57 protein-coding genes (1 of these 57 cut by a window edge) are annotated in these 56,239 nt (G+C 76.3%); 24 read left to right on the top strand and 33 right to left on the bottom strand.

What is annotated here, in order from left to right; translation table 11 throughout:
- Positions 1 to 1,171, bottom strand: partial view of an erythromycin esterase family protein gene (locus ACI796_RS18740; protein ID WP_456942733.1) — the 5' portion only. It extends 101 nt beyond the left edge of the window; only the first 1,171 of its 1,272 coding nucleotides appear in the window; the start codon lies at positions 1,169 to 1,171; the stop codon falls past the left edge of the window.
- Positions 1,172 to 2,308: a carboxylate-amine ligase gene (locus ACI796_RS18735; protein ID WP_456942732.1), complete on the bottom strand. Its 1,137-nt coding sequence runs from the start codon at positions 2,306 to 2,308 to the stop codon at positions 1,172 to 1,174.
- A gap of 193 nt (positions 2,309 to 2,501) precedes the next feature.
- On the opposite strand from ACI796_RS18735, the gene ACI796_RS18730 reads away from it, so the two are divergent.
- The 3 genes from ACI796_RS18730 to ACI796_RS18720 all read left to right on the top strand — a co-directional run bounded on the left by ACI796_RS18730 (position 2,502) and on the right by ACI796_RS18720 (position 6,038).
- A complete protein-coding gene (locus tag ACI796_RS18730) occupies positions 2,502 to 3,443 on the top strand; it encodes a S1C family serine protease (protein WP_456942731.1) in 942 nt (313 codons plus the stop codon).
- 97 nt (positions 3,444 to 3,540) lie between these two features.
- Positions 3,541 to 4,491 (top strand): GGDEF domain-containing protein, encoded by a 951-nt coding sequence (locus tag ACI796_RS18725; RefSeq protein WP_456942730.1) that lies wholly within the window; start codon positions 3,541 to 3,543, stop codon positions 4,489 to 4,491.
- A gap of 149 nt (positions 4,492 to 4,640) precedes the next feature.
- Positions 4,641 to 6,038, top strand: a complete 1,398-nt coding sequence (locus ACI796_RS18720) for an NAD(P)/FAD-dependent oxidoreductase (protein ID WP_456942729.1) — start codon at positions 4,641 to 4,643, stop codon at positions 6,036 to 6,038.
- Here ACI796_RS18720 and ACI796_RS18715 read toward each other — a convergent pair.
- Together ACI796_RS18715 and ACI796_RS18710 are read right to left on the bottom strand one after the other, a co-directional pair.
- A complete protein-coding gene (locus ACI796_RS18715) occupies positions 6,035 to 6,841 on the bottom strand; it encodes an SDR family oxidoreductase (RefSeq protein WP_456942728.1) in 807 nt (268 codons plus the stop codon). The two genes, ACI796_RS18720 and ACI796_RS18715, sit on opposite strands and share 4 nt — an antisense overlap.
- A 54-nt stretch (positions 6,842 to 6,895) precedes the next feature.
- Positions 6,896 to 7,831 carry a hypothetical protein gene (locus ACI796_RS18710; RefSeq protein ID WP_456942727.1) on the bottom strand — a complete coding sequence of 312 codons (936 nt, stop codon included), beginning with the start codon at positions 7,829 to 7,831 and terminating at the stop codon, positions 6,896 to 6,898.
- A gap of 132 nt (positions 7,832 to 7,963) precedes the next feature.
- On the opposite strand from ACI796_RS18710, the gene ACI796_RS18705 reads away from it, so the two are divergent.
- Positions 7,964 to 8,221, top strand: coding sequence for a ubiquitin carboxyl-terminal hydrolase 14 (locus ACI796_RS18705; protein WP_456942726.1), 258 nt, complete (start codon positions 7,964 to 7,966; stop codon positions 8,219 to 8,221).
- A complete protein-coding gene (locus ACI796_RS18700) occupies positions 8,221 to 9,792 on the top strand; it encodes a Na+/H+ antiporter (protein ID WP_456942725.1) in 1,572 nt (523 codons plus the stop codon). The genes ACI796_RS18705 and ACI796_RS18700 overlap by 1 nt, the downstream gene beginning before the upstream one ends.
- A gap of 6 nt (positions 9,793 to 9,798) precedes the next feature.
- Here the strand turns inward: ACI796_RS18700 and ACI796_RS18695 are convergent, their stop codons facing one another.
- The gene (locus tag ACI796_RS18695) at positions 9,799 to 10,188 is read right to left on the bottom strand and encodes a hypothetical protein (protein ID WP_456942724.1); all 390 of its coding nucleotides are present in this window, start codon (positions 10,186 to 10,188) and stop codon (positions 9,799 to 9,801) included.
- A 60-nt stretch (positions 10,189 to 10,248) separates the two neighbouring features.
- Here ACI796_RS18695 and ACI796_RS18690 point away from each other — a divergent pair, with 60 nt between their 5' ends.
- On the top strand, positions 10,249 to 10,404 hold the full coding sequence (locus ACI796_RS18690) for a hypothetical protein (RefSeq protein ID WP_456942723.1): 156 nt from the start codon (positions 10,249 to 10,251) through the stop codon (positions 10,402 to 10,404).
- 3 nt (positions 10,405 to 10,407) lie between these two features.
- Here ACI796_RS18690 and ACI796_RS18685 read toward each other — a convergent pair whose 3' ends face one another.
- The 3 genes from ACI796_RS18685 to ACI796_RS18675 form a co-directional block, all read right to left on the bottom strand.
- Positions 10,408 to 10,779, bottom strand: a complete 372-nt coding sequence (locus tag ACI796_RS18685; protein WP_456942722.1) for a VOC family protein — start codon at positions 10,777 to 10,779, stop codon at positions 10,408 to 10,410.
- Between the two features lie 81 nt (positions 10,780 to 10,860).
- A complete protein-coding gene (locus tag ACI796_RS18680) occupies positions 10,861 to 12,075 on the bottom strand; it encodes an MFS transporter (protein ID WP_456942721.1) in 1,215 nt (404 codons plus the stop codon).
- Between the two features lie 85 nt (positions 12,076 to 12,160).
- Complete coding sequence (locus ACI796_RS18675) at positions 12,161 to 13,123, bottom strand: LysR family transcriptional regulator (RefSeq protein WP_456942720.1); 963 nt, start codon at positions 13,121 to 13,123, stop codon at positions 12,161 to 12,163.
- A 109-nt stretch (positions 13,124 to 13,232) separates the two neighbouring features.
- Here ACI796_RS18675 and ACI796_RS18670 point away from each other — a divergent pair, with 109 nt between their 5' ends.
- From ACI796_RS18670 to ACI796_RS18645, 6 genes are all read left to right on the top strand, one after another.
- The gene (locus tag ACI796_RS18670; protein WP_456942719.1) at positions 13,233 to 14,255 is read left to right on the top strand and encodes a cyclase family protein; all 1,023 of its coding nucleotides are present in this window, start codon (positions 13,233 to 13,235) and stop codon (positions 14,253 to 14,255) included.
- Between the two features lie 9 nt (positions 14,256 to 14,264).
- Positions 14,265 to 15,395, top strand: a complete 1,131-nt coding sequence (locus ACI796_RS18665) for an FAD-dependent oxidoreductase (RefSeq protein WP_456942718.1) — start codon at positions 14,265 to 14,267, stop codon at positions 15,393 to 15,395.
- A gap of 77 nt (positions 15,396 to 15,472) precedes the next feature.
- Positions 15,473 to 16,411: a VOC family protein gene (locus ACI796_RS18660; RefSeq protein WP_456942717.1), complete on the top strand. Its 939-nt coding sequence runs from the start codon at positions 15,473 to 15,475 to the stop codon at positions 16,409 to 16,411.
- Positions 16,411 to 17,379, top strand: a complete 969-nt coding sequence (locus ACI796_RS18655; protein WP_456942716.1) for a fumarylacetoacetate hydrolase family protein — start codon at positions 16,411 to 16,413, stop codon at positions 17,377 to 17,379. The genes ACI796_RS18660 and ACI796_RS18655 overlap by 1 nt, the downstream gene beginning before the upstream one ends.
- Positions 17,376 to 18,140, top strand: coding sequence for an SDR family NAD(P)-dependent oxidoreductase (locus tag ACI796_RS18650; protein WP_456942715.1), 765 nt, complete (start codon positions 17,376 to 17,378; stop codon positions 18,138 to 18,140). Before ACI796_RS18655 ends, ACI796_RS18650 begins: the two co-directional genes overlap by 4 nt.
- An 11-nt stretch (positions 18,141 to 18,151) precedes the next feature.
- Positions 18,152 to 19,339: an alpha/beta hydrolase family protein gene (locus ACI796_RS18645; RefSeq protein ID WP_456942714.1), complete on the top strand. Its 1,188-nt coding sequence runs from the start codon at positions 18,152 to 18,154 to the stop codon at positions 19,337 to 19,339.
- 82 nt (positions 19,340 to 19,421) lie between these two features.
- On the opposite strand, the gene ACI796_RS18640 is transcribed toward ACI796_RS18645, so the two are convergent.
- Together ACI796_RS18640 and ACI796_RS18635 are read right to left on the bottom strand one after the other, a co-directional pair.
- Entirely contained in the window at positions 19,422 to 20,318 is an 897-nt protein-coding gene (locus tag ACI796_RS18640; protein ID WP_456942713.1) for a dioxygenase family protein, read from the bottom strand.
- A gap of 3 nt (positions 20,319 to 20,321) precedes the next feature.
- Positions 20,322 to 21,044, bottom strand: coding sequence for a GTP cyclohydrolase II (locus ACI796_RS18635; protein ID WP_456942712.1), 723 nt, complete (start codon positions 21,042 to 21,044; stop codon positions 20,322 to 20,324).
- An 88-nt stretch (positions 21,045 to 21,132) separates the two neighbouring features.
- Here ACI796_RS18635 and ACI796_RS18630 point away from each other — a divergent pair, with 88 nt between their 5' ends.
- Both ACI796_RS18630 and ACI796_RS18625 read left to right on the top strand, forming a co-directional pair.
- On the top strand, positions 21,133 to 21,645 hold the full coding sequence (locus tag ACI796_RS18630; RefSeq protein WP_456942711.1) for a MarR family winged helix-turn-helix transcriptional regulator: 513 nt from the start codon (positions 21,133 to 21,135) through the stop codon (positions 21,643 to 21,645).
- Between the two features lie 97 nt (positions 21,646 to 21,742).
- Positions 21,743 to 22,078, top strand: a complete 336-nt coding sequence (locus tag ACI796_RS18625; protein WP_456942710.1) for a VOC family protein — start codon at positions 21,743 to 21,745, stop codon at positions 22,076 to 22,078.
- A 6-nt stretch (positions 22,079 to 22,084) separates the two neighbouring features.
- Here the strand turns inward: ACI796_RS18625 and ACI796_RS18620 are convergent, their stop codons facing one another.
- Both ACI796_RS18620 and mgrA read right to left on the bottom strand, forming a co-directional pair.
- Positions 22,085 to 22,645: a putative glycolipid-binding domain-containing protein gene (locus tag ACI796_RS18620; protein WP_456942709.1), complete on the bottom strand. Its 561-nt coding sequence runs from the start codon at positions 22,643 to 22,645 to the stop codon at positions 22,085 to 22,087.
- 31 nt (positions 22,646 to 22,676) lie between these two features.
- Positions 22,677 to 23,708, bottom strand: coding sequence for an L-glyceraldehyde 3-phosphate reductase (mgrA, locus tag ACI796_RS18615; RefSeq protein ID WP_456942708.1), 1,032 nt, complete (start codon positions 23,706 to 23,708; stop codon positions 22,677 to 22,679).
- Between the two features lie 164 nt (positions 23,709 to 23,872).
- Between mgrA and ACI796_RS18610 the strand changes: the two genes are divergently transcribed.
- The 3 genes from ACI796_RS18610 to ACI796_RS18600 are packed head-to-tail and all read left to right on the top strand — an operon-like array spanning position 23,873 to position 27,654.
- Complete coding sequence (locus ACI796_RS18610; RefSeq protein ID WP_456942707.1) at positions 23,873 to 24,688, top strand: alpha/beta fold hydrolase; 816 nt, start codon at positions 23,873 to 23,875, stop codon at positions 24,686 to 24,688.
- A gap of 45 nt (positions 24,689 to 24,733) precedes the next feature.
- Positions 24,734 to 25,522, top strand: coding sequence for an SDR family oxidoreductase (locus tag ACI796_RS18605; protein ID WP_456942706.1), 789 nt, complete (start codon positions 24,734 to 24,736; stop codon positions 25,520 to 25,522).
- Positions 25,519 to 27,654, top strand: coding sequence for a phosphotransferase (locus ACI796_RS18600; RefSeq protein ID WP_456942705.1), 2,136 nt, complete (start codon positions 25,519 to 25,521; stop codon positions 27,652 to 27,654). The genes ACI796_RS18605 and ACI796_RS18600 overlap by 4 nt, the downstream gene beginning before the upstream one ends.
- Here ACI796_RS18600 and ACI796_RS18595 read toward each other — a convergent pair.
- From ACI796_RS18595 to ACI796_RS18565, 7 genes are all read right to left on the bottom strand, one after another.
- On the bottom strand, positions 27,639 to 28,616 hold the full coding sequence (locus tag ACI796_RS18595) for an NAD-dependent epimerase/dehydratase family protein (protein ID WP_456942704.1): 978 nt from the start codon (positions 28,614 to 28,616) through the stop codon (positions 27,639 to 27,641). The genes ACI796_RS18600 and ACI796_RS18595 overlap by 16 nt on opposite strands.
- 219 nt (positions 28,617 to 28,835) lie before the next feature.
- A complete protein-coding gene (locus tag ACI796_RS18590; protein ID WP_456942703.1) occupies positions 28,836 to 30,806 on the bottom strand; it encodes a DUF222 domain-containing protein in 1,971 nt (656 codons plus the stop codon).
- A 62-nt stretch (positions 30,807 to 30,868) separates the two neighbouring features.
- Positions 30,869 to 31,111 carry a hypothetical protein gene (locus ACI796_RS18585; RefSeq protein WP_456942702.1) on the bottom strand — a complete coding sequence of 81 codons (243 nt, stop codon included), beginning with the start codon at positions 31,109 to 31,111 and terminating at the stop codon, positions 30,869 to 30,871.
- The gene (locus tag ACI796_RS18580) at positions 31,108 to 31,818 is read right to left on the bottom strand and encodes an ATP-dependent Clp protease proteolytic subunit (RefSeq protein ID WP_456942701.1); all 711 of its coding nucleotides are present in this window, start codon (positions 31,816 to 31,818) and stop codon (positions 31,108 to 31,110) included. The genes ACI796_RS18585 and ACI796_RS18580 overlap by 4 nt, the downstream gene beginning before the upstream one ends.
- Positions 31,819 to 31,851: 33 nt before the next feature.
- A complete protein-coding gene (locus ACI796_RS18575; RefSeq protein WP_456942741.1) occupies positions 31,852 to 32,706 on the bottom strand; it encodes an alpha/beta hydrolase fold domain-containing protein in 855 nt (284 codons plus the stop codon).
- Positions 32,707 to 32,714: 8 nt separating this feature from the next.
- A complete protein-coding gene (locus tag ACI796_RS18570) occupies positions 32,715 to 33,560 on the bottom strand; it encodes an SDR family oxidoreductase (protein WP_456942700.1) in 846 nt (281 codons plus the stop codon).
- A 55-nt stretch (positions 33,561 to 33,615) separates the two neighbouring features.
- Positions 33,616 to 34,311 carry a SemiSWEET transporter gene (locus tag ACI796_RS18565; RefSeq protein WP_456942699.1) on the bottom strand — a complete coding sequence of 232 codons (696 nt, stop codon included), beginning with the start codon at positions 34,309 to 34,311 and terminating at the stop codon, positions 33,616 to 33,618.
- Between the two features lie 238 nt (positions 34,312 to 34,549).
- Here ACI796_RS18565 and ACI796_RS18560 point away from each other — a divergent pair, with 238 nt between their 5' ends.
- Both ACI796_RS18560 and ACI796_RS18555 read left to right on the top strand, forming a co-directional pair.
- Positions 34,550 to 35,026 carry a hypothetical protein gene (locus ACI796_RS18560; RefSeq protein WP_456942698.1) on the top strand — a complete coding sequence of 159 codons (477 nt, stop codon included), beginning with the start codon at positions 34,550 to 34,552 and terminating at the stop codon, positions 35,024 to 35,026.
- A 258-nt stretch (positions 35,027 to 35,284) separates the two neighbouring features.
- Positions 35,285 to 35,497, top strand: coding sequence for a hypothetical protein (locus ACI796_RS18555; protein ID WP_456942697.1), 213 nt, complete (start codon positions 35,285 to 35,287; stop codon positions 35,495 to 35,497).
- Here the strand turns inward: ACI796_RS18555 and ACI796_RS18550 are convergent.
- A complete protein-coding gene (locus ACI796_RS18550; RefSeq protein WP_456942696.1) occupies positions 35,457 to 37,112 on the bottom strand; it encodes an MFS transporter in 1,656 nt (551 codons plus the stop codon). The genes ACI796_RS18555 and ACI796_RS18550 overlap by 41 nt on opposite strands.
- Positions 37,113 to 37,217: 105 nt before the next feature.
- Between ACI796_RS18550 and ACI796_RS18545 the strand changes: the two genes are divergently transcribed.
- Positions 37,218 to 38,204 carry an ornithine cyclodeaminase family protein gene (locus ACI796_RS18545; protein ID WP_456942695.1) on the top strand — a complete coding sequence of 329 codons (987 nt, stop codon included), beginning with the start codon at positions 37,218 to 37,220 and terminating at the stop codon, positions 38,202 to 38,204.
- Positions 38,205 to 38,211: 7 nt separating this feature from the next.
- Here ACI796_RS18545 and ACI796_RS18540 read toward each other — a convergent pair whose 3' ends face one another.
- Genes ACI796_RS18540 through ACI796_RS18530 form a run of 3 tightly spaced genes read right to left on the bottom strand, consistent with a single transcriptional unit; the run spans position 38,212 to position 41,512 of the window.
- Positions 38,212 to 38,673 (bottom strand): hypothetical protein, encoded by a 462-nt coding sequence (locus tag ACI796_RS18540; RefSeq protein WP_456942694.1) that lies wholly within the window; start codon positions 38,671 to 38,673, stop codon positions 38,212 to 38,214.
- A complete protein-coding gene (locus ACI796_RS18535) occupies positions 38,670 to 39,806 on the bottom strand; it encodes a flavin-containing monooxygenase (protein ID WP_456942693.1) in 1,137 nt (378 codons plus the stop codon). The genes ACI796_RS18540 and ACI796_RS18535 overlap by 4 nt, the downstream gene beginning before the upstream one ends.
- A complete protein-coding gene (locus ACI796_RS18530; RefSeq protein WP_456942692.1) occupies positions 39,803 to 41,512 on the bottom strand; it encodes a multicopper oxidase domain-containing protein in 1,710 nt (569 codons plus the stop codon). Before ACI796_RS18530 ends, ACI796_RS18535 begins: the two co-directional genes overlap by 4 nt.
- Positions 41,513 to 41,776: 264 nt before the next feature.
- Here ACI796_RS18530 and ACI796_RS18525 point away from each other — a divergent pair, with 264 nt between their 5' ends.
- Complete coding sequence (locus tag ACI796_RS18525) at positions 41,777 to 42,082, top strand: hypothetical protein (protein ID WP_456942691.1); 306 nt, start codon at positions 41,777 to 41,779, stop codon at positions 42,080 to 42,082.
- A 96-nt stretch (positions 42,083 to 42,178) separates the two neighbouring features.
- Here ACI796_RS18525 and ACI796_RS18520 read toward each other — a convergent pair whose 3' ends face one another.
- From ACI796_RS18520 to ACI796_RS18505, 4 genes are all read right to left on the bottom strand, one after another.
- Complete coding sequence (locus tag ACI796_RS18520; protein WP_456942690.1) at positions 42,179 to 45,058, bottom strand: vitamin B12-dependent ribonucleotide reductase; 2,880 nt, start codon at positions 45,056 to 45,058, stop codon at positions 42,179 to 42,181.
- Between the two features lie 136 nt (positions 45,059 to 45,194).
- On the bottom strand, positions 45,195 to 45,740 hold the full coding sequence (nrdR, locus tag ACI796_RS18515; protein ID WP_387992657.1) for a transcriptional regulator NrdR: 546 nt from the start codon (positions 45,738 to 45,740) through the stop codon (positions 45,195 to 45,197).
- A gap of 491 nt (positions 45,741 to 46,231) precedes the next feature.
- Complete coding sequence (locus tag ACI796_RS18510) at positions 46,232 to 46,807, bottom strand: hypothetical protein (protein ID WP_456942689.1); 576 nt, start codon at positions 46,805 to 46,807, stop codon at positions 46,232 to 46,234.
- Positions 46,808 to 46,924: 117 nt separating this feature from the next.
- Positions 46,925 to 47,554 (bottom strand): LysM peptidoglycan-binding domain-containing protein, encoded by a 630-nt coding sequence (locus ACI796_RS18505; RefSeq protein ID WP_456942688.1) that lies wholly within the window; start codon positions 47,552 to 47,554, stop codon positions 46,925 to 46,927.
- Between the two features lie 236 nt (positions 47,555 to 47,790).
- On the opposite strand from ACI796_RS18505, the gene lexA reads away from it, so the two are divergent.
- A complete protein-coding gene (lexA, locus tag ACI796_RS18500) occupies positions 47,791 to 48,567 on the top strand; it encodes a transcriptional repressor LexA (RefSeq protein WP_456942687.1) in 777 nt (258 codons plus the stop codon).
- A gap of 27 nt (positions 48,568 to 48,594) precedes the next feature.
- Here lexA and ACI796_RS18495 read toward each other — a convergent pair whose 3' ends face one another.
- From ACI796_RS18495 to hflX, 3 genes are all read right to left on the bottom strand, one after another.
- The gene (locus tag ACI796_RS18495; protein ID WP_456942686.1) at positions 48,595 to 49,665 is read right to left on the bottom strand and encodes a hypothetical protein; all 1,071 of its coding nucleotides are present in this window, start codon (positions 49,663 to 49,665) and stop codon (positions 48,595 to 48,597) included.
- Complete coding sequence (locus ACI796_RS18490; RefSeq protein WP_456942685.1) at positions 49,637 to 50,386, bottom strand: phosphatase PAP2 family protein; 750 nt, start codon at positions 50,384 to 50,386, stop codon at positions 49,637 to 49,639. The genes ACI796_RS18495 and ACI796_RS18490 overlap by 29 nt, the downstream gene beginning before the upstream one ends.
- Positions 50,387 to 50,501: 115 nt before the next feature.
- Positions 50,502 to 51,965: a GTPase HflX gene (gene hflX / locus ACI796_RS18485; protein WP_456942684.1), complete on the bottom strand. Its 1,464-nt coding sequence runs from the start codon at positions 51,963 to 51,965 to the stop codon at positions 50,502 to 50,504.
- Positions 51,966 to 52,115: 150 nt separating this feature from the next.
- Here hflX and ACI796_RS18480 point away from each other — a divergent pair, with 150 nt between their 5' ends.
- The gene (locus ACI796_RS18480; RefSeq protein ID WP_456942683.1) at positions 52,116 to 52,319 is read left to right on the top strand and encodes a hypothetical protein; all 204 of its coding nucleotides are present in this window, start codon (positions 52,116 to 52,118) and stop codon (positions 52,317 to 52,319) included.
- Here the strand turns inward: ACI796_RS18480 and dapF are convergent.
- From dapF to ACI796_RS18465, 3 genes are read right to left on the bottom strand one after another with little or no spacing between them, the layout of a single operon-like run.
- Entirely contained in the window at positions 52,316 to 53,203 is an 888-nt protein-coding gene (gene dapF, locus ACI796_RS18475; protein WP_456942682.1) for a diaminopimelate epimerase, read from the bottom strand. The two genes, ACI796_RS18480 and dapF, sit on opposite strands and share 4 nt — an antisense overlap.
- A complete protein-coding gene (gene miaA / locus ACI796_RS18470; protein WP_456942681.1) occupies positions 53,200 to 54,120 on the bottom strand; it encodes a tRNA (adenosine(37)-N6)-dimethylallyltransferase MiaA in 921 nt (306 codons plus the stop codon). The genes dapF and miaA overlap by 4 nt, the downstream gene beginning before the upstream one ends.
- Complete coding sequence (locus tag ACI796_RS18465; protein ID WP_456942680.1) at positions 54,117 to 54,809, bottom strand: hypothetical protein; 693 nt, start codon at positions 54,807 to 54,809, stop codon at positions 54,117 to 54,119. Before ACI796_RS18465 ends, miaA begins: the two co-directional genes overlap by 4 nt.
- A 40-nt stretch (positions 54,810 to 54,849) precedes the next feature.
- Here ACI796_RS18465 and ACI796_RS18460 point away from each other — a divergent pair.
- Positions 54,850 to 56,239 (top strand): DUF349 domain-containing protein (locus tag ACI796_RS18460; protein WP_456942679.1); only part of this gene is annotated, 1,390 nt, incomplete at its 3' end.

Raw genomic sequence — 56,239 nt, 5'->3', positions numbered from 1 at the left:
GGTCGCCGGTCACCGTGGGCACGTAGTTGCCCCAGCGCTCGCGCTCGGGCCGGTAGACGACGCCGATCGCCCGGTGCCCCAGCCGCCGGTCCAGCCAGCCCGGGCGCTCTCCGCGCGGGACGACGACGAGCGCGTCGTGCCCGACCTCGCGGTGCAGCAGGTCCTCGAGGCTGCCCTCCCGGGCGGGCGGCACGGTCATCCGCTCCATCTGCGCACCCCACTCCCGTCCGGCGACGACGCCGCCGCGGTGGCCGGCGAAGCCCACCAGGACGACGTCGCCGGTGCCGTGCCGCTCGCGCAGCAGCCGGCCGAGGTTGGTCATGCCGGCGTCGGCCATGTCGGTGGCCCGGGCGTCGCCGACGTGCGTGTTGTGCTCCCAGACCACGGCCTTCGCGCCGGTGTGGTCCACCAGCCGGTCCAGGGTGTCGGCCATGTGGACGTCGCGGACGTTCCACGACTCCGCGGAGCCGCCGACCATCGCCCGGTAGTAGCGCTCCGCGCCGACGACCACCGCGGCGTTCTGCTCGGCGGCGAACCGGTCGTCGGGGTCGTCGTCCGCGCCGCGCCGCTCGCACAGCCGCCGCAGCAGCGCGACGACGGTCTCCTCGCACGCCGCCGGGGCGAAGCGCTGGGCGAAGGCGTACTCGGCACCGTCCTCGCCGAAGGGCTCGAAGCAGCGCAGGGCCTGCCTGGCCGCGTCGACGTGCCCGGGCTCGTGCTCCCGCACCCAGGCCAGCAGCTCGTGCATCGAGTCCCAGAGGCTGTAGACGTCCAGGCCGGCGAAGCGCACCCGCCCGGCCTCGGGGCGGCCGGCGTTGACCCCGCGCAGCCAGCGGCAGAAGTCGACGACGTCGTCGTTGGCCCACATCCAGGTCGGCCAGCGGGCGATGGCGTCCAGCGCCGCCCGCGGGTCCTCGGCGCCGCCGGGCCGCAGCCGCACGCTGCGGTCGACGCGGGCGCAGTCGGGCCAGTCCCCCTCGACCGCCACCAGCCCGAACCCGCGCTCCTCGACCAGCCGGCGGGTCAGCGCGGCGCGCCAGGCGTAGTACTCGTGCGTGCCGTGGCTGGCCTCGCCGACCGCAACCAGGCGCGCGTCCCCGATGCGCTCGAGCAGCGGGTCGAGGTCGGCGTCGTCGCGCAGCGGGCCGGCCGGCTGACCGAAGCCGTCCATTCAGGACCTCCCGGCCGCCCCCTCGCGGACGACCCACTCCGCGACCGCCCGGCGGTCGCCCGTGCGCAGCCAGGTGCTCCGCTGCCGCGCCGCCGACGTACCCCGGCCGAGCAGGTCCTGCACCCGGGCGGTCACCTCGTCCCACTCCCCCGCCGTGGTCAGGTCCTCCTCCAGCTCGGCCAGCAGCCCGGTCACCGCGGTGGGGGCGTCGACCAGCTCCTCGCGCAGCGGGTCGTACAGCGGGCCCGACAACCCGGAGCGCGCCGCCCGCCACCGCGCCGCCCGCAGCACCTCCGGCCGCAGGTCGGGCACCGGCTCCCCCCGCTGCGCCCGCCCCGCGAGCACCCGCACCAGCGAGCGGACCAGCGCGGCGTGCAGGACGGCGTCGTCGAGGGTGGTGCAGACGTCGGCCAGCCGGAACTCGATCGTGGGCAGCCGGGCCGAGGGGCGGACGTCCCAGTACAGGTGCGACCCGTCGGCCACCACGCCGGAGGCGACCAGCGCGGCCAGCACCCGGCGGTAGCCGTCGGCGTCGCCGAGCGGCTCGGGGGCGCCGGCGTGCGGGAAGCGGGTCCACCACAGCGTCCGCCAGGACTCGTAGCCGGTGTCGACGCCGTCGTGGAACGGGGAGCTGCCGGTCATGGCGAGCAGCACCGGGAGGTAGGGGCGGGTGCGGTCGAGCACGGCGACGGCGGTGTCGAGGTCGGGGACGCCGACGTGCACGTGGCAGCCGCAGATGTCCTGCTGCCGCGCCAGCCCGGCCCAGCGGTCGACCATCGCCTCGTACCGCTCGCCCGGGGTGACCGGCATGGTGTGCCAGGAGTCCCACGGGTGGGTGGAGGCCGGCAGGAGCAGCAGGCCGTCCCGCTCGGCCGCGGCGGCCGCCTCGGTGCGGGCCGCCACCAGCTCGGCGCGCACCTGCTCGAGCGTGGTGCACACGCCGGTGGCGATCTCCAGCTGCGTGGTGGCGATCTCCGGGTGCACCCGCTGCCCGGCCTCGCCGGCGAGCGCCGCCGCGGACGCCCGCGGGCCCGGCGTCAGCTCCAGGGTGTCCGGGGAGACGAGGTGGAACTCCTCCTCGACGCCGAGGGTGCGCCCGACCGCGGCTCCCTCGGTCTGCAGGCCGTCGGTGCGCACGCCCCTCCTCGGTGCCGGTCCGGTCGCCGGGGGGGCCGACGCTACGGCCGCCGCCGCCCCGCCGCACCTGCTGCCCGGCGCGCGCGGGACACCTCCGGCCGTTCACGCAGGGCGGAACGGAGGGGGTGGCAGCGCGGTCCGGCGAGGCGTCCACTGGTCGGTGCAACGCTGTAATCAGAACCGGAGGTGGACCGTGGCCCGACCCGACACCGACGCGGCCCTGGACGCCTACTCCCAGGTGGTCACCGCGGTCGCCGCCGACCTCACCCCGCACGTCGCCGCCCTGCAGGTGACCGCCCCCGACGGCCGGGCCGGCGCCGGCTCCGCGGTCGTCGTCCCCGGCGACGGGCTGATGCTCACCAACGCGCACGTCGTCGGCCGGGCGCGCAGCGGGCGCGCGGTGTTCGGCGACGGCACCGAGACGCCGGTCGAGGTGGTGGGCTCCGACCCGCTGTCCGACCTCGCCGTCGTCCGGGCGACCGCCGGCGCCCCCGAGCCCGCGGAGCTCGGCGACGCCGCGCAGCTGCGGGTCGGCCAGCTCGTCGTCGCCGTCGGCAACCCGCTCGGGCTGGCCGGCTCGGTGACCGCGGGCGTGGTCAGCGGCCTGGGCCGCTCGCTGCCCACCCGGGACGGGCGCACCGCCCGGGTGGTCGAGGACGTCATCCAGACCGACGCCGCGCTCAACCCGGGCAACTCCGGCGGCGCGCTCGCCGACTCGGCCAGCCGGGTGGTCGGCATCAACACCGCGGTCGCCGGGTGGGGCCTGGGGCTGGCCGTGCCGGTCAACGCCACCACCCGCCGGATCGTCGACGCGCTGGTCCGCGACGGGCGGGTGCGCCGCGCCTACCTGGGCCTGGTCAGCAGCCCCGCGCCGCTGCCGGCCCCGCTGGCCGAGCGCACCGGCCGGCGCCGCGGCCTGCGGGTGGTCGACGTCGTCCCGGGCTCGCCGGCCGACCGGGCCGGGCTGCGCGCCGGCGACCTGGTGCTGGAGGCCGGACGGGCGCCGGTGGCCGAGGCGCAGAGCCTGCAGCGGCTGCTGTTCGCCGAGGCGATCGGCCGGCCGCTGCCGGTCACCGTGTACCGGCTCGGGGCGATGGTCGACGTCATCGCGGTGCCCACCGAGCTCACCGGCTGACCCTCCCCGGCGACCCTCCCTCCGAGGGGGACGGCCGTTCCCGCGCTCAGGACGGGCGTGATGGGTGACGATGTCGTCCGCAACGGAGGGAGGTCCCGTGCACGGTGACCGCAGGGGCGGGCTGGGCCTGCTCGCGCTGCTCTACGGCTGCGCCGCCGTCCTGTGTGCCGCCGGCGCGCTGTGGCCGATGCACCCCCGGACGCCGGTGGTCCTGCTGACGGCGCTCGCGGCCGTCGGCGGGCTCGGCTCCGCGGCGCTGTGGCACGTGCGCGACCGCGCGCCGACGGGCCGCTCCCCCATGGCCCTCGTGCACGCCGCCCTCGCCCTGCTGTCCCTGCTCACGGCGCTGCTCGCCTGGCGCTCGGTCACCGCGGTCGGCGTCGTCGGCCTCGGCCCGGTCGTGGTGGCGCTCGGGGTGCTCGCCGGCCACGTGCTGCCGCCGGCGCAGGCGCGGCTGCACGTCGCGGGCGGCGTCGCCGTCGTCACCGCCGGGGCGCTCGCCGCGACGCCGGAGGGGTTCCTCTCCGCCTGGCTGGCCGCCGTCGCCACGGTCGCGGTGCTCACCGAGGCGCAGATCCGGCAGTCGGGGGCGCTGCGCCGCGCGGCCGGCACCGACCCGCTGACGGGGGTGGCCAACCGCCGCGCCTGGGAGGCCGAGTCCGCCCGGCTGCTCGCCCACGCGCAGCGCACCGGCGAGCCGCTGACCGTCGTGGTCCTCGACCTCGACGGGTTCAAGGCCGTCAACGACACCGAGGGCCACTCCGCGGGTGATGCGCTGCTGCGCTCCCTCGCCACGGCCTGGAGCCGGGAGCTGCGCCGTTCCGACGTGCTCGGCCGCCTCGGCGGGGACGAGTTCGTGCTCTGCCTGCCCGGCACCGGCACCGACCGCTGCGCCGAGCTGCTGGACCGGCTGCGCGCCGTCTCCTGCGGGGCGTGGTCGGCCGGGGCGGCTGCCGCCGTGCCCGGCGAGGACCTCGCCGCGACGCTGGCCCGCGCCGACGCCGCGCTGTACCGGCAGAAGCGCGCCCGCCACTCGGCCGCCGGCTGACCGCCCGCGTCGGCTCCCCGCCCCTCGGTGCCGACGCGCCACGCGCCCGGTGGCCGCTCCCCGCCGCACCGCCCCGACGGCGCCGCCGGTGCCACCCTGGGGCCGCCCGGCGACCGGCCGCGCGCGCCGTCCCGGGCGAGGGAGCGGCCATGACCTCGGTGGTGGTCTGCGGCGGCGGCGTGGTCGGGCTGAGCGCCGCGATGATGCTCGCCGACGACGGGCACGACGTCACCGTCCTCGAGTCCGACCCCGACGGTGCCCCGACCACGCCCGCCGAGGCGTGGGACTCCTGGCGGCGGACCGGCGTCGCGCAGTTCCGGCAGCCGCACAACCTCTTCGCCCGGTTCCGCGCGGTCGCCGACGACGAGCTGCCCGGCCTCACCGACCGGCTGCTGGCCGACGGCTGCGTGTGGGTCGACTACACGGAGCTGCTGCCGCAGGGGATCGCCGACCGCGCACCCCGGGTCGCCGACGAGCGGCTGCGGTTCGTCACCGGCCGCCGGCCGGTGGTGGAGTCCACCGTGGCGGCGGCCGCCGAGGACACCTCGCGGGTCACCGTGCGCCGAGGGGTGCAGGTGGCCGGCCTCCTGCCCGGGCCGCCCGCCGCCGACGGCGTCCCGCACGCGGCCGGGGTGCGGACGACGGAGGGCGAGGAGCTGCGGGCCGACCTCGTCGTCGACGCCACCGGCCGGCGCACCCGTTCGGCGCGGTGGCTGGCCGGCCTCGGCGCCCGGCCGCCGGAGGAGCGCGCGCAGGCCTCGGGGTTCGTCTACTACACGCGCTTCCTCACCGGCCCGGAACGGCCGGTGCGCCGCGGCCCGGGGCTCATGCCGCTGGGCAGCGTCTCGGTGCTCACGCTCGACGGCGACAACGACACCTGGTCGGTCACGGTGTTCGGGCAGACCGGCGACCGGCCGCTGCGGGCGCTGCGCGACCCCGCCGTCTTCGACCGGGTGGTCGGGGCCTGCCCGCTGCAGGCGCACTGGCTGGACGGGCGTCCGCTGGGCGGGGTGGCCGCGATGGCCGGGGGCCTGGACCGCAGCCGCCGCTTCACCGTCGACGGCCGGCCGGTGGCGACCGGCTTCGTCGCCGTCGGGGACGCGTGGGCGTGCACCAACCCGTCGGCCGGCCGGGGCCTGTCGATCGGCATCGCGCACGCCGCGCTGCTGCGCGCCGCGGTCGCCCGGGACCTGGACCGGCCCGCCGACCTCGCCGCGGCCTTCGCCGCGGCGACCGAGCGGCGGGTCGGTCCGTTCGTCACCGACCAGCTGGCCGAGGACCGCTCGCGGCTGGCCCAGATGGACGCCGCCCGCCGCGGGGAGCCCGAGCCGCCGCTGTACCCGGAGCTCGCGGCCTTCCTCGGGGTCGCGATGCAGGACGCCGACGTGTTCCGGGCGATGCTCGAGTACCGGCTGTGCATGGCGCCGCTGGCCGACCTGCTGGCCGTGCCGCTGGTCCGCGAGCGGGTGGCCGCGGCGGTGCCCGACCCCCCACGCCCGTTCCCCGGACCGGACCGCGCCCGGCTGCTGGAGCTGCTGGCCTCCTAGGGGCGGCGCCAGTCGTCGCCGGTCAGGTGCGAGCCGGCCATCGGGCCCATCTGCAGCATGCCGCCGTCGACGGCGTAGGAGGAGCCGGTCACGTAGGACGCCTGCGGCGAGGCGAGGAAGGCGACGACGGCGGCCACCTCGTGCGCGTCGCCGGGCCGGCCGACCGGGACGCCGGGGCGCTCGTGGCCGGGCGCGGTCGGGTCCTCGTCCTCCTGGCCGGTCATCGGGGTGGCGATCTCCCCCGGCGCGACGGCGTTGACGGTGATGCCGTGCTCGGCCAGCTCGATCGCCGCGACCCGGGTGAGCAGACCCAGCCCGCCCTTGGCCGCGCAGTAGGCGGCCGCGCCGACCCGCGGCTGGTGCTCGTGCACGCTGGTGACGTTCACGATCCGCCCGCCCCGCCCGGCGGCGACCATGCGGCGCGCCGCGCGCTGCAGGCAGAGGAACGCCGCGTCGAGGTCGGTGGCCAGCACCTCGCGCCAGGTCTCCCAGTCGGTGTCCAGGATCAGCGTGGAGTGGCCGGTGCCGGCGTCGTTGACCAGGACGTCGACGCCGCCGAGGGCGTCGGCCAGCTCGTCGACGACGCCGGCGGCGCCCGGCAGCCGGGTGAGGTCGACGTGGCGCACCTCGGCCCGGCGCCCGCGGGCCCGCACCTCGTCGGCGGTGGCCTGCGCGTGCGCCTCGTCGCGGTACCAGGTGATGCCGACGTCGCAGCCCTGCTCGGCGAGCGCGACCGCGACCGCCCGCCCGATGCCCGACTCCGACCCGGTGACGACCGCGACGCGGCCCGCTGACTCCGTCATGCCCCCATGCTGGGGGCGGGGTCGGGGGCCCGCGACGCGGCGGCGGTGGACCGGTCAGGCCTCCAGCGGCGCCCGCTCCAGCGCGGCCACGCGGTCCGCGGCCCGGTCGCGGTCGGCCGCCGCCCGCTGCGCCGCCCGGTCCGCGGCCGCGGCCCGCCGGCCGGTCCGCGCGGCCTCGGCACCGGCCGCCTCCGCGTCCGCGCGCACCCGCTCGAGCTCGGCCTCGAGCTCCTCGACGCGGGCGGTGAGCTCCTCCTGCCGGCGGGCGGCCCGGCCGGCCCGCTCGTGCGCGGCCCGGGCGGCCTCCTCCGCCTCCGCGGCGTCCCGCTCCGCCGTCTCCGCCTCCTCGCGGGCCGCGGCCAGCTCGCGGTCCCGCCGCTCCTGCGCGGCCCGCCGCCGCTCCTCCGCCGCGCGCCGGGCGGCGTCCTCCGAGGCGTCCCGCCGGGGCCGCGGGGCCGCCGGCGTGCGCCCGGGCCGCGGCGGCGGCACCACCCGCAGGTCCGGGCGGGTGCCGAAGCCGGGCCCGAGGCCGCGGGAGGACAGCGGCGCGGTCAGCCGGCCGCCCAGCAGCGCCTCCCCCGCGTCCGGGTCGGCCAGCGCGGCCCGCAGCGTCTCCTCCACCTGGTCGGCGACGGCGTCGCTGAGCGGGGTGCCGCGGCGCGCGGCCACCGCCCGGGCCCGGCGGGTGAGCGCGGCCAGCAGCCGGGAGCGCTGGGTGCCCAGATGGCGCAGCTCGTCGCCGGCCAGGGTCTGCTGGGCCTCGCGCAGCAGGTCGCCGAGCTCCACCAGGCCGGCGATCTCGTCGGGCTGCTCCCGCACCAGGACGTTGCACGCCCACGCGGCGGTCGAGGGCCGGCCGAGGGCGCCGATCTCCCGCGCGAGCGCCCGGTCCCCGGCGGCCCGGGCGCGGCGGGCGGCCTCGGTGCGGGCGGTGACGAACTGCCCGGGCGGCACGGCGTAGAGCTCCTCGGCGACCTCGTCGAGGTCCACGGCGCCTCCTCCCGGCTCGCGCGGTCGCCGCCGACCCTGCCACGGGAAGAGCGGACCGGCCGGGGGACGTTGCCGCCCGCGTCGCGCGGGTGGTCGACTCCCGGCGACAGCCGCGACGAGAGGGGGACCGTGATGACGACGTGCGGGCACCTGGACCAGATCCGCGACGTCTCGCCGGACTCGGCGGAGGGCTGCAGCGACTGCCTGGCCATCGGCAGCCGGTGGGTGCACCTGCGGATGTGCCTCTCCTGCGGGCACGTGGCCTGCTGCGACTCCTCGCCGAACCGGCACGCCACCGCGCACGCGGGCGCCAGCGGCCACCCGATCGTCCGCTCGGTCGAGCCGGGCGAGGACTGGCGCTGGTGCTACGTCGACCAGGCGCTGGTGTGATGGAACTGCCCCTCGTCGGCCTGCTCGCCGGCTCCTTCGCCGTCAGCGCGCTGGCGCGGCGGCTGGGGATCTCCCCGCCGCTGCTCCTGGTGCTGGTCGGGCTCGCGGTGTCCTTCCTGCCGGGCGTGCCCGACTACGCGCTGGACCCGCACCTGATCCTCACGCTGGTCCTGCCGCCGCTGCTGTACTCCACGGCGCTGGACAGCTCCTACCTGCGGCTGCGGGCCAACCTCCGCCCGATCGGCATGCTCGCGATCGGGGCGGTGCTGCTCACGACGGTCGCCGTCGGGCTGGCCGCCTGGTGGCTGGTGCCGGGCCTGCCGCTGGTCTCGGCGCTGGTGCTCGGCGCCGTCGTCGCCCCGCCGGACGCGGTCGCGGCCACCTCGGTCGGCCGGAGGCTCGGCCTGCCGCGCAAGGTCATGACCATCCTGGGCGGCGAGAGCCTGGTCAACGACGCCACCGCGCTCACCGTCTACCGGGTCGCCGTCGCGGCCGCCGCGGGCGCCGGCTACGGCATCGCCGAGGGCGTGGGCGTGTTCGTCCTCGCCGCCGTCGGAGGCGCCGCGATCGGCTGGGCGCTGGGCTGGCTGGTGCACCGCATCCGCCGGCTGCTGCGCGACGGCGTGCTGGAGAGCGCGCTCGGCCTGCTCGTCCCGTTCGTCGGCTTCACCGTCGCCGAGGAGGTGCACGCCTCGGGCGTCCTCGCGGTGGTCCTCGCGGGCCTGTACCTGGGGCACCGCTCCCCCGCGGCGCACCCGGTCGCCCGGCTGCAGGACCGCGCGGTGTGGCAGGCGGCCGACACCGTCCTCGAGGCGACGGTGTTCGCCCTGATCGGCCTGCAGCTGCGGGCGGTGGTCGCCGGCGTCGGGCCGTCGGTGGGCACGCTGACGGCGGTCGGGCTGTTCCTGGTGCTGGTCGCGCTGGTCGCCCGGGTCGCGTTCGTCTTCCCCACCACCTACCTGCGGCCGCTGGCCCGCCGCCGCCCGGACTGGACCCCGCCGCCGTGGACCTACCCCGCCGTCATCTCCTGGGCCGGGATGCGCGGCGTGGTCTCGCTCGCCGCGGCGGCCGGCATCCCGCTGACCACGCTGTCGGGCGCGCCCTTCCCCGGGCGCGACGAGATCGTCTACCTGACCTTCGTGGTCACCGTGGGCACCCTGCTGCTGCACGGGCTGACGCTGCCGGCGGTGATCCGGCGGCTGGGCGTGCAGGGCTCCGAGGAGGCCAGCGACGCCCTCGCCGAGGCACAGGCGCAGAACGACGCCGGCCGCGCCGCCGTGGCCCGGCTCGACAGCCTCGACGACGGCGACCCGCTGCACGCCGCCACCGTGGCCGAGCTGCGCCAGCGGATGGAGGCACGCACCAACGCGGCGTGGGAGCGGCTGGGCGGCCCCGTCGCCGGCGGCGGCGAGACGCCGAGCGCGGTCTACCGCCGGATGCGGCGGGCCATGCTCGAGGCCGAGCGCGAGGTGTTCGTCCGGTACCGCGACGCACGGCGCATCGACGACGAGGTGTTCCGGCGGGTGCAGCACGAGATGGACCTCGAGGAGGTCACCCTGCTCCGCGGCTGACCGCACTCACCGGTCGAGCGCGGTCAGCCGCTCCTCCCGGGCTGCGCGCAGGAGGCCGGGCAGCCGCGGGTCGGCGAGGACGCCGGCCGAGCGGACGGCGAGCTTGCGGAACGACTTCCCCGTGCCCTCGAGCAGCCCGCCGTCGAGACCCGCGTCGGCCAGCGCCGCGCCGCGGTTGAAGCCGAGGTTCAGGTGCCGGTCGTAGACGTCGAGGTAGGCGTAGTGCTCGGAGTCCTTCCGCGGCCCCACGCCGTAGCCGACGGTGCGCTGGTGCGGCCACACCACCCGCACGGCGCCGGGGTCAGCCTCCCGGACGAGGGCGTCCGCGGCGCGGACGAGGTCGGCGGTGGCGGGCGGCAGGCCGGCGAGCAGCAGGTCCCACGGGTCGTCGTCCATCCCGGCCATCCTGCCCCGGCCGGGGCCTAGGCTGGCCGCAGCCGTCCCCCGGAGGTCCCCGTGCTGCTGCGTCTGCTCGGCCTGCTGCTGGTCGTCTGGCTGGCCGTGACGATCGTCGGGTGGGTCGTCGAGGGCCTGTTCTGGCTGGTCCTCGTCGGCCTGATGCTCCTGCTCGTCACCGCCGCCCTCGGCATGCGGGAGCGCCCCCGCCGCTGATCCTCAGGCCGGCACCCGGGCGCGGCTGCTCAGCACGAACCGGTTGCCGTCCGGGTCGGCGAACACCGCCTGCCGGCCCCACGCCTCGGTCGTCAGCGGCCCCTCGAACGGGACGCCCGCGCCGGCCATCCGCGCGTACTCGGCGTCGACGTCGTCGACCTCGAACACCAGCCCCTGCAGCGAGCCCGGCGGCATGCGGTCGAACCAGGTGACCAGCGTCAGCGAGGTGCCCGAGCCCGGTGTGCCCACCTGCACCCAGCGCGCGCCCGGGGCGAACTCGGCGTCGCGCAGGACCGTCAGGCCGACCTGACCGGTCCAGAAGCGCAGCGCGGCGTCCTGGTCGCTGACGGGGACGGAGACGACGGTGACGTCCACGGGGACCTCCTCCGGGAGCGGGGCCCCAGTGCACCGCCCCCGCACCCCCGAGGTCCAGGGGTGCGGGGGCGGGCGGGCCGGTCAGTGCGCGGCGGCCACCGCGGTCGGCCGGCGCAGCCGCACGCCGGCGGCGGCGACGACGCTGACCGCACCGAGCAGGGCCAGCGCGGCGTCGAGCCCGCCGAGGGCGCCGCTGAGCGCGAGGACGACGAGCGGGCAGGCGAACTGCCCGACGAACAGCGCCGAGGTCCACACGCCGGTGGCGCGGCCGCGCTGCTCGAAGCTCAGCGAGCCCAGCGCCCACGACAGCATCGCGGGCAGCAGCAGCCCGTTGCCCAAGCCGGTCACCACCGCCGCGACGACGACGGCCGGGACGGCGTCGGCGAACCCGAGGCCGAGCAGCCCGACGCCCGACAGCGCGAACGCGGCCGGCACGGTCACCGCCGGGCCGAGCGCGGCCAGCCGGCCGAAGGAGAAGGCGCCGACCGCGGTGCCCAGCGAGCTGATCGCGCTGACCGCGCCGATGGTGCCGGTGGCGGTCACGCCGATCGCGTCGAGCTTGAACGACAGCTCCACGACGAGCACGTAGAACACCAGCCCGCCGAGCAGGGTGACCCCGACCGGCGCGGCCAGCCGGGCCCAGGGCAGCGCGGGCAGCTCCTCCGAGCGGGCGGCCGGGGTGGGCTGCCAGACGAACCGCGCCGCGGCGACGGCCAGCGGCAGGCTGACGGCGTAGAGCCAGAACGGCGCCCGCCACGAGTGCGACCCCAGCGCGCCGCCGAGGGCGAAGAACAGCGTGGCGGCCACGGTGGTGAACACGACCTGCAGGCCGAAGTAGCGCTCCCGCCGCGGCCCGGCGAAGTAGTCGGCGAGCAGCGTGGTGCAGCAGGTCATGATCGCCGCCTCGGTGAGGCCGACCAGCACCCGGCTGGCGACGATCAGCGGCAGCGAGTCCAGCCACAGCGGCGCGGTCCCGACGACGGCGTAGGCGACCAGCGCGCCGACCAGCAGCCGCTTGCGGCCGACCCGGTCGACGATCCGGCCGGCGACCACCGCGGTCAGGCCGATGACCAGCGCGGGCGCCGTGAGCACCACCGGGGCGAGCGTCTCGACGCCCGGGGTGCCGGCGAAGGCGTCCTGGATGCGCGGCAGGACCGGGGCCAGCAGCACCGAGCCGAGCACCCCCAGGCAGCTCGACAGCAGCAGGACCAGGGCCTGCGCGCGGCCGGCGGGGCGGCCGGTGGCGGGGTCGACGGCCACCTCGTCGGTGAGGGGTGCGGCGTCGCGGACTGACACGGGCGTCTCCGGGGAGGACGGGCGCCGGTCCGGTGACCGGCGTCACTGGACGGCGAGTGTCGGCACCGCCCGCCCGGAGCGGAAATCACTTCTCCCGGGGTGCGGTATCAGCCAGGTCGATGTCCTCGCGCGCGCCCGGGGAGACGGCCAGCTCCGCGGCGCGGGAGACGACGTCGCGCAGGTACCGGTGCTCGGGGTCGTCGTCGTAGGCCGGGTGCCACCACATCGCCTCGACCAGCGGCCCGGCCTCGAACGGCGGCGGCAGCGCCCGGATGCCCGAGCCGAGCGGCAGCAGGTCGACCAGCCGGCGCTGCAGCAGCGCGATCCGGTCGCTGCCGGCCACCAGCGCCGGGACGGTCAGGAAGCTCTCGTTGACCACCTGCACGCGCGGCTCGATGCCGAGCTGGCGCATCTGCCGCGCGGCCGGGGTGGACGCCGTCTGCCCGTGGTAGGTCGCCACCCACGGCAGCGTCTCGAGGTCCTCGACGGTGAGGCCCCGCTCGGCGACCGGGTTGTCGGCGGCGACGACGCACACCCACTCGTCGCGGTAGAGGTCGCGGTGCGGCAGGTCGGCGGCGAACCCGTGCGGCAGCAGCATGAGGTCGGCGGTCAGCAGCGCCGCGGACGCGTTCTCCACGATCGCCGGCGAGTGCGGGGTCAACCGCAGCCGGGTGCGCGGGGCCTCCGCGGCGAGCAGCGCGGCGACGGTGTCGCCGAGGACGACGACCACGTAGTCGCTCACCAGGACGGAGAACTCGCGGGTCGAGGACGCCGGGTCGAAGCCGGGCTGCGCGGTGAACACCCGCTCGACGCCGGTGAGCGCCACCCGCACCAGCTCGCGCAGCTGCACCGCCAGCGGGGTGAGCCGGTACTCGTTGCCGACCCGGGTGAGCAGCTCGTCGCCGAAGTGCCGGCGCAGCCGGGCCAGCGACGCCGACAGCGCCGGCTGGGACAGCCCCATCTGCGCCGCGGCCCGGGTGACGCTGCGCTGGCCGAGGAGGGCGTCGAGGGACACGAGCAGGTTGAGGTCCAGGCTCGCGAGGTTCACGACGCCGACGGTATCGGCGCCGGCTATGACCCCCATCAGACATCTCGTCTTCCCTCCCCCGCCGGGGGTGACGGACCGTGGTCCGCGTCACGACGAAGGAGACGCGACCGTGCCCGACCGCACCTGGCTGGACCCCGCTGCGACCCCGGCAGCGCTCGACCGCACCGACCCGGAGACGGCGATCGAAGCCGCTGCCGAGCGCTGCTCGAACTGGGGCCGCTGGGGTGCCGACGACGTGCTCGGCACGCTCAACTTCCTCACCGAGGACAAGCGCCGCGAGGGTGCCGCGCTGGTCAGCCGGGGCGTGAGCTTCTCGCTGTCCCAGCGGTTCGACGCCGACGGGCCGCAGAAGGGCTGGCGCCGGCGCACCAACCCGGTGCACACCATGCTGGACACCGGCACCGACGCCGAGCGCGGCGTGCAGGGCTTCCCGCACGGCATCGGCGGCGCTGATGACGTCATCGCGATGCCGCTGCAGGCCTCCACCCAGTGGGACGGCCTGGGCCACATCTTCGACCACGGCAACGCCTGGAACGGCCGCCGCGCGGGCGACGTCGTCACCAGCCTCGGCGACGCCGTCACCGGCATCGAGACCGTCGCCGACCGGATCGCCGGCCGCGGCGTGCTGCTCGACGTCGGCCGGGCCGTCGGCACCGACGGGGAGCTCCCGGACGGGTTCGCCATCACCCCCGCCCACCTCGAGGCCACCATCGCCGCCCAGGGCGACAGCGCCCGGGTCGGCCGCGGCGACCTGCTGCTGGTGCGCACCGGGCAGCTCACCCGCGCCCGCCGCTCGGTCGCCGCCGGGCAGGGGTGGGGCGACTACGCCGGCGGGCCTGCGCCCGGGCTGTCGTTCACCACCGCCGACTGGCTGCACGCCACCGAGATCGCCGGCGTCGCCACCGACACGTGGGGCTTCGAGGTGCGGCCCAACGAGTTCGACGTCGCCTTCCAGCCGCTGCACCAGGTGTGCATCCCCCACATCGGCCTGTTCCTCGGCGAGTTGTGGGACCTCGACGCGCTCGCGGCCGACTGCGCCGCCGACGGCGTCTGGGAGTTCTTCCTCGCCGCCGCCCCCCTGCCCGTGACCGGCGCCGTGGGCGCCCCGGTCAACCCGATCGCCGTCAAGTAGGAGACCCCGATGCCCGCCGTCAGCACCGTCCTGGTGGTCGGGGCCGGCCTCGCCGGCGCCGCCACCGCCATCCGCCTGGCCGAGGCCGGCGTCGCCGTCGACCTGGTCGAGATCAAGCCCGAGGTGACCGCGCTCGGCTCCGGCATCACCCTGCAGGGCAACGCGCTGCGCGAGCTGCGCACCCTCGGCGTCTGGGACCAGGTGTCCGCCGCCGGGTACGCCTTCGACGTCACCGGCATCCGGGCGCCCGACCCGGCCGGCACCGTCGTCGCGGAGATCCCCGACGCCCGCACCGGCGGCCCGGACCTGCCCGCCGTCATGGGGATGTCGCGCCCCGAGCTGGCGCGCATCCTCACCGACCGCGCCGCCGAGGTCGGCGTCAAGGTCCGGTTCGGGACGACGCACACCGAGCTGCGCCAGGACGCGACCGGCGTCGACGTCGCCTTCGCCGACGGCTCGACCGGCCGGTACGACCTCGTCGTCGGCGCGGACGGCCTGCGCTCCTGGACCCGCCGGGCCCTGGGCATCGAGCTGGAGACCAGGCCGGTCGGCATGGGCATCTGGCGCGCGTTCGGCCCGCGGCCGGCGAGCGTGACCCGCACCGATCTGTACTACGGCGGGCCGTCGTTCATCGCCGGCTACTGCCCCACCGGCGAGGACTCGCTCTACGCCTACGTCGTGGAGCCGGCGCAGGACCGCTCCATGCTCTCGCCCGAGGAGCAGCTGGCCACCATGCGCGAGCTCGCCGCGGCCTACCACGGGCCGTGGGACGACGTCCGCGCGACGCTCACCGACCCGTCCCGGGTGAACTACACCTGGTTCGAGACCCACGTGCTGCCCGCGCCGTGGAACCGCGGCCGGGTGGTGCTGGTCGGCGACGCCGCGCACACCTGCCCGCCCACCATCGCCCAGGGCGGCGCGCAGGCGCTCGAGGACGCCTACGCGCTCACGGACCTGCTGCTCACCCGGCCCGCGCTCGACCAGGACCTGTGGGACGCCTTCACCGCCCGCCGCTTCGACCGCGCGACGACCGTCGTCGACGCCTCCAACCAGCTCGCCCAGTGGCAGCTCGACCACGTCCAGGGCGACATCCCGGGCCTCATGCGCTCGATCGCCCAGCTCGTCGCCCAGCCCGCCTGAGAAAGGACCCTCCTGCCCCCCACCGCTCGCACGCTCGCGGCGGGCCCCTGCAGGAGGGCCGACCCGAAGGGATCCCCATGACCCAGCGCCTGATCACCCACCTGCGGCACGTCGACCTGGCCGTGCCCGACCTCGCCAAGCAGCTCGACTTCTTCTCCGGCACCTGGGGGCTGAAGGCCGAGCACTCCGACTCGGGCCTGGTCTTCCTGGCCGCCGAGGGCAGCCCCGAGCAGTACGTCGTCCGGCTGCGCGAGGCGACCGACAAGCGGATCGACCTGATCAGCTTCGGCGCGGAGGACCGGGCCGACGTCGACACCCTCGCCGGCGACCTGGCCCGCGACGGCGTGCGGCTGGTGCACGAGCCGACCGACCTGCAGACCCCCGGCGGCGGCTACGGCTTCCGGTTCTTCGACAACGAGGGCCGCACCATCGAGGTCAGCTCCGACGTCGCCGTGCGGCAGCACCGCGCGATCGAGGAGGGCGAGTCGATCCCGGTGCGGCTGTCCCACGTGGTGGTCAACTCCGCCGACCCCGAGGGCACGCTGGCCTTCTACGAGAAGCACCTGGCGTTCTCGCTGTCGGACACCCTGATGCACCCGCGGATGGGCAACATGATGTGGTTCATGCGGACCAACGCCTGGCACCACTCGATGGCCATCGCCCGCGGCCCGCACGCCTCGCTGCACCACGCGTCGTTCGAGCTGCGCGGCCTCGACGAGTACATGCGCGGCACCGGCCGGCTGCTGCGCCAGGGCGTGGAGAAGATCTGGGGCCCCGGCCGCCACCTGGCCGGCAACAACACCTTCTCCTACTTCCTCGACCCGCACGGCAACACCGTCGAGTACACGACCGAGCTCGAGGTCCTCGACGAGGACACCTGGCACCCGCACGTCTACGACTTCAGCAACCCCGAGGTCAGCGACCAGTGGGGCACGGCGAACGCGATGAACGAGTTCGTCGCGAAGAAGTCGTTCAACGACCCCGACAAGGGTCTGTTCGTCGCTCCCCCGGTCTGATGCGGTTCGCCACCTGGGAGGACGGCGGGGTCGTCTCCGCCGGCGTCGTGGGCGAGCACGGGCTGCACGCCCTGCCGCCGGGCGTCACGGTCCTCGACCTCGTGCGCGCCGGGCTGCCCACCGCACTCGACGCCGGGCTGGCGGCGTTGTCGGCGCCGCCGGTCCCGGTGTCGGAGGTGCGGCTGCTGCCGCCGCTGCAGGCGCCGACCGTGCGCGACTTCGTCGCGTTCGAGGAGCACGTGGAGGGCGTCCGCAAGGCCATCGACGGCGTCGCCGGCGTGGTCGAGGAGTGGTACCAGGCGCCGACGTTCTACTTCACCAACCCGTACGCGCTCGTCGGCGCGCACGACGATGTCGCGGTCCCGCCGGGCTCGCAGCGGTTCGACTTCGAACTCGAGGTCGCCGTGGTGGTCGGGAGGGACGGCGCCTCGCTGACGCCGGAGGCCGCGCGCGAGCACGTGTTCGGCTACACGGTGCTCAACGACTGGTCGGCCCGCGACCTGCAGGCCCGCGAGATGAAGGTCAACCTGGGCCCGGCCAAGGGCAAGGACTCCGCGACGACGCTCGGCCCGTGGCTGGTCACCGCCGACGAGCTCGAGCCCCACCGCGACGACGAGGGCTTCCTGGCACTGGACATGCGGGTGTCGGTCAACGACGTCGAGATCGGCCAGGACCTGCTCTCGAACATGGGCTGGCCGTTCGAGGAGCTCGTCGCCTACGCCTCCCGCGGCACCGAGGTCCGGGCCGGCGACGTGCTCGGCTCGGGCACCTGCGGCAACGGCGGCTGCCTGGCCGAGCTGTGGGGCCGCCGCGGCGACGCCGCTCCCCCGCCGCTGCGGCCCGGCGACGTCGTGGAGATGACCGTCGAGGGCATCGGCACCATCCGCAACCGCGTCGTCGAGGGCATCGAGCTGCCGCCGGTCCGGGCCGCGCGGCCGCGCCCGCGCACCCGCGAGCGCCCGGCGTGAGCCTCGCGGGGCGGGTCGTCGTGGTGACCGGCGCGGCCCAGGGGCAGGGCGCGGCCGAGGCGCGGCTGCTGGCCGCCGAGGGCGCCGTCGTCGTGGCCACCGACGTGCAGGACGGCCCCGCCGAGGACCTCGGCGGGGCCGCCTACCGGCGGCTCGACGTCACCGACGCCGCCGGCTGGGCGGCGCTCGCTGACGACCTGCAGCGCGAGCACGGCCGCGTGCACGGGCTGGTCGCCAACGCCGGGATCACCTGGCGGGCGCGGCTGGCCGACCTCGACCCCGCCGACCTCGCCCGCGTCGGCGAGGTCAACGTCACCGGCACGCTGCTCGGCATCCAGGCGCTCACCCCGCTGATGACCGGCGGCGGCTCGGTGGTCGTCGTCGGCTCGGTGGCCGCGCTGACCGGGCACTACCCGGTCGCCTACACCGCGTCCAAGTGGGCGCTGCGCGGGCTGGCGAAGGCCGCGTGCCTGGAGCTCGGCCCGCGCGGCATCCGGGTCAACACGATCCACCCCGGCTACGTCGAGACGCCGATGACCGCCTCGGCGGCGCCGGCGTTCCGCGCCGCCAACGTCGCCGAGACCCCGCTCGGCCGCACCGGCACCGTCGACGAGGTGGCGCCGCTGGTCGCCTTCCTGCTCGGCGACGGCGCCTCGTTCATCACCGGCGCCGAGATCCCCGTCGACGGCGGGATGACCGCCCACGGCGGCGTGAAGTCGATCAGCGACGCCGTGTCTGCCGCGGCGCCGGCCGCATCCTGAGAGGAACCACCGTGTTCGAGTACTTCCCCACCGGCCCCTACACCTGGAACCTCGGCGTCGTCGCCACGCTGAACTCCGGCGGGCTCATCGACGAGGTCGACCGCGCCTGCCGGCCGATCAAGGACGCCGCGAACGCCGGCGAGGACGCCGGGACCCCGGATTTCCTGCGCGCCTGGACCGCGCTGACCGACCAGCTCGTCGGCCAGGCCGAGGAGGCGGAGAAGGCCGGGCACGTGCGCACCGCCGGGCAGCTGTGGTCCCGCGCGTCGAACTACCTGGCGCAGGCCGAGCGGATGCTCGCCCACTCCGACCCCAACCGGGTGCCCACCTACCGGCGGATGCTGGAGATCGCGCAGAAGGCGTTCGACACCCACAGCCCGCGCGTCACCCGGGTCGCCGTCCCCTACGAGGGCACGACGCTGCCGGCCTACTTCTCGCAGGCGCCGGCGGCCGACGACGGCCCGGTGCCGGTGGTCGTCCTGGTCAACGGGCTGGACTCCACCAAGGAGCACATGTACGCCTCCAACCACTGGGAGGAGCTGGCCGCCCGCGGCATCTCCTGCCTGATGCTCGACCAGCCCGGCACCGGCGAGGCGCTGCGGCTGCAGGGGCTGACGGCGCGGGTGGACACCGAGGCCTGGGCCGGCGCCGCCGTCGACTGGCTGGAGCAGCGGGACGACGTCGACGCCTCCCGGATCGGCATCGTCGGCTGGTCGCTGGGCGGCTACTACGCCCCGCGGGCGGCGGCGTTCGAGAAGCGGTTCGCCCTGTGCGTGGCGTGGGGCGCCAACCACGACTGGGGCGCGGTGCAGCGCCGTCGCCGGCAGCGCGAGGGCGAGCGGCCGGTGCCGCACTACTGGGAGCACGTGCTGTGGGTGTGGGGCCAGCCCGGCGACGAGAACGACCTCGACGCCTTCCTCGACTTCGCCGACCAGGTGAACCTCGAGGGCGTGGTCGAGCGGATCACCGTGCCGTTCCTCGTCGCGCACGGCGCCGACGACCGGCAGATCCCGCTGGAGATGGCGCACCGCAGCTACGAGCGGGCGGTCAACTCGCCCAAGCGGGAGCTGCGGGTGTTCACCCCCGAGGAGGGCGCCACCGAGCACATCGGCCTGGACCACCTGCCGTTCGTGAGCACGTTCATCGCCGACTGGGTCGCCGACACGTTCGCCGAGCTGGCGCACCAGCAGCGGTCCTGACCCGCCGGGCGCCCGAGTGGTCAGTGGTCGGGGCCTCGGCCGCCCATGACCCTGTCAGCCGACCACTCGGGACGACGCGCGGTCAGGCCACCTGGAACGAGCGCTTCGCGAGGCCGATGAAGAAGCCGTCGATCGCGGTGGTGACGCCGGCGGTCGGGTCGGTCGCGGCGCCGAGGGTGACGAACAGCGGCGTGAAGTGCTCGACCGTCGGGTGGGCGTAGCGCAGGCCGGGCGCCCGCAGCCGGAACCGCGCGAGCTCCTCGACGTCGCCCCGGTCGAGCGCGTCGGCGGCCCAGGCGTCGAAGTCCGCCGACCAGCCGGGGACCGCGCCGCCGAGCATCTCCGGGGTCAGGTACGGCAGGCCGTGGGTCATGAACCCCGACCCGACGACGAGCACGCCCTGCTCGCGCAGCGGCCGCAGCCGCTCCCCCAGCGCCAGCAGCGTCGCCGTGTCGTGCGTGGGCAGGCTCAGCTGCAGCACCGGGACGTCGGCCTCCGGGTACATGACCTTCAGCGGCACCCAGGCACCGTGGTCCAGGCCGCGACCACGGTGCTCGTACACGTGCGCCGTCTCCGGCAGGACGGCGAGCAGCTGCCGGGCCAGGTCGCCGGACCCCGGGGTGTCGTAGCGCATCCGCGAGTACATCGGGTCGAACCCGCCGAAGTCGTAGACGAGCTCGGTGGGCACCGTGCTGGTGATGCCGAGGGAGTCCGACTCCCAGTGCGCACTCACGACGAGCACCGCCCGCGGCCGGGGCAGCGCGCGGGCCCAGGCGGCCAGCTCGCGCATCCACGCGGCGTCCTCGAACAGCGGCGGCGCGCCGTGGCTCAGGTACAGCGCCGGCAGCGGGCCGTCGTCCGGCGTCCACGGCCGGTGCTCCCCGAGGCCGGCGACGTGCCGCAGGTGCGCGGCGAACGGGTGCCGGGGGTCGACGAGGGCGTCGGCCGCGGCGGTGGTCGGTGTGGAGGTGGAGGTCATCGGTCAGCCCGCCAGCGGGAGGTCGCGGGTGGGCAGGTCGAGGCTGTGCAGGTCGAGGGTGTGCAGGTCGAGGGTGTGCTGGGTGTGGTCGCGCTTGACGGCGAGGTATCGGGCGTTGGCCGCCGACAGGTGGACGCCGGTGGGCACCCGCTCGGTCACCGCGACGCCGAGCAGCTCCAGCTGGGCGGCCTTGTCGGGGTTGTTCGACAGCAGCCGGACCCGGTCGGCACCGAGCGCCTGCAGCATCTGCGCGGCGGCGGTGTAGTCGCGCTCGTCCTCGCCGCGGCCCAGCGCGCGGTTGGCCTCGTAGGTGTCCAGGCCGGCGTCCTGCAGCGCGTAGGCGTCGAGCTTGGCGTACAGGCCGATGCCGCGGCCCTCCTGGCGCAGGTAGAGCAGGAAGCCGCCCTCGTCCGCGATCCGCTCGGCCGCCTCGCGCAGCTGCGGGCCGCAGTCGCAGCGTTCGGAGCCGAACACGTCGCCGGTGAGGCACTCGCTGTGCGGGCGGACCAGGGGCGCCGGCCCGCCGGCCGCCGAGCGGGCCAGCGCGCCGCGCCAGTTCCCCAGTCCCAGCAGCAGGTGCTCGCGGCCGTCGGCCAGCCCGTCGAAGGTCACCACCTCGGCCGTCGTGGCGTACCCGTCGGCGAAGCGCAGGGGCACGGTCACCCGGGTGCGCACCGTCGCCGAGGGGACCGGGGACACCAGGTCCGGGTCGAGGGAGAGGGTCACTGCGGCCTCCACGTCACTTGTACCTACAACCGACGACCCTAGTCCCCATTGGTTGAAGCGACAAGCACCGGAGTGGGACGATGTCGTCGTGGAACCCCGGTGGCTGGACGACGACGAGATGCGGGCGTGGCTGCGCCTGGTCGCCGTCGTGGAGCTGCTGCCCGGCGTCCTCGACGGCCAGCTCCGCCGCGACGCCGGGCTGACCCACTTCGACTACCACGTGCTCGCCATGCTCTCCGAGGCGCCGGAGCGCACGCTGCGCATGACCGAGCTGGCCACCCGCACCACCGCCACGCTCCCCCGGCTGTCGCACGTCGTGCGGCGGCTGGAGGAGCGTGGCCTGGTCGAGCGGGCGCCGTGCCCCTACGACGGGCGGGCCACCAACGCCCGGCTCACCGACGCCGGGTGGGCCAAGGTGCGCGAGACCGCGCCGGGGCACCTGGCCACGGTGCGCGAGCACGTCATCGACGCGCTGACGCCGGAGCAGGTCGGCCAGCTCGCCGACGTCGCCGGGGCGCTGCTGGAGCGGCTCGACCCGGACGGCCGCCTGGCCACGGGCCTGGCGGCGGCGGAGGCGCGCGGCCGGGACCGGGGCGACTGATCCAGGACCGATGAGTCCGCGGCCGCCGGACGGTCTCCCCTGGGGAACGCACCGACCCGCCGCGGCCCGGCCCGCGGCCCGACCCCGGGAGGTCCCCGTGCGCGCCACCAGCGTGCTCGCCCAGGCCACCGTCGCCGACCTCGACCGCGCCGAGCGCTGGTACGCCACGCTGTTCGGCCGCGACCCGGACGGCCGCCCCATGGACGGCCTGCTCGAGTGGCACCTCACCGACTCGGCCGGCGTGCAGGTGTGGCGCGAGCCCGACCGCAGCGGCCGCTCGACGATGGTGATCGGCGCCGCCGACCTCGACGCCACCGCGCGGGACCTCACCGCCGCGGGCGTCGCGCACGACGGCCCCGAGCCGGGGGGCGGCAGCCGCGTCGTGCGGCTGACCGACCCCGACGGCAACCGCGTCGTCCTGACCGGCGCCTGAGCGCGGTCAGCCGGCGACGCGCGTGGCCATGCCGGTGTAGTCGACGACCAGGCCGTCGTCGTCGACGGTGAGCTCGAAGGCGCCGTGCGCGTCGTCGGAGTACCGCCACCGCCGCGCGCCCAGCCGGCGGTAGGTCTGGTCGACCCGGGTCACCCCGAGCGCCGGCACGTCGACCCAGGCCACCGGCGTGGTGACCTCCTCCCCCACGGCGAGGTCCGCCAGCCGGCGGATGGGGAGGGTGTTGCTGAGCGGGGTCGCGGCGACGTCGACGTCGACGCAGCCGTCGAGCCCCGGTTCCCGCGCGCCGTCCCGCGACCACCGGCGGTCGCCGTCGGCGGTGAGCACCAGGTGCCGCTCCCCCTCCGCCGACACCGCCGACGCCTCGACCGCGCGGGTCGCCCACGCGTCGTCGACGTCGACCCGGAACGAGCAGGCGAGCAGCGTCTCCGGTCCCGCCAGCACCTCGGTGCCGGCGAACCGCCAGCCGCCGTCCCGCCGCTCGACGCGGGCCAGGCTGTGCCCGGTGTCCTCGTCGGTCCGCCGCCACGCCACCACCCGGGTGTCCATGCGCGGAGGCTAGGCGCGGCCGCCGACGGTCTCAGGCGGTGCGGGCGCCCTCCCACAGGTCGATGCCGGCGTCGACGGCGTGCCGGTCGATGCGGGCGAGCTCCTCGTCGCTGAAGTCCAGCCGCTCGAGCGCGCCGACGTTCTGCTCCAGCTGGGCGACGCTGCTGGCGCCGATGAGCACGCTGGTCACCCGCGGGTCGCGCAGCGCCCAGGCCAGCGCCATCTGCGCCAGCGACTGACCGCGCTCGGCGGCCAGGTCGCCCAGCGCGCGGACGTGCGTGATCGCCTCGTCGGTGAGCAGGTCCGGCGACAGCGACTTGCCCTGGCTGGCCCGCGAGCCCTCGGGGATGCCGCCGAGGTACTTGTCGGTGAGCATCCCCTGCGCCAGCGGGGAGAACGCGATGCAGCCGGCGCCGACGTCGGCGAGGGTGTCGAGCAGGCCCTCGGTCTCGATCCAGCGGTTGAGCATCGAGTAGCTCGGCTGGTGGATCAGCAGCGGCGTGCCGAGGTCGGCGAGGATCGCGGCGGCCTTCGCGGTGTCCTCCGGCGAGTACGAGGAGATGCCGGCGTAGAGCGCCCTCCCCGACCGGACGGCGGTGTCCAGCGCCCCCATCGTCTCCTCGAGCGGCGTCGTCGGGTCCGGCCGGTGCGAGTAGAAGACGTCGACGTAGTCCACGCCCATGCGCTGCAGGGACTGGTCGAGGCTGGCGAGCACGTACTTCCGGGAGCCGCCGCCCTGTCCGTAGGGGCCGGGCCACATGTCCCAGCCGGCCTTGGTGGAGAGCACCAGCTCGTCGCGGTAGGGGCGGAAGTCGTCGCGCAGGTGGCGGCCGAAGTTGGTCTCGGCGCTGCCGTAGGGCGGGCCGTAGTTGTTGGCCAGGTCGAAGTGCGTGATGCCCAGGTCGAAGGCGCGGCGGAGGATGGCGCGCTGCCGGTCCAGCGGCACGTCGTCGCCGAAGTTGTGCCACAGCCCCAGGCTGATCGCCGGGAGGTCCAGGCCGCTGCGGCCGGTCCGGCGGTAGGTCATCGAGTCGTAGCGGCCCTCGGCTGCGGCATACGTCATGACGACGATCCTGCCCGGCCCGGGGGTGACCGAACCGGGCGCCCCGGGTGACGCAGCGCCGTCCCCTCCCCGGGGCGCGGACGGGATGCCGCTGCGCCGGGGCGACGGCGGGGAAGATCACCGGAGCGGGGGCCCCGTCCGTCCGACCGGAGGGAGGGGCAGCGATGCCCTTCTTCGACGGCTCCCGAGGCCGCATCTTCCACGACGCCTGGCTCCCCGAGGGGGAGGTCCGCGCCGTCGTCGTCTTCTGCCACGGCGGCTTCGGCGAGCACCTGGGCCTCTACGACGCCCTCGGCCGGCGGCTGGCCGCGGACGGCGTCGCGGTGCACGCCCTGGACGCCCTCGGCCACGGGCGCAGCGAGGGCGAGCGCGACCTCATGCCGTCGTGGGACGTGTACGTCGACGACGCGCGCACCCTCGCGGGGATCGCGCAGGCCCGGCACCCCGGCCGGCCACTGGTGCTCCAGGGCCACTCCGGTGGCGGCGTGGCCGCGCTGCTGCTGGCCCAGCGGTCCCCCGAGCTGGCGCAGGCCCTGGTCGTGTCCGCGCCACCGGCCCAGTGCCTGCCCTGGGTCGAGGCCCTGATGGCCCAGGAGGTCGACGACGTCGAGGACCCCGACCCCGCCACGATGTTCAGCACCCGTCCCGAGTACCTGGACGCGCTGCTGCACGACCCGCTGGTCCACCGGGGTCCCGTCCCCCGGCAGACCATCGAGGCGGTGGAGGCCGCCTGGCCCGCGGTGGAGGCGGGGGTCGCCGAGGGGCGGCCGTCGATCCCGACGCTGTTCCTGCACGGCGAGGCCGACCCCATGGTCCCCGTCGCGCACTCGCGCGCCCTGGTCGCGCGGCTGCCGCGGGCGACGCTGCGCACCTTCCCCGGCGACCTGCACGACGTCCTCAACGAGCACGACCGCGACGCCGTGCACGACGTCGTCGCCGGGTTCGTGCTCGCCCAGCTGCACTCCACCGTCCGGACCTGAGCCCCCGGGCACCGGGCCGGGACCGGCCGGATCTAGCGTGCCCGGGTGCCCTCGTCCTCCCCCGGTTCCCCGTCCTCCCCCACGGCCCGCTCGGGCGGGGTCGTCCTGATCACCGGGGCGAGCTCCGGGCTCGGCGCGGAGATGGCGCGCCAGTTCGCCGCCCGCGGCTGGGACCTCGCGCTGTGCGCCCGCCGGACCGACCGGCTGGACGCCCTCGCGGACGAGATCCGGACGGCGACCGGCCGGCGGGTGGAGACGGCGGCGCTCGACGTCACCGACGCCGACGCCGTGCCCGCGGTGTTCCGCCGCTTCGACGAGGCGTTCGGCGGGTTCGACCGGGTGGTCGTCAACGCGGGCCTGGGCAAGGGCGCCCCGCTCGGGACCGGCCGCGCCGACGCCAACCGCGAGACGGCGATGACCAACTTCGTCGGCGCGCTGGCCCAGTGCGAGGCGGCGCTGGAGGTGTTCCGCCGGCAGCGCCGCGGCCACCTGGTGCTCGTCTCGTCGATGTCCGCGCTGCGGGGGATGCGCAGGAGCATGACCACCTACGCGGCCACCAAGGCCGGCGTCGCGGCGCTCGCCGAGGGGCTGCGCTCCGAGCGCATCCCCGGCGTCGACGTGTCCGTGGTCTACCCCGGCTACATCCGGTCGGAGATGAACGAGCACGTGCAGCAGGCCACCCGGTTCATGGTCGACACCGAGACCGGCGTGCGGGCGATGGTCGAGGCGATCGAGGCGCGGAAGGCCAGGGCGTACGTGCCGGCCTGGCCGTGGGTGCCGATCGGCGTCGCGATGCGGGTGCTGCCGCTCTCCGTGGTGCGGCGGCTGTCGTGAGCTCCGTCGCCGACGGTGCCCGCCCCGTCCGCGCCGAGGACGCCTTCGACGTCGCCGCCGTCGCCGCCTGGCTGGCCGCGCACGCCGACCCCGCGCGGGCCGGCGTCGACCTGTCCGCCGTCCCCGAGGTGCGGCAGTTCGCGGGCGGCGTCTCCAACCTGACCTACCTGCTGCGCTACCCCGACGGCGACCTGGTGCTGCGCCGCCCGCCGCGCGGGGAGCACACCGCCACCGCGCACGACGTCGCCCGCGAGTACCGCGTCCAGGACGCGCTGGGCCGGGTCCTCCCCCACGTGCCGCGCACCGTCGCGCTGTGCGAGGACACCGCCGTCGTCGGGACGCCGTTCTCCGTCGTCCGCCGGGTCGAGGGGCCGATCCCCCGCCGCTCGCTGCCGCCGGGCGTGGACCTCGACCGGGAGCAGGTCGCGCGGCTGTGCCGCAACGTCGTCGACCTGCTGGTCGACCTGCACGCGGTGGACGTCGAGGCCGCCGGGCTGGCCGACCTCGACCGCGGCCCCGGCTACGTGCGCCGCCAGGTGGAGAACTGGACGAAGCGCTACGCGCGGGCCCGCACGCGGGACGTGCCCGCCTTCACCCGGGTGACCGCGTGGCTGGCCGAGCACCAGCCCTCCGACCGGCCGCACACGCTGGTGCACAACGACTTCCGGTTCGACAACGTCGTCCTCGACCCCACCGACCCCACCCGCCCGGCCGGCCTCCTCGACTGGGAGCTGGCCACCGTCGGCGACCCCCTCGTGGACCTGGCGGGCGCGCTCGGCTACTGGATCCAGGCCGACGACGGCCCGCTGGTGCGCCGGTTCAGCCGCCAGCCCACGACGCTGCCCGGGATGATGACCCGCGAGCAGGTCGTCGCGTACTACAGCGCGCGGACCGGGCAGCGGGTCAGCAACGCCGAGTGGGCCTGGTACGAGGTGTTCGGCCTGTTCCGCGTCGCGGTCATCGCCCAGCAGGTGTGGGCGCGCTACCGGGCGGGGCAGACGACCAACCCGGCGTTCCGCTCCTTCGGCCTCGCCGTCCGGCTGCTCGAGCGGCGCTGCCTGGCGGTGGTCCGCCGGGCCGGCCGGCTCACCCCCGACCGCGCCGCGGCACAGGTCGGCAGCCCGCTGCTCACCCGCCGCCGCATCCGGCCGCGCCGCTGGACCCCGCCGGCGTTCGCCGACCCCGGGCCGACCGCGCCGTTCCGCGTCGCCCGCCGGCTGCCGACCGGCGACTCCGGCCCCGAGGACGTGCTGTTCGACGACGCCGGCCTGGTGGTCACCGGGCTGCGGGACGGCAGCGTCGTGCGGATCGACCCGGTCAGCGGCGAGCGGACGCTGGTCGGCCGCACCGGCGGCCGCCCGCTCGGGGTGGAGCCGTGCGCCGACGGCAGCGTGCTCGTCTGCGACCACGACCGCGGGCTGCTGCGGATGTTCCCCGACGGCGGCGTCGAGGTGCTGGTCTCCGAGGTCGACGGGGAGCCGGTGACGTTCGCGAGCAACGTCGTCGCGGCGCCGGACGGCACGGTGTGGTTCACGACGTCGACCGGCCGGTGGGACGTCGAGCACCACCTCGGGGACATGTTCGAGCACTCGGCCACCGGGCGGCTGGTGCGGCGGGACCCCGACGGCACGGTGACCACGGTGCTGTCCGGGCTCGGCTTCGCCAACGGGCTGGTTGGGGCACCCGACGGCTCGCACCTGCTGGTGGCCGAGACGGCCCGCTACCGGGTGCTGCGGCACTGGCTCACCGGCCCGCGGGCGGGGACCACCGAGCCGCTGGTGGAGAACCTGCCCGGGTTCCCCGACAACGCCTCGCTCGGCAGCGACGGGCTGGTGTGGGTGGCGATCGCCGCGCCGCGCAACGCGCTGCTGGACCGGCTGCTGCCGCTGCCGGGCGTGCTGCGGCTGCTGCTGTGGAACGTGCCCGAGCGGGTGCGGCCGGAGGCCACGCCGATCGCCTGGGTGATGGCTTTCGACCCGGCCGACGGGCGCCGGGTGCACGACCTGCGCGCCACCGACGCCGGCTACGGCTTCGTCACCGCGGTCGCCGAGCGCGACGGCACGCTGGTGGCGTCGGGCCTCCACGAGGACGACGTCGTGGTGCTGGAGCCCCCCGGTCAGCGGACGGTGTAGGGGCCGGTCGGGACGGCGTGGTAGCCCTTCGCGCCGACCGTCCGCGCCAGCTCGCTGCGCGGCGGGCGCCCGGCGGCCAGCAGGTCCAGCGCCCGGCGGAAGTCGTACTCCGGCGTCCAGCCGAGGTCGGCGCGGGCGGCGGCGTTGACGTACACCCGGTCGATCGACGGGAACAGCCGCCAGCCCAGCCGCTCGTACAGCGCGGGGGCGTCGGGGAACAGCCGTTCGACGACGGCCGGGGCGTCGGTGCGCAGCTGCGCCAGGTCGTCCCGGCCGAACGGCGTGGTGGCGCTGACGACGTAGCGGCCGAACCCGAGCGCCGGCGCCCGGTCGAGGGCGGCGCGGTGCGCGGAGACGACGTCGGCGAGGTCCACCCGCCGGTACAGCAGCTCGTTGACCTTGACGTTGTCGTCGGGGTAGGCGGTGCGGACGTCGTCGCTGTCGTCGCCCTCGGGGAAGAAGCGCGAGGTCCGCAGGACGACGACGGGCAGGCCGGTGTCGCGGGCGACGAGCTCGCAGAGGTCCTCGGCGGCGACCTTGGTGGCGCCGTAGACGTTGCGCACCCGCGGCGGCACCGCCTCGGTGACCCACGCGGCGGGCTCGCCGGGCGCGGGGGTCAGCGCGCGGCCGAAGGCGCTGGTCGTGCTGGTGACCACCACGCGGCCGACGCCGGCGGCCGCCGCCTCCTCGAGGACGGCGAGGGTGCCGGTGACGTTGGTGTCGACGAACGCCTGCCGGCCGTGCGTGCCGACGTGCGGCTTGTGCAGCGTGGCGGTGTGCAGCACCGCGTCGGCGCCGGCGAGGGCGTCCCGGACGGCAGCGCGGTCGGTGACGGAGGCGACGACGTCGGTCCACGGGGAGGGCAGCAGGTCCAGTCCGGCGACGTCGTCACCGGCGTCGCGCAGGACGCGGACCAGCGCCTCCCCCAGGTGGCCGGAGCTGCCGGTGACGAGGACACGCACGCCCGCCACCCTGGCACGTCGCCGACCGGTCCCCGGGACGCGGACGGCCGCCCGGTCCTGGTGGACCGGGCGGCCGGATCGTGCAGCGCCGGCCCGACAGCCGCCTCTCGGCGAGTGGCCGCTCGCAGCGGCGGGAGGTGAGGCCCGGGGGCGTGGACCGGACCGGCACCCTCTCCAACACACCCGGGTGCCATGACGTTCCCCGCCAGCCGGCCTCGTTCAGTAGGGCGGTGGGGTGGTGACGGCGGTGAGGCCGGTGGGGGTGGTGACGGTGAGCGTGCCGTCGGCGGCCAGGTGGTGGCGCCAGCCCTGTGCCTGGTGCTTGCCGCGGTGGTGGCCGGCGCAGTAGCCGGCCAGGTTCTCGGCCGCGGTCGGTCCGGCCGGCCAGGGGATCGCGTGGTCGAGGTGGCCGGTGCGTCGGCGGCAGCCGGGGAAGCGGCAGCGCCGGTCCCGCGCCCGGCCGTACCGGTCCAGCGCCGCGTCGGGGTGGTAGCCGGCGCTCGGGCCGGGCACGGTCAGCCCGGCGCCGGCCGCGTCCGCGCGGTGCAGGGCGGGCAGGTGGGTGAGGGTGAGCAGCGCGCCGGTGAGCGCGTCGGTGAGCACCAGCCGGGGCCGGTCGGCCGGCCCGCCGCCGCCGGCGGTGCGCCGCAGCAGCCCGGCCAGCGCCTCCCTAGCGGTGTCGGTGGCGGCGGCCAGCGCGACGAGCGCGTCACCGGCGGCGGTGATCCGCCCGGCGGAGCTGTCGGCCCCGGCGGTCTCGTCGGCGGTGTCGGCGTGCTCGGCGGTGGCCACCATCCGGGCGGCGTGCCCGAGCACCCGCTGGGCGGTGAGCAGCGCGGTACCGCCGTCGTCCACGGCGCGGTCGGCGCGCGCCCACCAGCCCTCGGACACGGCTGTGTCCGGTGTCAAGTCGGGCGGAGCGGGTTCTTCCGGCGGGAGCGCGAGGCCTGGGGGCGGTTCCTCGTCGACGGGGCACGACACCGGCCGGTCGTCGAACTCCCCGGCCAGCACCCGGGCCTCCATCCGGTCCCACCAGGCGGACAGCTCGGCGGCCTCGGCCTCGTAGTGGGCGATGTCGGCTGCGGTGAGGCCGAGCAGCGGCCAGTCGTCGGCCTCGGTGGCGAAGTCGCCCGGTTCGGTGCCGACCGGCGTGGACCCGGCCGTCGAGGTGTCGGTCGTCGGGCTGTCGGCAACGGGGTCATCGGCCGCTGCCGTGCCGGTGGGGGCGGTGTCGATGGCCGCCGTGTCGGCGGGATCGCCAGGAACCGCGGAGACCAGCGGGGCGCCGGTGAGCGCGGCCAGCAGGGCGCGGACCACCTCCGCCGGCACCACCTGCCCGTCGATCTCGCACGGCTGGTCCCCGCCCAGCAGCGCCCCGAGCGGAGCGACCACATCGAGCGTCACCTGCACCGGCGGCAGACCGCTCTCCCCGGGCCGCAGCACCAGGTCCAGCAGGCAGTCGGCCATCTGCTGCCCGCGGGTGCGCCCGTCATCCGGGAGCGCGTCGGCGTACGCGCCCAGCGCCTTCACCAGGGCCGCCGCCTCCGGCGTGGTCAGCAGCGCGGACACCACGCTCATCCCGTCCACCCGGTCGGGCCGGGCGGACACCCCCCGCTCCCGCACCGCCCTGGCCAGCCGATCCGCGGCGGTGCGGGCGTCGCGGTTGAGCACCTCGCGGCGGGCCTTGTCGCCCAGCTGCGCCGGCGTGGTCACCCGCCCCGCCGCCCACGCCAGCAGGTCGGCCTCCAGCCCGGCCCGCAGCGCGTCGTCGGCGATCGGCGCCACCTTGTCCAGCAGCGGCCACAGGTGCCCGGGGTGCAGCGCACCGGCCTCCAGCGCCGCCAGCGTCCGTGGCAGCCGGTGCACCAGCGTCAGCGAGCGCTCCAGCAGCGCCTGCGCCGCCTCGCTCGACAGCGCCAGCGCCACCGCGAGCTCCTGCGTGGCCCACTCGCTCACCGGCCGCAGCGCGTCCGGGCGAGCGGCCCAGCGTTCGGCGGACATGGCGCCACGTTCGCCCTGCTGTCGGTCGGCCGACGCCGGCCGGGACGCGGCGAACGCCGCCACCGCTCGCGCCCGCAGCGCCGTCTGCCGGGCGATCTCCCGGTCCGCGGCCTGCACCGCCCCCAGCGGCCCGGACGACAGCCCGACCGGCGGCGCCACCGGCACCGGAGCGGTCAGCACGTCGTCCACGTGATCGATCATAGGTTCGAACAAAGCTGAGCGGCAAGCCCTGTGGGCGAGAGAAGTGCAGGTCAGACGGCTGTACGCCGGTCCGCCCCGGCCTCCGACCGTGCCTCCGCGCGGGGTCCGGGCGACAGCAGCGCCGCACGGGCGGCGAGGACGGCGGAGCGCTCGGCGAGGGCTGCCGCGCGGGCGGCCATCCGGCGGGCGCGGCGTCGTCGGGTCGCGGCGGCGACCCGGCGGTGGTGCCGCACCGACCGCCGGAGCTCGGCCGCGCGGGCGTCGTCGAGGGTCGCGGTGAGCCAGTCGGTCACGACTCGCCCCACCCCGTGGGGACCAGCGCCGGGCCGGGCAGCGCCGCGGCCGAGGCGACGACGTGGTCGACCAGCCCGTAGGCCACGGCCTCCTGGGCGGTGAACCAGCGGTCCCGGTCGGAGTCCCGCTCGATCTGCTCGACGCTCTGCCCGGTGTGCAGCGCCTGCAGTTCGTCGAGGTCCCGCTTCAGCCGGCGCAGGGCCTCGGCCTGGACGGCGACGTCGGACTGCGTGCCGCCGAGCCCGCCCGAGGGCTGGTGCACGAGGATCCGGGTGTGCGGCAGGGTGAACCGCTTGCCCGGCGTGCCGGCGGTCAGCAGGAACTGCCCCATCGAGGCCGCCGTCCCGAACGCGTAGGTGGCGACGTCGCAGCCGATCGCCTGCATCGTGTCGAAGACGGCCATCCCGGCGGTCACCGAGCCGCCGGGTGAGTTGACGTAGAGGTGCACGTCGCGGCGCGGGTCGTCGGCCGCGAGCAGCAGCATCTGCGCGCACAGTCGGTTGGCGACGTCGTCGTCCACCTCGCTGCCGAGCACGACGATGCGCTCGCGCAGCAGGCGGTCGGCGACGGCGTCGTGCAACGACGGGGAGCCGGTCGGGGTCTGCACGGTCGGGACCTCCTGGGCCGCCGGGATCGGACGGCCGCAGTCAATCGGGGACGCGGCAGGAATGCGCCCCCGAAAGGACCCCTTTCGCCATTCGCGCAATTGTTCGGCTGTCGGCAGAACGGCGCGGGCGGGTCAGTCCCGGGCCACCGCCGCGACGACCTCCCGCGCCCCGGCCCGGCCCTCGGGGGTCGGCGTCAACGGGTAGACGTGGACGGCGCCCGGGCGGACCGTCACGTCCACCTGCGCCCCCTCGGCGGCGGCCCGGTCCCGCAGGCGCACCACGTCGGGGTGGAGCAGGTCGCGGGTGCCGATCCAGACCCCCACCGGTGGGAGCCCCGCGAGCGGGCCGTGCACCGGGCTGAGCCGCGAGTCGGCCGGGTCGTCGCCGCCGGCCCACGCGCGGCCGGCCTCGGCCAGACCGGCGCTGGACAACCAGGGGTCCCGGGCCTCGGCCGCGGCCACGCCGGGGCCGGTGAGCGCGAGGTCCAGCCACGGCGCGATCAGCGCCAGCCGCCGCGGCTGCGGCAGGCCGCTGCCGAGCAGCGTCTGGGCGAAGCCGAGGGCCAGCCCGCCGCCCGCGGAGTCACCGGCGAGGACGACGTCGTCGCCGAGGTCGCGGTACACGGCGTCGAGCAGGCGGTACGCGTCGCAGTAGGTGGACCGCGGCGCGAGGCCGTAGTCGGGCACCACCACCCGGACGCCGGCGTCGGCCAGCCGCCCGACCAGCGCCCAGTGCTGCGGCGCCATCCCGGCGACGTAGGCGCCGCCGTGCAGGTAGAGGGCGACCCGACCGGACCCGCCGCCGCACGGGGCCACCGTGTGCACCTCGCGGTCCTCGACGAGCCGGGTGGCCACCTCGTGCCGCCGGCGCAGCACGTCGGGCAGCGGGGCGGGCGCGCCGGGGTCGGCCATCCGCTGCCGGGCGCGCTCGGCGGTCGCCATCCGCGGCTTGGCGGTCAGCCGCAGGTAACCGGCCACCGCACGCATCGCCAGGCTCACGCGGTGGCCCGCAGCAGCTGCTCGAAGGCGGTGGCCGGGGAGCCGGTCAGGTCGGGGACGGCGCTGCTCACGGCGGCCATCTCACCAGCCGCGATCGCGGTGTACGTCGACACCCAGGCCTCGACCTGCCAGCGGGGGGCGCCGTAGGAGGCGCGCGAGGCGAAGGCCTCCTCGACGGTCTCCGCGTGGTAGCGGACCGGGCGGCCGGTGACGGCGGTGATCGTCTCCGCGACCTCGGTCAGCGTCAGCGCCTCCGGCCCGGTGAGGTCGAAGGTGCGCCCGGCGTGCGCGGCGGGGTCGCGGAGGACGGCGACCGCGGCGTCGGCGACGTCGTCCTGGGCGACCGCGGCGACCCGCCCGTCGCCGGCCGGGCCGCGGATCACGCCGTCCTCCCCCACCAGCCGGGGCAGGAAGTCGGCGTAGAGCGCGTCGCGCAGGAACGTGGACCGCAGCCCGCGGGCGCGGACGTGCTCCTCGGTGGCCCAGTGGTCGCGGGCGAGGGTGAAGGTCGCGTCCGGGGCGGCGCCCTGGAACGACAGGTAGACCAGGTGCCGCACGCCGGCGGCCGCGGCGGCGTCGACGAAGGCGCGGTGCTGGTCGACCCGGTCGGCGGACTCCGACGCCGACACCATGAACACCGTCTCCACGCCGTCCAGCGCGCGGCGGACCGCGCCGCCGTCGGCGTAGGGGGCGACGACGGCGGTCGCGCCCGGCAGCTGCGGCGCGCGGGACGGGTCGCGGACCAGCAGGCGCTGCGCGACACCGGCGGCGGACAGCCGGCGGGCGACCCGGCCCCCGAGCTGTCCGGTGGCGCCGGTGACGGCGACGGGGATCGGGCTCACCGCGACTCCTCGGGGTCGGTGCGGACGTCACCCGATCCTCGCCCGGGCGCCGTCCTCAGGCCGCGGCGGCCAGCACCGGGCGCGGCTCGGCCGGGCGGACCGGGCGGCGGACGGGGAACGGGACGACCGGCGCGGGCGTCCGCCGGGACTCGAGCACCGCGCAGGTGACGAGGGCGCACCCGAGCCCGACCGCGGCCGACAGCGCGATGGCCGGCTGTCCCACCGCGAGGCCGTAGCCGGTCCAGGCGGCGCAGGACGCGGCGCCGAGCCACCACCGCACCGGCGAGAGCCCGGAGACGTCCTGGGTGCGGTCGCGCAGCAGGCCCAGCGGCTGCGGCACCGCGGCGGCGGCGCCGACGACCGCGGCCACGGAGGCGAGGACGGCGGCGGCCGCGGCCGGCGCGGCGCCGAGGTCCACCGCGAGCACGCTGCCGCCGGCGAGGGCGGCCAGCCCGGCGGCGCCGGAGGCGGTGCGGGCCAGCACCCGCGGGGTGCGCAGCGCCGGCTGGGTGAGCAGCAGGGCGGCGAGCACCGCGACGTTGCCCGCGCCGACGACGGCGTTGGTGACCACCTGGGCCGGGTCGTGCGCCAGCAGGCCGAAGGTCAGCCAGGCCAGGTTCAGCGCGACGGCCAGCCAGGTCCCCGTGGGCGAGAGGCCCCGGGTGCGGCCGTGCCGGCACGAGAGCCAGACCTGGGGCCAGACGACGGCGATGCTGAGGGTGGACGCGACGGTGCCGAGGACGGCGGGCATGGTGGTGCGGGGATCCGTTCGGGAGGACGAGCGAGGGGCGCGGCCACCGGCCGGGAGACGGCGCTCCACCGGGCCGGGTCCCTCGTCACTGAGCGGATCCACGGGTGACCGCAGGTGTCATCGGCGCCCGCCGTCGGGAACGGAACCCGACCGGCCGTGATCCTCCTGTGACCTCCCTCGCCCCCGAGCGGCCCTTCGGCCCTGCCCCGGGGCCGCCGGTCGCGGGACCGTCGGTCCCATGCGCCAGCAGCTGCGTCCCGTCCGGGCCGGGGTGGCCGCGGTCCTCGGCGTCGTCCTGCTCGCCTCGTGCTCCGGCGACGACGGCGGCTCGGGCGACGGCGGGGACTCCGCGGCCGACACCCCGGCGACCAGCTCCCCCGCGGAGGACACGGCAGCCGGGGAGGACTTCTGCACCCGGGCCGCCGACCTCGACCAGCGGGTGGAGGACGCCCTCGCGGAGACCGAGGGCGACGCCTCGCTCCCCGACGTCCTCCGTCAGATCGGGGCCGAGATGCGCGACGTCGACGCTCCGGACGCGATCGCCGCCGACTGGGAGGCGTTGCAGGCGGGCCTGGACCGGGTGGCCGACGCGACGGCCGACCTCGACCTCACCGACGGGGACTCGGTCGCCGCGCTCGAGGAGGCCGGGCGCGGCCTGGACACCGCGAGCGACAACGTCGAGACCTACCTGCGCGACGAGTGCGGGATCGGCTGACCCGCCGCGATCGGTGCAGCGGGGACGAGCGGGACCGCGCGCGAGGCCCCGGCGCAGTCGGGGCAGGACGGGCGGTGTGACGGGCCACGGCCCGCACCGTGGGCACGGCACCGGCACTCCCCGCCGGCATCCCCCGTCCGGGGTGCACCGGCATCCGCGCGGCGGAGTGTGCGTGCACCCGGCCCCGGGTGGGTAGAGCGCCGCACGGACGCCCGGGGAACCCACTCCCGGCACAGCCGATCCGCAGGAGGAGGCGACGTGTCGCTCCCTCGTCCCCAGGTCCCCGACGTCGACCGCCGCATCGCGGTCGCCTACCAGGAGCTCGGCACCGCCCGAGACGGGTTCCGCACCTCCCCGAGTGGCGAGGGCTTCACGTCGTGCCAGGCGGCCCAGCAGGCGCTCGACGACCTGCTCGACCTCCGGCTCACCCTCACCGCCGCACTCGAACGGACGGTGCCGACCGCGGCCTGAGGCCCGGACCGCCGGGCACCTGGCGCGCCGCCGGCGCTTCCCCCGGTGACGCGGCGTCGGCACGGTAGGCGGCGAGCAGCCGCCGCTCCTCGTCCCGCCGCGGGAACCGGGTGGCGACCAGCAACGCTCCGAGCAGCACGGCGACGATCCCGGCCACGTAGGCCCACTGGTCGCCCTGCAGGAACGCGGTCCGGGCCGCGGCCGCGATCTGGTCGGCCTGCGCGGGGTACCGCTGCGCGGTGTCGACGGCGCTGGAGAACGACTTGGTCAGCTCGGCCTGCACGCTGCTGGTGACGTCCTCCCCCGACGACGCGATCGCCGCGCCGGCGGCCGACGCGTAGCCGGCGGTCAGCAGGGCCCCGAAGACCGACTGCATGACCGCGCCGCCGAGGTCGCGCTGCAGGTCCGCGGTGCCCGACGCCATGCCCACCCGGCGCACCGGCACCGACCCGGTCAGCGAGTGCGACGCCGGCGTCCCGGCCAGTCCCACGCCGATGCCGACGAGGGCGTAGCCGAGCCCGACCCGCCAGTACCCGGCGCTCTCGGTCCACAGCAGCAGCATCGCCAGGAAGCCGAGCAGCACGAACGCGTAGCCGGCGAGCAGCGTGAACCGCGCGCCGCGGGCCTCGACGATCGCCGCGGAGCGCGGCGCGACCAGCACCATCAGCGCCGCGGCGGGCAGGATCGCGAGGCCCGCCTCGACGGTCGAGTAGCCCAGGACGTTCTGCAGGTACTGCTGGCCGACGAACATCGCGCCCATCAGCGAGCCGAACACGATCACGCCCGCGCAGGCGGCCACCCAGAAGGTCGGCCGCGCGGCCACCCCCAGGTCGTAGAGCGGCTCGCGGGCGCGGCGCTGGCGGACGGCGAAGGCGACCAGGGCGAGCAGCGCGACGGCGGCGAGGACCAGGGTCAGGGTCGTCCGGTCCGGCACCGGCGCGAAGTTGATCGAGAGGATCAGCGAGCCCACGAGCACCAGGGAGAGCAGCCCGCCCCAGTTGTCGACCCCGCCGGTCGACTCGTTGACGTGCGAGGGCACGGACACCCAGGCCAGGACGAGGGCCAGCGCGGCCAGCGGCAGGGTCAGCAGGAACACCGAGCCCCACCAGAACTGCTCGAGCACCAACCCGGAGCAGACCGGGCCGAGCGCGGCGATCGCCCCGCCGAGGCCGGACCACAGGGCGATCGCCTTCGTCCGGCCGGGTCCGGCCCACAGCGCGGTGATCAGCGCCAGCGTCGTCGGGTAGGCCATCCCGGCCGCGAGGCCGCCGCCCACGCGGGCGAGGAACAGCACGGTGTCGCTCGGCGCGTACGCCGCCAGCAGCGACATCGGGACGGCGAGCACCGTGCCGCCGAGCAGCATGAGCTTGCGGCCGTACCGGTCCCCCAGCGCGCCCAGCCACAGCACCGAGCAGGCCAGGCCCAGGGAGTAGCCGACCGCGATCAGGTCCAGCGCCGTCTGACCGGAGTCGAAGCTCCGCCCGATGTCCGGCAGCGCCACGTTCGCCACCGACAGGTTCAGGTTCGCGACCGCGGCGACGAGGACCAGCGCCGTGAGGACCAGCCCGGCCCGCGGGGGCGCGGTCCCCACCGTCCGCTCCGGGGCGACGACCACGGCCGCAGACTCCCCCCGCGGCACGCCCCCGGGCATCGTCCCGGCCGGACGACCGGCGCGCGGGGGCGTTGACCCCCGTCGAGGACGGCGCGGACCATCTCCGGGGTGCTGGTGCTCGGTGCCGACGAGGTGACCCGGCTCCTCGACGTGGACGTGCTGATCGACGCGCTCGCCCCTGCGATGGCCGACCTCAGCGCCGGGCGCGCCTCGGTCCCCGAGCGCAGCGGGACGCTGGTCCCCCAGGTGGACGGCCGGCTGTTCGGGATGGCGGCGTACGTCCCCTCGCAGGGGGCGCTGGTGACCAAGCTGGTCACGCTCTTCCCGCGCAACGCCGGCACCGCGCTGCCCACGCACCAGGCGGTGGTCGTCGTCTTCGACCCGGCGACGGGTGAACCGGTCGCCCTGCTCGACGGGACGGTGATCACCGCGGTCCGCACCGGGGCGTGCTCGGCCCTCTCGGTGCGGCTGCTCGCGCGCGGGGACGCGTCGGTGCTCGCGCTCCTCGGCACCGGGGTGCAGGCGCGCTCCCACGCGCGGGCGGTGGTGCGCGTGCGCCCGGTCCGGGAGGTCCGGGTCGCCGGTCGCTCCCTGCCGAGGAGCGAGGTCCTGGCCGCGGAGCTGCGCGAGGAACTCGGCGTCGAGGTGCGCGCGGTGCGCACGTACGAGGAGGCGGTGCGCGGCGCCGCCGTCGTCTGCGCCACGACCCAGCCCGCCACGCCGGTGGTCCGGCGGGAGTGGCTGGATCCCGGCACCCACGTGACCTCGGTGGGCTGGTCCGCCTCCGGCCGGGAGGTGGACGACGCCACCGTCGCCGAGGCGCTGGTCTGCGTCGAGTCCCGGCGCCTGGCGCTGGCGTCCGCCACGGCCGCGGGCAGCGCCGACCTGACCGAGCCGCTCCAGCACGGTCTCATCGCCGAGGACGACGTCGTCGAACTCGGCGAGGTCGTCGCCGGCTCGCGGCCGGGACGCACGTCGCCGGACCAGCTCACGCTCTACAAGTCCGTGGGCGTCGCGGTGCAGGACGCGACGGCGGCGACGCTGGTGCTGGCCGCCGCGCGCGCGGCCGGGGCCGGCCGCGAGCTGACGGCCTGACGGACGCTCACCACCCGAGCTGGACGTCGGCCACGATCCCGACGGCGATGAGCGCGGCGGCCACGACGTCGACGGCGGCGCAGAACGGCGGCCACCAGCGCGTGTTGGCCACGAACCCGGTGCGCTGCTGCCAGAGGTCCTTCAGCCCGTGCCCGGCCAGGCCGGCCACGAGCAGCCAGGCCGAGCCGGTCACCCCCGCCGCGGCCACGACGACGAAGACGCCGGCGACGACGGTCTCGACGGCGATCACCCTGCCCCGCCCGTCGGCCACGCTGAACCCGATGTAGACCGCGGCGATCAGGGCGATCCCCAGCGCGTAGACGGTGGACTCGTCGAGCCACGGGAAGGCCAGCGGGGAGGCGGCCTGCAGGCAGCCCCAGACCACGCCCCAGACGATCGGTGTGCGCAGGCCGTGCGCGCCGCGGGCTGCCGCGCCGTGGAGCTCCGGAGCCCGTCCGGAGGCGGTCACGTCGACCTCCCCGGCGGTCGGTCCCGGACGCGGCGCGGAGCCGCCTGCGCCTCGGGTGCACCGCGCGGCGCGGGTACGTGGGCGCCGAGCCTCGCGGCGGCGTCGGCCACGTACGCGGCGTCCTCGGCGACGAAGCCCAGCAGCGCCGAGCCGCGGGTGTGCTGCCAGGACAGGCCGAGGACGTACAGCCCGGGGACGTCGGTGATCCCGCGGGTGTGGACCACGCGGCCGTCGCGCAGCACGCCCGGGACGTCGATCCACGAGTGGTCGGGCCGGTAGCCGGTGGCCCAGACGACGACACCCACCTCCCCGGTGGTGCCGTCGGCGAACCGCACGGTGCGGCCGGCGGCGTCGGCCAGCCGCGGCCGGAAGCGGACGCCGGCCCGCTGCAGGCCGCGCCGGCTGGTGCCGATGAGGAACTCGCCGCGGGACTGCATCCGGCGGCCGAGCCGGGAGCCGGCGGTCACCTGCAGCAGGCGCAGCCGGGTCAGCCACCAGAACAGGTCGCGGCCGAGCAGCCGCTGCGGCAGCGCCGTGTACGTCGCGCCGACCGACAGCTCGACCGGCCGGGTCCGGGCCAGCTCCTCGGCGATCTGGAAGCCGGAGTTGCCGCCGCCGACGACCAGCACGGGCCCCTCGGGCAGGGCGTCGGGGCTGCGGTAGCCGGAGCTGTGCACCTGGGTCACCGACCCGTCCAGCCCGGCGGCCAGCGGCGGGACGAACGGGGTCTGGAACGGTCCGGTGGCCACGACGACCTGCCGGGCGCTGTACATCCTCCCGGCGGCGTCGAGCCGGAACCCGCCGTCGGTGCGCTGCAGCCCGGTGACGCGCGCGTCCAGCTGCACGGGCAGGTCGAAGGCGGCGGCGTAGTCGCGCAGGTAGTCGGCCACCGCTTCCTTGCCCGGGTAGGTGCCGGCCGGCGCCGGGAACGGCAGCCCGGGCAGCGCGTCGTGCTCGGCCGGGGTGAACAGCCGCAGCGACTCCCAGCGCGTGCGCCAGCTGTGCCCGAGTTCCGCCGCCGCCTCCAGGACCAGGAAGCGCAGCCCCCGCTCGCGCAGGTACCAGGCGGCGGCCAGGTCGGCCTGCCCACCGCCGACCACGACCACGTCGTACGGCTCGGCGGGGGCGGTCACGACGTCACCGCCCGGTCGACGGTGAAGCTGAACACCATCCCGGCGTGCATGTGCTCGGCGATGTGGCAGTGCGCCATCCACAGGCCGGGGTTGGTGACGTCGAGCAGGACGTCGACGGTCTGCCCGGTCGGGATGAGCACGGTGTCCTTCCAGACGAGGTTCGGCCCGGGCGCCCCGTCCCGGGCGAGGACGAGGAAGCGGCCGGCGCCGTGCACGTGGAACGGGTGGTGCATCGGGTGGTCGGAGTCCATCTCGTTGACCAGCCGGATCTTGACCCGCTGTCCGACGGTGAAGTGCCAGTGGACGGGGAGCCCCTCGCGGCCGGGAGCGCGGTCCAGCAGCTTCCAGCGCATCGTCTCCGTGGTGGTGGCCCGGCTCGTCTCGGCCATCTCGTCCTCCCACTCGATCCCGTCGGTGGTGGCGGGACCGTGGTGGTGGGCGTGCCCGTGCCCGGCGTCGTGGCCCGTGTCGTGGCCCGTGTCGTGGCCCGTGTCGTGGCCCGTGTCCTGGCCCGTGTCCTGGCCCATCGTGTGGCCGGCGCGGCCCGTGTCGTGGCCTGAGGCGCCCCCGGCCGGGGCGGTCGCCATCAGCTTCATGCCGCACTTCGGGCAGCGTCCGGGGTCGTCGCCGACCACCTCGGGGTGCATCGGGCAGGCGTAGGTCACCGGGCCGGCCGCCGGGGCCGCAGCCGGGTCGTCCATCTCGGCGACGATGGCGAGGACCTCGTCCGGCGGCGCGGCCAACCAGGCGTCGAGCTGCCGGCGCTCGGCCACCAGCTCCGGTGCGCTGCGCAGCACCTCGAACCGGTCGGCCGGCGGTGGCTCGGCGACCTCGTCGGTGACGGTGATCGCCGCCAGCCGGTGGGTCCGGTCCGGAGTGCGGTGCTCCAGCGCGAACTCGCCCGGCCGGTCGAACAGCACGTCGACGACGGCCCGTTCCGACGGGGCCAGCACCACGTCGGGGACGAACTCCTCGTGCTCCACCCGGCCGCCGTCGCCGCCGACGAGCTTCATCCGGGCGCCGGGCACGGTCACCCGGAAGACGCGGCTGTTGGCGGTGTCGGTCAGCCACAAGCGGACGACCTCGCCGGTCCGCGCGGTGAACGCCGGGGCGGTCTCGCCGCCGGTGAGCATCACGTTGCCGTAGCGGCCCATCGCCGCGTGATCGGTCTCGGTGCGGCTGAACGGGGCGATCACGCCGTCCTCGAGCAGCAGGTCGTCGAGGGTCAGCACCAGGTCGCGGTGCGCCGGCGGCCAGTAGTCCGGCTCGGCCGGCTCGACCAGGATGCTGCCGTAGAGGCCCAGTTCCTGGGTGACGTCCTCGCGGACGTGCGGGTGGTACCAGTACAGGCCCGGGTCGGGGAACTGGATGCGGTAGGTGAACTCCCCGCCGGGCGGGATCGGCGCCTGCGTCTCGTGCGGCACGCCGTCGTAGCGGTTCTCCAGGCGCAGCCCGTGCCAGTGCACGGTGGTGTCGAGGTCGGTGCCGTTGGTGACGTGCACGACGATCTCCGAGCCCTGCCGGACCTTGAGCGTGGGACCGGGGATCGAGCCGTTGTAGCCGAGCATCCGCACCGTGGTGTCGCCCAGTCGCTTGGCGACCGGGGCGGGGTGCAGCGACAGCTCGTCGCCGTCGCCCAGTTCGAGCACCTCGGGCTGCGTGGCCTCCGGCAGGCCGGTGAGGTCGGTGGAGAAGAAGGTATCCACGGGACGTCCTCCTGTCGGTGAGCGAGGAGTCTCAGCTCCGGGTGCCGCCGGAAGCGGGAGGTGGTCCGGACGAGTCCGCGGCGCCGCGCGCACCGGCGCGGGCGGGCTCGGCGACGTGCTCCGCGGTCATGGCGCCTCCTGTGCGGACCGGTAGTCCACCGCCGCCGGAGGTGGCCTGTCCAGACGCTCGGCAGCGGTCCGGCCCGGGAGCGCCCGGACGTCGACGCCCTCCTCCGCCCAGCTGCCGTCGGGCACCATCCGGCCGTGGACCCCGAGCAGCTGCTGCGGACGGCGGCCGACCGACTGGACGCGCTCGCCGCCCGGACGACCCCCGGCGACTGGCGCACCGGCGGACTGCTGGCGACCCGCCCCGAGGTGGTCGCGCACCTCCCCGACGGGGGCACCGAGCACGTGGCCGAGGCGCGGTCCGGCACCGGTGCGTGGATCGCGGCCCTCTCCCCCGCGCTGGCCGCGCCGCTCGCGAGCTGGCTGCGCGCCACGGCGACGCACGAGCCGGCCGACCCGGCGGCCGGGGCGTTCGCCCGGGCGCTGCTGGCACGGCTGCCCTGACCCGTCGCGCCCGTGGGACGCCACCGGCCCGGCCCCCTGCGGGGGACCGGGCCGGTGGCGACCTCGGTGGTCAGGGACGAACCCCGACCGGTCGGGTCAGCTGCAGCCGCTGGTGGAGCCGCAGCCCTCGCAGACGTAGCAGCTGCCGGCCGGGCGCATCTTCGTGCCGCAGGTCATGCACAGCGGCGCGTCGGTGACGTTGCCGGTGACCAGCTCGAGCAGCTCGGCCGAGGAGTGGGCCTCCTTGGCCGGCTTCCCGGCGGCCGGCTCCGGCTTGGCCGGGGCCTCGGTCGGCACCGAGCCGCGCAGCGCCTCGACGTCGACCTCCTCCTCCTCGACGACCTCCGCCGTCGAGGCCGAGCCGCCGTAGGTGCCCGACACCTGCGCCGCCCGCTCCTCGGCGGTGAAGATGCCGAGGGTCGCGCGGGTCTCGACCGGCAGGTGGTCCAGCGCCAGGCGACGGAAGATGTAGTCCATCACCGACTGGGCGATCCGGATGTCCGGGTCGTCGGTCATGCCGGCCGGCTCGAAGCGCATGTTGGTGAACTTCTGGATGTAGGTCTCCAGCGGCACACCGTGCTGCAGCGCGATCGAGATGCCGATCGAGAAGGCGTCCATGACACCGGCCAGGGTCGAGCCCTGCTTGCCGAGCTTGAGGAACACCTCGCCGAGGTTGCCGTCCTCGTACATCCCGGCGGTCATGTAGCCCTCGGCGCCGGCGACGCTGAACGACGTCGTCATGCTCTGCCGCTTCTTCGGCAGCCGGCGGCGGACCGGGTGCGACGTCGTGGCGACCGGAGCGGCCTCCACCTCGACCGTGGCCCCACCGTCGGCAGTGGCCTTCTTGGCCTTGGCGTCGGACAGCGGCTGGCCGACCTTGCAGTTGTCGCGGTAGATCGCCAGCGCCTTGAGGCCGAGCTTCCAGCCCTGGAAGTAGATGTTCTCGACGTCCTCGACGGTCGCCGTCTCCGGCATGTTGACCGTCTTGCTGATCGCGCCGGAGATGAACGGCTGCACCGCGGCCATCATGCGGACGTGGCCCATCGGGGAGATGGCCCGCTCGCCCATGGCGCAGTCGAACACCTCGTAGTGCTCCGGGCGCAGGCTCGGGGCGTCGACGACGTGGCCGTGCTCGGCGATGTACTCGACGATCGCCTCGACCTGCTCGTCCTGGTAGCCCAGGCTCTTCAGCGCCCGCGGGACCGTCTGGTTGACGATCTGCATGGACCCGCCGCCGACCAGCTTCTTGTACTTGACCAGCGAGAAGTCCGGCTCGATGCCGGTCGTGTCGCAGTCCATCATGAAGCCGATGGTCCCGGTGGGGGCGAGGACCGAGGCCTGCGCGTTGCGCCAGCCGTTGTCCGCGCCGATCTCCAGGCACTCCTGCCACTGGGCGGTGGCGGCCCGCAGCACGTCGGCGTCGTCGGCGCCGACCGGGCGGATGGCGTCGTTGGCGGCGGCGTGCTTGCGCATGACGCGGGCGTGCGCGTCGGCGTTGCGGGCGAAGCCCTCGTAGGCGCCGACGATGCCGGCGAGCTCGGCCGAGCGGCGGTAGGCGGTGCCGGTCATCAGCGAGGTGATGGCCGCGGCCAGGGTCTGGCCGCCCCGCGAGTCGTAGGCGTGGCCGGTGGCCATCAGCAGCGCGCCGAGGTTGGCGTAGCCGATGCCCAGCTGCCGGTAGGCGCGGGTGGTCTCACCGATCGGCTCGGTCGGGAAGTCCGCGAAGCAGATCGAGATGTCCATCGCGGTGATGACCAGCTCGACGGCCTTGACGAAGGTCTTGGCGTCGAACGTCCCGTCGTCCTTGAGGAACTTCATGAGGTTCAGGGACGCCAGGTTGCACGAGCTGTTGTCCAGGCTCATGTACTCCGAGCAGGGGTTGGACGCGTTGATCCGGCCCGTCTCGGGGTTGGTGTGCCAGTCGTTGATCGTGTCGTCGTACTGGATGCCGGGGTCGGCGCACTCCCAGGCGGCCTGGGTGACCTTGCGGAACAGGTCCCGGGCGTCGACCTTCTCGATCACCGAGCCGTCGAGGCGGGCGCGCAGGCCGAAGTCGGTGCCGTCCTCCACCGCGCGCATGAACTCGTCGGAGACGCGGACCGAGTTGTTGGCGTTCTGGTACTGGACGCTGGTGATGTCCTTGCCGCCGAGGTCCATGTCGTACCCGGCGTCGCGCAGCGCGCGGATCTTGTCCTCCTCGCGCGCCTTGGTCTCGATGAACTCCTCGATGTCGGGGTGGTCGATGTCGAGGACGACCATCTTGGCCGCGCGCCGGGTGGCGCCGCCGGACTTGATGGTCCCGGCGGAGGCGTCGGCGCCGCGCATGAAGCTGACCGGGCCGGAGGCGGTGCCGCCGGAGGACAGCAGCTCCTTGGACGAGCGGATGCGGGAGAGGTTCAGGCCGGCGCCGGAGCCGCCCTTGAAGATCAGCCCCTCCTCCCGGTACCAGTTGAGGATCGAGTCCATCGTGTCGTCGACGGCGAGGATGAAGCAGGCGCTGACCTGCTGGGGCGCGCTCGTGCCGACGTTGAACCACACGGGGCTGTTGAAGCTGAACACCTGGTGCAGCAGCATCCAGGACAGCTCGTGCTCGAAGACCTCGGCGTCGCCCTCGGTGGCGAAGTAGCCGTGCTCGCGGCCGGCCGCGCCGTAGGTGAGCACCACCCGGTCGATGAGCTGACGCAGGCTGCTCTCCCGCTGCGGGGTGCCGACGGCGCCGCGGAAGTACTTCGTGGTGACGATGTTGGTGGCGTTGATGCTCCACTCGGCGGGGAACTCGACGCCGCGCTGCTCGAAGTTGATCGAGCCGTCACGCCAGTTGGTCATGACGACGTCGCGACGCTCCCACGTCACCTCGTCGTACGGGTGGACGCCGGCGGTCGTGTAGACCCGCTTGACCTTCAGGCCCTTCCCCCTGGTCGGCGCCTTGGCGACCCGGCGCGTACGGCCTGCCGGGCGGTCCTCGATCTCGGTCACGAGCTCTCCCTCGGTGAGTGGTGCGGGCGGCTGGGGAAGAGAGCCGCCCTGTTCCTATCCGGTGCTGCTGACGGTTTCGGTGGTGCTGGGAGGGCCGGCGACGCTGCCGGCGCACGTCTGGTCGCGCGGGCGGCGGTCAGCCGTCGCGGGCGGTGGAGGGGGTGCGGGCGGAGCCGCGCCGGCGCGGCGCCGGCGGCTCGATCTGCAGCCCGGGCAGCGGCGGGGTGCCGCCGCGGTGGTGGCGGGCCCGCAGCTCGGTGATCTCCTTCTCGAAGTCCTCGACCGAGGTGAAGGCGCGGTAGACGCTGGCGAAGCGCAGGTAGGCGACCTCGTCGAGCTCGCGCAGCGGCTGCAGGATGGCCAGCCCGACCTCGTGGCTGGGGACCTCGGCCACGCCGCTGGCGCGGATCGCGTCCTCCACCTGCTGGGCCAGCTGCTGGAGCTGGTCCTCGTCGACCGGCCGGCCCTGGCAGGCGCGCCGCACGCCGGCGACGACCTTGGTCCGGTTGAACGGCTCGCTCACCCCGCTGCGCTTGACGACGGCGAGCACCGCCTCCTCGACGGTGGTGAAACGGCGGCCGCAGGCCGGGCACGAGCGGCGGCGACGGGTGGTTGCCCCCTCGTCGGCCTCGCGCGAGTCGATCACGCGGCTGTCGGGGTTGTGGCAGAACGGGCAGCGCACTGCGGTTCACCTCCTCCGCGGGAGACCGGACCGGGGACCCGGTCGGGCGGCTGGTGCCGACGGGCTCGTCCGGCCCTGCCGGACCCGCCCGTCTGCGTCTGTCTGTGGACCCCTCTGGGGACATCCGGTGGACACCCCGTGGAGGTCCTGAGGACGGCCTGTGGAGGACTTCCATCGGTGCAACTACTAGATGTAGGGGGACAGTAGGCCCCGCTCCACTACATCTGCAAGACGAGAACGCGCGTGTCTCTTCCGTCGAGATCCGGCCGTGACCCCGTGGTGACCAGGGGCGAGCAGGGTCCCCTCCCGTCACACGACACGCCGGGACGCCGCGCGTGTCGGCGCGCGGGAGGGGGCGGGTGGGTGTATCGACCGCCCGTCAGGAGGGCGTCCACGAGCGCCTGCGGTGGCGCGCGGACGCCCGCCCGGATCGCCGGCGGGACGCCGGCACGGGAACCACGGGCCCCGGGAGCACTCGCCCCCGCGGCGGGTCAGACGGTCGGGCGGACGGCGGGGCGGCCGCCGCGGGGGTGCGGCACCAGGTCCCCGAGGCGGATCGGCCGGGTGTAGAGGCGGGCGTCCTCGGCGAGGGTGTCGGCAGCGGGAGGTGCGGCCACGGACCCGAGGGCGATGGCGGGCATCTCCGCCGTGACGGCGCGGTGCCGCCCGGCGCCGTGGACGGCCCGTGCGCGGTGCCGGCCCGCGCCACCGCCGACGGCGGGCATCTCGGCGGTCATGTCGAGGCCGTGTCGACGTGCTCGGCGGGAGCGCTCGAGCGCAGGGCCTGCCGCCCGGTCCGATGCCGCCACGGCTGCCGGCGGGACCTCGGGCGCCGGCGCGAGGTGCCGTTCGGGCAGTCGCACGTCGGCCAGCCCCACCCAGGTGCCGGCACCCTCGACCACCTCGGGGACGTCGGTCCGCAACCGCACCCAGGCCTCGCACACGCCGGCGTCGTCGTGTCGCCAGCCGAGCATCGCGCCGGGCACCCAGCTGCTGTTCACGAACACCTCGACGTCCTGTGGGGACCCGAAGGACACCGCTGCCTGGCTGTTCACGGCTGCTGACACGGTCCTCACCGTAAGTGTTGGTCTGCACTCATTTCGTGAGCGACGCGACCGCCGATGGTTGACGAACCGGGGAGGTCCGCCTCGTCAGTTCCGGCCGCCCGGCCGCCGGCGGAGCGCCTACGGCAGGCGCAGCACCTGGCCGGGGACGACGACCGCCGCCTCCAGGTCGTTGAGCTCCTCGATCGCGTCGACCACCGCGCGCACGTCCTGGCCGGGGCCGGCGACCTCCGCGGCGATCGACCACACCGTGTCACCGCTCTCGACCACGACGCTGCTCTCGCCGGCCAGGCGCAGGCCGTCATCAGGGGCGAGGACCCCCCGGCCGAGGGCGGCCCCGCCGACGCCGGCGGCGAGGACCAGCACGGTGACCAGGCGGCGCCCGCGACGGGTCAGCCGCACCGGCGACGGGGCCGGCGCGCACCGCGTGCGGACGGCGGTCCGGGCGGGCTCCGAGCGCACCGGCCGCCCGCTGGGGCGGGCCGGGTCGCGACGGGTGCGCGGCCCCTCGGCGGCCGGCCCGGCGGTGCGCGCGGGAGCCGCCGCGGGACGGTCGGGCACCGGCCGCAGGTGCCCCGCGACGCGGGGACCCGAGCCCGGCAGGCCCGCCCGCGGCGCCGGCCGGTCGGCGCGAGCCGGGACCGACCGACCCCCGCCGGCGGCCGTCCCGCCCTCCCCGCGGAGCGGCGGCCGCCACGGGACCCGGACCGCCGCGTCGAACTCGAGCACTGCCTGCCGCACGCTGCCCATGACCGCTCCTCCAGATCGGGTCCACCGAATCGAACGCGTGTTCGATCGAACGTCTGTCCGGATGTCTACCGCACGGGTCCGACGAGTGCGAGAGCGGCGCGGCGTGTCCTTCGAACACACGTTTGAACCTGTGGCGCCGGCGCGCTACGGTCCGTGCGGGCGCACCGCCCGCCGACCGGCCCCGGGCCGGGAGGGCGACGGACGGGCCGCGGGGACGCGGCCGGCGAGGAGGAGACGTGGCGGGCACGAGCGGGACCGGCCAGGGCACCCGGGGCGGCGCGGCGACCCGCCGTCCGGCCGCCGAGCGCGGTGCCGGCGCGGACGGCACGGGCGCCGTGCGCACCTTCCCCGACCGGGGCGAGGGCGGCGACGGCCTGACCCAGCGGCAGCGCCGGGTCCTCGAGGTCATCCGCGACTCGATCGAGCGGCGTGGCTACCCGCCCTCGGTCCGCGAGATCGGCGAGGCGGTCGGCCTGTCCTCGGCGTCGTCGGTCGCCCACCAGCTGTCGGTGCTGCAGAAGAAGGGCTGGCTGCGGCGCGACCCCAACCGGCCCCGCGCACTCGACGTCCGGCTGCCCGGCGAGACCGCGGGCGAGTCCGCCCCCGCGGCGCCCGCCGCGGCCGCCGACGGCTCGGCGGCCCCCACCTACGTCCCGCTGGTCGGGCGGATCGCGGCCGGTGGCCCGGTGCTCGCCGAGCAGGCCGTCGAGGACGTCTTCCCGCTCCCCCGCGAGCTCGTCGGCGAGGGCACGCTGTTCATGCTGCGCGTCGCCGGTGACTCGATGGTCGACGCGGCCATCTGCGACGGCGACTGGGTCGTCGTCCGCCAGCAGCCCACCGCCGAGAACGGCGAGATCGTCGCCGCGATGCTCGACGGCGAGGCCACGGTCAAGACGTACAAGCGCCGCGACGGGCACGTCTGGCTGCTGCCGCACAACCCGGCCTACGAGCCGATCCCCGGCGACGAGGCCACCGTCCTCGGCCGCGTCGTCACCGTCCTGCGGCGGGTCTGAGCCGCAGGTCCCCACCGGTGCCGGAGCTCAGGCGCTGGCGGGCGGACCACCGGACCGGCGGCGGCGCAGCCGCCCGCCGATCCACACCAACGCGGTCGCGACGACGGCGGCGGCCACGCCGGCGGCCACCGGCGACAGGCCCCCGGCGTCCCCGCCGAGCAGGGCCGACGGCGACGGGTCGGCCGCGGGGGGCGCCGCCGTCGTGGGCGGCGCGGACCCCGCCGGGACCGGCACCGCGGTCACGTCCCCGGGGAGGCCCTCGCCGGCCACCAGCAGCGCGCTGCCGTCCGCGGTGAACGACACGGCCTCCCCCTGCGGTGCCTCGGGCAGGGCGATCCGCACCGGCTCGCCGGCCAGCGCCCCCGGGACGTCGGCCCCGGCGAGCGGCCAGACGTAGGCGTCGGTGTAGGTGCGCAGCGCGATCCGGCTGCCGTCGCGGGCGACCGCCCCGCCGGTGACCAGCAGCTGCCCGGCCCGGCCCACGGGACCGCCGGGCGTGCCGGTGAGGGTGAACGCGACGGTGCCGACGTCGGCCAGCGCGACCGTGCCGCCGTCGACCAGCGGCGCCGCCGGCCGGTAGACGTGGCTGGCGCCGAGCACCTCCTTGGTCACGATGTACGGGGTCCCGTCGGGGGCGAGCAGCAGCGCCTCGGCGTCGTGCGGGCCGTCGGGGTAGGTCAGCCGGTACAGCGCCGTCCCGCCGTCGGGCCGCAGCGCGACGAGCGCGACCGTCGTCCGGACGGTGGTGTTGTCGCCGGTGTCGGCCAGCCACACCGTGCCGTCGGGGCCGACGCCGAGGTCCTCGGGGTCGTAGGGGTCCACCGGCGCGGTGGTCACGTCGACGACCTGGCACGCGCCGTCGAGCACGTACACGGCGACCTCGTCCCCGCCGTCGACCACGGCGAGCATCCGGTCGCCGACGTCCACCAGGCCGGAGAGCTCGGCCAGCCGCGGGTCGGTCACCTGGCAGCGGACCGAGGGAGCGGCCGGCTCCTCGGCCGCGGCCGGCGCCGCCCGGAGGGCGAGCAGGCCCGCGGTCAGCAGGACGGCCGGTGCCCGCCGGACGGTGCTACGCGGACGGGCGGCCGGACCGGGCACTCGCCCAGCGTGACAGCACCAGCGCGTCGAGTGCGTGAACCACGCCCAGCAGCAGCAGCCCGACGGCCGCGCCCACCACGGCGTCGGTGACCCAGTGGAAGTCCAGCGAGACCATCGCGATCCCGGTGGCCACCGGCCCGACGACGGCCAGCCACCACAGGGTGCGCTGCACCCGCGGCCCGAGTCCGTACTCGACCGCCTGCCAGCGCGCCACGCCCCACATGAGCACGGCGTTGGCCACGTGCCCGGAGGGGTAGCTGGCGCCGTCGCGGTGGAAGAAAGAACCGGGATAGGCGGGGGCGGTGCGGCCGGTGCCGAACTTGAACGCGTAGACGACGACGGTGAGCAGCGCCAGTGCGGTGACCACCCGCAGCAGCGGCAGCACCGTCCGCTCGCGCACGCACAGCCAGCCGACCAGGGCGGCCAGCACGATGAGGATGGTGCCGCGGCCGCCGATCTGGGTGACCGCCCAGACCGGCCAGTAGGCCGGGGAGTCGCGCAGGTCCCAGGCGCTGACCACCTCGGACACCTCGAGGTCCAGCCGCTCGAGCACCCCGCGGCTGAGCAGGTCGACGGTGACCCCGACGGTGACCGCGAACGCCACGACCAGCAGCCACCACGGCGGGCGCCCGCTCCCCACCACCGGCTCCGGGCGGGCGGTGGCCCGCTCCGGGCGCCCGGTCGGCGCGCCGGGGCTGCGCCGCACCACGCCGCTGGTCACGCGATCACGGTACCGGGCCGTGACCCGCCCGTGACCTCGGCGGGGCGGAACGGCGAGCCGCCCGGGCACCCGGCGCGGAGCCGGGCACCCGGGCGGGCGGGGGTGCGGGAGACGGTCAGCCGACCGGGACGGCGAACCGCTCGAGAGCGGCGGCCAGGCCGCCGTCGACGCGGGCGGTCAGCCGGGTGCCGCCGGCCTCGTGCTCCTCGCTGAGCACCTCGCCGTCGCGGTGGACGCGGGCCACCAGGTCGCCGCGGTCGTAGGGCACGAGCACCTCGACCTCGACGTCCGGGTGCGGCAGCCGGGCGGACACGATCTCGCGCAGCTGCTCGATGCCCTCGCCGGTGCGCGCGGAGACCCACACGGCCCCGGGCAGCGCCCGGCGCAGGGTCAGCACGTCGTCCTCGGTCATGGCGTCGACCTTGTTGACGACGATCAGCTCCGGCACCGCGGCGGCGTCGATCTCGCGCAGCACCACGTGCACCGCGTCGATCTGGCCGAGCGGGTCGGGGTCGGAGCCGTCGACGACGTGCAGCAGCAGGTCGGCGCCGGCCACCTCCTCCAGCGTCGAGCGGAACGCGTCGACGAGCTGGTGCGGCAGGTGCCGCACGAACCCGACGGTGTCGGTGAGCGTGTACTCGCGGCCGTCGGGCGACTGCGCGCGGCGCACCGTCGGGTCCAGGGTGGCGAACAGCGCGTTCTCGACCAGCACGCCGGCGCCGGTCAGCCGGTTGAGCAGGCTGGACTTGCCGGCGTTGGTGTACCCGGCGATCGCCACGCTCGGGACGGCGTGCCGGTCGCGCGCCGAGCGCTGGGTGGCCCGGGCGGTGGCCATGCCGGCGATCTCGCGGCGCAGCTTGCTCACCCGCGACCGGATCCGCCGTCGGTCGGTCTCGATCTTCGTCTCACCGGGACCGCGGGTACCGATGCCGCCACCGCCGGCGACGCGGCCACCGGCCTGCCGGGACAGCGACTCACCCCAGCCGCGCAGGCGCGGCAGCATGTACTGCATCTGCGCCAGCTCGACCTGGGCCTTGCCCTCCCGGCTGGTGGCGTGCTGGGCGAAGATGTCGAGGATCAGCGCGGTCCGGTCGACCACCTTGACCTTGAGGGTCTTCTCCAGCGCGTTCAGCTGGCCGGGGGTCAGCTCGCCGTCGCAGATCACCGTGTCCGCGCCGGTCGCGGCGACGATGTCGCGGATCTCGTTCGCCTTGCCCGAGCCCACGTACGTGCCGGCGTCGGGCTTGTCCCGCCGCTGGCTCACCGCCTCGAGCACCTGCGAACCCGCGGTCTCGGCGAGCGCGGCGAGCTCGGCCAGCGAGCGGTCGGCGTCGGCCTGGGTGCCCTCGGTCCACACGCCGACGAGCACGACGCGCTCGAGGCGCAGCTGCCGGTACTCGACCTCGGTGACGTCGGCGAGCTCGGTGGAGAGCCCGGCGACGCGGCGCAGCGCGCCACGGGCCTCGAGCGCGTAGGAGCCGGTCGTGTCGTCGTCCTCGTCCCACGGGCCGGCCGGCGCGGGACGGGTCTCGGCGAGCGTGTCGTCGTCGAGCGGGGTGCTCTCGGGGGCGGTCGTCATCACGTCCAGCGTGACACGCGCGTCGTCAGCGGTCACGTGGGTTGTCGTCTGTGCAGTCGTCATACGGTCGGTGCAACACCGGAAGGGCCCGAGTGCATCCCGCCGGGAGCCGGGTAGGTCGGGACGACGACCACGACGCAGGGAGGCACCGTGAGCACCAGCAGCGACACCGGCACCGACGACCCCGGCCGCGACCCGGTGGGCCTGGACCCGCCGCGCAACCCCTTCGGCGGCGCCGACCAGGACACCGGCCGCGGCGAGCCGCGCGGCACCGGCAACACCGGCCCGGCCGACAAGCCGGAGGCGCCCACCGACGAGCCCGGGACCCGCGCGGACACCCCGGACAACCCCTAGGAGTCCAGCCACTCCCGGGTCAGCTCTCCGGAGGCGACGACGACGGCGGGACCGCGCAGCACCGTCGTCTCCGGGGAGACGTCCACCGTGAGCCGGCCACCGGGGACGTCGACGACGACGGTGCCGCGCTGGGGCTCCTCGGAGCCGGCCGCCAGCGCCGCGTACGCCGTCGCGCAGGCGCCGGTGCCGCAGGAGCGCGTCTCCCCCACCCCGCGCTCGTGCACCCGCAGCCGCACGTGCGCGTCGGCGCCCTCGGCCGGGTTCGCCAGCACCCGCACGAACTCGACGTTGACGCCCTCCGGGAACAGGCCGGGGTCGAAGCTGGGCTGCCGGGTGAGGTCCAGGGCGTCGAGGTCGGCGTCGGTGAGGCAGACCAGGTGCGGGTTGCCCATCGACACCGCCTGCCCGGGGAACGCCCGACCGCCGACGGTGGCCTCGCCGCGGCCGAACGGGCGGGCCGGGCCCATGTCGACCCAGTAGGCGCCGTCGGCGCCGGCACCGACCCGCCGCGGGCCGCCCCGGGTGCCGACCAGCACGCCGTCGGCGCAGGCGGCGCGGTCGAGCAGGCCCTCGGTGACCAGGGCGTGCAGGAACAGCCGGATGCCGTTGCCGCACATCTCCGCGTGCGAGCCGTCGGCGTTGCGGTGGTCCATGAACCACTCGCAGGCGTCGAGGGCGTCGCCGAGGACGGCGGGGGCGTCGGGCACGTGCCGGCTGCGCACCACCCGGAGGACGCCGTCGCCCCCGAGGCCGGCGCGGCGCTCGCACAGCCGCTGCACGAGGGCGGCGTCGAGGCGGTCCTCCGACCAGCGGTCCCCGTCGGGGTCGGGCAGGACGACGAAGTCGTTCTCGGTGCCGTGCCCGAGGAGGAACCGGTCGCTCACCGCCCGATCGTACGGCCGGCGAGCAGCGCCCCGACGGCGTCGGCGAGGTCGGAGCGGGCGGCGTCGAACCACGTCGTCGTCGCGTCCCGGTGGAACCACGACCGCTGCCGGCGGACGAAGCGGCGGGTGGTGCCGACCGTCCGCTCGCGCGCCTCGTCGGGCGTCAGCTCGCCGTCGAACTGGGCGAGCACCTGCGCGTACCCGAGCGCCCGTGAGGCGGTGGGTCCCTCGCGCAGGCCCTCGGCGACCAGCGCCTCGACCTCGGCGACGAAGCCGGCGGCCCACATCCGGTCCACCCGGACGGCCACCCGCTCGTCGAGCTCGGCGGGCTCGCGGTCCAGGCCGACGACCACCGCCGGGTAGTGCGGCCGCGGCTCGGGCAGCGTCGCGCGGAACGGCCGGCCGGTGATCTCCACGACCTCCAGCGCGCGCACGATCCGCCGCCCGTTCGACGGCAGGACCGCAGCCGCGGCGGCGGGGTCGACCGCGGCCAGCCGGGCGTGCATCGCGGCGGGGCCGGACTCCTCCAGCTCGGCCTGCAGCCGGGCTCGCACGGCGGGGTCGGTGCCGGGCATGTCGAGGTCGTCGAGGACGGCGCGCACGTACAGGCCGGACCCGCCGACCAGCAGCGGCAGGACGCCGGAGGCGCGCAGCCGGTCGATCTCGGCGCGGGCCAGCCGCGCGTACTCGGCCACCGACGCCGCCTGCCGCACGGACCAGACGTCGAGCAGGTGGTGCGGCACGCCCCGCCGCTCGGCGAGGTCGGGCTTGGCGGTGCCGATGTCCATGCCGCGGTAGAGCTGCATCGAGTCGGCGTTGACCACCTCCCCGCCGAGCCGCTGCGCGAGCGTCACCGCGAGCGCGGTCTTGCCGGTCGCCGTCGGTCCCACGACGGCGACGACGGGCGGCGGCGTCACCGCACCGTCCAGGACGCGACGAGGTAGCCGACGCCGAAGGGCGCGCCGTCGAACCGCAGCTCCGCGGTGACGTCCCGGCCGGCCAGCAGCGCACCGACCGCCCGCCAGGCCGGCACGCCGGCCGCCAGCAGCCGCTCCCCCTCGGCCGGGTCCAGCGCGGCGAGCGCGGCGGCGTCCCCGGCGGCCAGCGCCGCGGCGACGGCGGCGTCGAAGGGCGCGGCGGCGGGGTCGAGGTGGCCGGGCGCCTTCTCGCTGCGGCGGGCCGAGCCGTCGCCCATGACCAGCAGGCCGGCACCGGGCAGCTCCCCGACGGCGGCGGCGAGGTCGCCGGGGCCCACGCCGACCCGGGGGCCGGGGTGCCCGGCGCGGCGCAGCAACCACGCACCGACGGTCAGCGACAGCGGCAGCGGCCGGCCCGCGGGCCGCACCTCCCCGTCCAGCGGCACCTCGACGTCCACGCCGAACCCGCGCAGGTCCCCGGCGTCGCCCGCGCCGTGGCGGCCCTCCGCGTCGGCGCCGACGACGACCACCGGGCCCGGCGCGGCGGCGGCCAGCGCGGCGACCGCGTCGGTGCAGGCCGACAGCAGCGCGGCGGTGTCCGCGGCGGCCCGTCCGGCGACCTCGGGGAGCAGCAGCGGCGGGCACGGGCAGAAGGCGACCGGGACGGCCGCGGCGGGACTGCTGCTCACCGGAGCAGTCTCGCCGATGCGGCGTGGGACACTGCGGTGCGTGTCGAGCACGACGAACCCCGGAGACGGGTCGCAGCAGGTCCCCTCGCCCGAGACGGCGGGTCCCGACGCGGTCGCCCCGGAGGCCGGGACTCCCGCCGCGCCCACCCCCGACGCGGCGGCGCTGGCCGACCCGACGGCGGCCGAGAGCACCCCCGAGGCCGCGCCGGAGACCCCCGCCGCAGGGACCGCCCCCGAGGCCGCGCCGGAGGCCCCCGCCCCCGAGACGCCTGCCCCCGAGACCGCACCGCCCGCCGGGGTGGTGACCGCGCCGGCCGCCGAGTCGGCGTCGGACCCCGCGCAGTGGGGCCGGGTCGACGAGGACGGCACCGTCTACGTGCGCACCGCCGACGGCGAGCGCGCGGTCGGCTCCTGGCAGGCCGGCGACCCGGCCGCGGGCCTGGCGCACTTCGCCCGCCGCTACGACGACCTGGCCACCGAGGTCAGGCTGCTCGAGGCGCGGCTCAAGGCGCACACCGGCAACCCGAACGAGCTCAAGGCCAAGGCGCAGGCGCTGGCCGACACCATCCCCACCGCCACCGCCGTCGGCGACCTCGACGGCCTGGCCGCCCGTGCCCGGGCGATGGTCGGCACCGCCGACTCCGCCGCCGCCGAGTCGCGCGCCGAGAAGGCCGCCGCCCGCGCCGCGCAGGTCGCCCGCAAGGAGGCGCTGGCCGCCGAGGCGGAGCAGATCGCCGCGGAGTCGACGTCGTGGAAGGCCGCCGGCGACCGGCTCAAGGCGATCGTCGAGGAGTGGAAGACGATCCGCGGGATCGACCGGAAGACCGACGAGGCGCTGTGGTCGCGCTTCGCCGCGGCCCGGGACGCCTTCGGCCGCCGCCGCGGCGCGCACTTCGCCGCCCTCGACGCGCAGCGCGGCGAGGCCCGCGCGGCCAAGCAGGAGCTCATCGCCGAGGCGCAGCGGCTGTCGACGTCGACCGACTGGGGCCCGACCAGCGCCGCGATGCGGTCGCTCATGGACCGCTGGAAGGCGGTGCCGCGCACCGGCCGCGACGGCGACGACGACCTGTGGAAGCAGTTCCGCGCCGCGCAGGACGTCTTCTTCACCGCCCGCGCCGAGTCGGACAAGGCGCGCAACTCCGAGCAGCTGGCCAACCAGCAGGCGAAGGAGGAACTGCTGGCCGAGGCCGAGAAGCTCGACCCGTCGACCGACCTGCGCGGCGCCCAGGCCGCGCTGCGCCGGATCCAGGAGCGCTACGACGCCATCGGCCACGTGCCGCGCGGCGCGATGCGCTCGCTGGAGGACCGCATGCAGGCCGTCGAGCAGCGGGGGGGGGGGGGCGGGGGGGCCGGCCCGGGGGGGCCCCCGCCCCCGCACACCCACCTCGCGGCCCACCCGCCCCCCCACACCACACACCCCCACCACCCCC

Source organism: Geodermatophilus sp. SYSU D00525 (assembly GCF_054050475.1).
Note: the sequence above shows the minus strand (reverse complement) of the source record. Positions and strands in the feature narration are given on the sequence as shown.

Excerpts from the sequence above, each read along its gene's own strand:
- ACI796_RS18655 (WP_456942716.1), top strand. The coding sequence starts at position 16,411 with ATGCGGTTCGCCACCTGGGAGGACGGCGGGGTCGTCTCCGCCGGCGTC.
- ACI796_RS18700 (WP_456942725.1), top strand. The coding sequence starts at position 8,221 with ATGGAACTGCCCCTCGTCGGCCTGCTCGCCGGCTCCTTCGCCGTCAGC.
- ACI796_RS18610 (WP_456942707.1), top strand. The coding sequence starts at position 23,873 with ATGCCCTTCTTCGACGGCTCCCGAGGCCGCATCTTCCACGACGCCTGG.
- ACI796_RS18705 (WP_456942726.1), top strand. The coding sequence starts at position 7,964 with ATGACGACGTGCGGGCACCTGGACCAGATCCGCGACGTCTCGCCGGAC.
- ACI796_RS18715 (WP_456942728.1), bottom strand. The coding sequence starts at position 6,841 with ATGACGGAGTCAGCGGGCCGCGTCGCGGTCGTCACCGGGTCGGAGTCG.
- ACI796_RS18565 (WP_456942699.1), bottom strand. The coding sequence starts at position 34,311 with ATGCCCGCCGTCCTCGGCACCGTCGCGTCCACCCTCAGCATCGCCGTC.
- ACI796_RS18665 (WP_456942718.1), top strand. The coding sequence starts at position 14,265 with ATGCCCGCCGTCAGCACCGTCCTGGTGGTCGGGGCCGGCCTCGCCGGC.
- ACI796_RS18575 (WP_456942741.1), bottom strand. The coding sequence starts at position 32,706 with ATGCGTGCGGTGGCCGGTTACCTGCGGCTGACCGCCAAGCCGCGGATG.
- ACI796_RS18560 (WP_456942698.1), top strand. The coding sequence starts at position 34,550 with ATGCGCCAGCAGCTGCGTCCCGTCCGGGCCGGGGTGGCCGCGGTCCTC.
- ACI796_RS18695 (WP_456942724.1), bottom strand. The coding sequence starts at position 10,188 with ATGGACGACGACCCGTGGGACCTGCTGCTCGCCGGCCTGCCGCCCGCC.
- ACI796_RS18660 (WP_456942717.1), top strand. The coding sequence starts at position 15,473 with ATGACCCAGCGCCTGATCACCCACCTGCGGCACGTCGACCTGGCCGTG.
- ACI796_RS18505 (WP_456942688.1), bottom strand. The coding sequence starts at position 47,554 with ATGGGCAGCGTGCGGCAGGCAGTGCTCGAGTTCGACGCGGCGGTCCGG.
- mgrA (WP_456942708.1), bottom strand. The coding sequence starts at position 23,708 with ATGACGTATGCCGCAGCCGAGGGCCGCTACGACTCGATGACCTACCGC.
- ACI796_RS18640 (WP_456942713.1), bottom strand. The coding sequence starts at position 20,318 with ATGACCTCCACCTCCACACCGACCACCGCCGCGGCCGACGCCCTCGTC.
- ACI796_RS18720 (WP_456942729.1), top strand. The coding sequence starts at position 4,641 with ATGACCTCGGTGGTGGTCTGCGGCGGCGGCGTGGTCGGGCTGAGCGCC.
- ACI796_RS18620 (WP_456942709.1), bottom strand. The coding sequence starts at position 22,645 with ATGGACACCCGGGTGGTGGCGTGGCGGCGGACCGACGAGGACACCGGG.
- hflX (WP_456942684.1), bottom strand. The coding sequence starts at position 51,965 with ATGACGACCGCCCCCGAGAGCACCCCGCTCGACGACGACACGCTCGCC.